At 69.7% G+C, this 51,055-nt stretch carries 46 protein-coding genes and 2 riboswitches (1 of these 48 running past the window's edge); of the genes, 19 read left to right on the top strand and 27 right to left on the bottom strand.

What is annotated here, in order from left to right; translation table 11 throughout:
- Positions 1–172: 172 nt before the first annotated feature.
- The 5 genes from IG08_RS0133440 to IG08_RS0133420 form a co-directional block, all read right to left on the bottom strand.
- Positions 173–2,416: a putative bifunctional diguanylate cyclase/phosphodiesterase gene (locus IG08_RS0133440; protein WP_030611236.1), complete on the bottom strand. Its 2,244-nt coding sequence runs from the start codon at positions 2,414–2,416 to the stop codon at positions 173–175.
- 272 nt (positions 2,417–2,688) lie between these two features.
- The gene (gene ligA, locus IG08_RS0133435) at positions 2,689–4,890 is read right to left on the bottom strand and encodes an NAD-dependent DNA ligase LigA (RefSeq protein ID WP_030611232.1); all 2,202 of its coding nucleotides are present in this window, start codon (positions 4,888–4,890) and stop codon (positions 2,689–2,691) included.
- 15 nt (positions 4,891–4,905) lie between these two features.
- Positions 4,906–5,907 carry a methionine synthase gene (locus tag IG08_RS0133430; protein ID WP_030611229.1) on the bottom strand — a complete coding sequence of 334 codons (1,002 nt, stop codon included), beginning with the start codon at positions 5,905–5,907 and terminating at the stop codon, positions 4,906–4,908.
- A 209-nt stretch (positions 5,908–6,116) separates the two neighbouring features.
- Positions 6,117–6,815: an SDR family oxidoreductase gene (locus IG08_RS0133425; RefSeq protein ID WP_030611226.1), complete on the bottom strand. Its 699-nt coding sequence runs from the start codon at positions 6,813–6,815 to the stop codon at positions 6,117–6,119.
- A 35-nt stretch (positions 6,816–6,850) separates the two neighbouring features.
- Positions 6,851–7,390, bottom strand: a complete 540-nt coding sequence (locus tag IG08_RS0133420; protein ID WP_030611221.1) for an LOG family protein — start codon at positions 7,388–7,390, stop codon at positions 6,851–6,853.
- A gap of 50 nt (positions 7,391–7,440) precedes the next feature.
- On the opposite strand from IG08_RS0133420, the gene IG08_RS0133415 reads away from it, so the two are divergent.
- Together IG08_RS0133415 and IG08_RS0133410 are read left to right on the top strand one after the other, a co-directional pair.
- Entirely contained in the window at positions 7,441–7,767 is a 327-nt protein-coding gene (locus IG08_RS0133415; protein WP_030611217.1) for a DUF427 domain-containing protein, read from the top strand.
- A gap of 37 nt (positions 7,768–7,804) precedes the next feature.
- Positions 7,805–8,587, top strand: a complete 783-nt coding sequence (locus IG08_RS0133410) for an alpha/beta fold hydrolase (RefSeq protein WP_030611214.1) — start codon at positions 7,805–7,807, stop codon at positions 8,585–8,587.
- On the opposite strand, the gene mnmA is transcribed toward IG08_RS0133410, so the two are convergent.
- Positions 8,577–9,704, bottom strand: coding sequence for a tRNA 2-thiouridine(34) synthase MnmA (gene mnmA / locus IG08_RS0133405; protein ID WP_030611211.1), 1,128 nt, complete (start codon positions 9,702–9,704; stop codon positions 8,577–8,579). The genes IG08_RS0133410 and mnmA overlap by 11 nt on opposite strands.
- Before the next feature lie 60 nt (positions 9,705–9,764).
- Between mnmA and IG08_RS0133400 the strand changes: the two genes are divergently transcribed.
- Positions 9,765–10,457, top strand: a complete 693-nt coding sequence (locus tag IG08_RS0133400; protein WP_030611208.1) for an N-acetylmuramoyl-L-alanine amidase — start codon at positions 9,765–9,767, stop codon at positions 10,455–10,457.
- 264 nt (positions 10,458–10,721) lie between these two features.
- The gene (locus IG08_RS0133395; protein WP_030611205.1) at positions 10,722–12,296 is read left to right on the top strand and encodes a multicopper oxidase family protein; all 1,575 of its coding nucleotides are present in this window, start codon (positions 10,722–10,724) and stop codon (positions 12,294–12,296) included.
- A 163-nt stretch (positions 12,297–12,459) separates the two neighbouring features.
- Here the strand turns inward: IG08_RS0133395 and IG08_RS0133390 are convergent, their stop codons facing one another.
- From IG08_RS0133390 to IG08_RS60790, 3 genes are all read right to left on the bottom strand, one after another.
- Positions 12,460–13,629, bottom strand: a complete 1,170-nt coding sequence (locus tag IG08_RS0133390; RefSeq protein WP_030611244.1) for a cysteine desulfurase family protein — start codon at positions 13,627–13,629, stop codon at positions 12,460–12,462.
- A 373-nt stretch (positions 13,630–14,002) separates the two neighbouring features.
- Complete coding sequence (locus IG08_RS0133380) at positions 14,003–14,269, bottom strand: hypothetical protein (protein WP_030611202.1); 267 nt, start codon at positions 14,267–14,269, stop codon at positions 14,003–14,005.
- 36 nt (positions 14,270–14,305) lie between these two features.
- The gene (locus IG08_RS60790; RefSeq protein ID WP_030611199.1) at positions 14,306–14,473 is read right to left on the bottom strand and encodes a hypothetical protein; all 168 of its coding nucleotides are present in this window, start codon (positions 14,471–14,473) and stop codon (positions 14,306–14,308) included.
- A 144-nt stretch (positions 14,474–14,617) separates the two neighbouring features.
- On the opposite strand from IG08_RS60790, the gene IG08_RS0133370 reads away from it, so the two are divergent.
- Positions 14,618–15,244 carry a TetR family transcriptional regulator gene (locus IG08_RS0133370; protein WP_030611196.1) on the top strand — a complete coding sequence of 209 codons (627 nt, stop codon included), beginning with the start codon at positions 14,618–14,620 and terminating at the stop codon, positions 15,242–15,244.
- Positions 15,245–15,333: 89 nt separating this feature from the next.
- Here IG08_RS0133370 and IG08_RS57620 read toward each other — a convergent pair whose 3' ends face one another.
- Entirely contained in the window at positions 15,334–15,735 is a 402-nt protein-coding gene (locus tag IG08_RS57620; RefSeq protein ID WP_078655845.1) for a PT domain-containing protein, read from the bottom strand.
- A gap of 122 nt (positions 15,736–15,857) precedes the next feature.
- Positions 15,858–16,874: a helix-turn-helix transcriptional regulator gene (locus tag IG08_RS0133365; protein ID WP_030611193.1), complete on the bottom strand. Its 1,017-nt coding sequence runs from the start codon at positions 16,872–16,874 to the stop codon at positions 15,858–15,860.
- 86 nt (positions 16,875–16,960) lie between these two features.
- Between IG08_RS0133365 and IG08_RS0133360 the strand changes: the two genes are divergently transcribed.
- A complete protein-coding gene (locus IG08_RS0133360) occupies positions 16,961–17,533 on the top strand; it encodes a TIGR03086 family metal-binding protein (protein WP_030611190.1) in 573 nt (190 codons plus the stop codon).
- Here the strand turns inward: IG08_RS0133360 and IG08_RS0133355 are convergent.
- Positions 17,526–18,377: a thioesterase family protein gene (locus IG08_RS0133355; protein WP_030611188.1), complete on the bottom strand. Its 852-nt coding sequence runs from the start codon at positions 18,375–18,377 to the stop codon at positions 17,526–17,528. The genes IG08_RS0133360 and IG08_RS0133355 overlap by 8 nt on opposite strands.
- 146 nt (positions 18,378–18,523) lie before the next feature.
- On the opposite strand from IG08_RS0133355, the gene IG08_RS0133350 reads away from it, so the two are divergent.
- Entirely contained in the window at positions 18,524–19,720 is a 1,197-nt protein-coding gene (locus IG08_RS0133350; protein WP_030611185.1) for an alpha/beta hydrolase, read from the top strand.
- On the opposite strand, the gene IG08_RS0133345 is transcribed toward IG08_RS0133350, so the two are convergent.
- The 10 genes from IG08_RS0133345 to IG08_RS0133300 form a co-directional block, all read right to left on the bottom strand.
- Positions 19,629–20,285 (bottom strand): trimeric intracellular cation channel family protein, encoded by a 657-nt coding sequence (locus IG08_RS0133345; RefSeq protein ID WP_030611184.1) that lies wholly within the window; start codon positions 20,283–20,285, stop codon positions 19,629–19,631. The two genes, IG08_RS0133350 and IG08_RS0133345, sit on opposite strands and share 92 nt — an antisense overlap.
- Positions 20,286–20,289: 4 nt before the next feature.
- Complete coding sequence (locus IG08_RS0133340; protein WP_030611183.1) at positions 20,290–21,525, bottom strand: RNA-guided endonuclease InsQ/TnpB family protein; 1,236 nt, start codon at positions 21,523–21,525, stop codon at positions 20,290–20,292.
- A gap of 254 nt (positions 21,526–21,779) precedes the next feature.
- Entirely contained in the window at positions 21,780–23,006 is a 1,227-nt protein-coding gene (locus IG08_RS0133335; protein WP_043455866.1) for an ABC transporter ATP-binding protein, read from the bottom strand.
- Positions 23,003–24,100 carry an ABC transporter ATP-binding protein gene (locus tag IG08_RS0133330; protein ID WP_030611181.1) on the bottom strand — a complete coding sequence of 366 codons (1,098 nt, stop codon included), beginning with the start codon at positions 24,098–24,100 and terminating at the stop codon, positions 23,003–23,005. Before IG08_RS0133330 ends, IG08_RS0133335 begins: the two co-directional genes overlap by 4 nt.
- A complete protein-coding gene (locus IG08_RS0133325) occupies positions 24,097–25,104 on the bottom strand; it encodes an ABC transporter permease (RefSeq protein WP_030611180.1) in 1,008 nt (335 codons plus the stop codon). The genes IG08_RS0133330 and IG08_RS0133325 overlap by 4 nt, the downstream gene beginning before the upstream one ends.
- 68 nt (positions 25,105–25,172) lie before the next feature.
- Positions 25,173–26,924 carry an ABC transporter substrate-binding protein gene (locus tag IG08_RS0133320; RefSeq protein WP_476713206.1) on the bottom strand — a complete coding sequence of 584 codons (1,752 nt, stop codon included), beginning with the start codon at positions 26,922–26,924 and terminating at the stop codon, positions 25,173–25,175.
- Between the two features lie 57 nt (positions 26,925–26,981).
- Entirely contained in the window at positions 26,982–27,980 is a 999-nt protein-coding gene (locus tag IG08_RS0133315) for an ABC transporter permease (protein WP_030611176.1), read from the bottom strand.
- 348 nt (positions 27,981–28,328) lie between these two features.
- Entirely contained in the window at positions 28,329–29,126 is a 798-nt protein-coding gene (locus IG08_RS0133310) for an enhanced serine sensitivity protein SseB C-terminal domain-containing protein (protein WP_030611173.1), read from the bottom strand.
- 152 nt (positions 29,127–29,278) lie between these two features.
- Positions 29,279–30,058 (bottom strand): enhanced serine sensitivity protein SseB, encoded by a 780-nt coding sequence (locus tag IG08_RS0133305; RefSeq protein ID WP_030611170.1) that lies wholly within the window; start codon positions 30,056–30,058, stop codon positions 29,279–29,281.
- Between the two features lie 52 nt (positions 30,059–30,110).
- Positions 30,111–30,785 carry an AAA family ATPase gene (locus tag IG08_RS0133300; protein ID WP_043455863.1) on the bottom strand — a complete coding sequence of 225 codons (675 nt, stop codon included), beginning with the start codon at positions 30,783–30,785 and terminating at the stop codon, positions 30,111–30,113.
- A 187-nt stretch (positions 30,786–30,972) separates the two neighbouring features.
- Positions 30,973–31,082, top strand: a riboswitch (glycine riboswitch).
- A riboswitch (glycine riboswitch) is annotated at positions 31,083–31,185 on the top strand.
- A gap of 38 nt (positions 31,186–31,223) precedes the next feature.
- On the opposite strand from IG08_RS0133300, the gene gcvT reads away from it, so the two are divergent.
- From gcvT to IG08_RS0133280, 4 genes are all read left to right on the top strand, one after another.
- Complete coding sequence (gcvT, locus tag IG08_RS0133295) at positions 31,224–32,366, top strand: glycine cleavage system aminomethyltransferase GcvT (RefSeq protein ID WP_030611164.1); 1,143 nt, start codon at positions 31,224–31,226, stop codon at positions 32,364–32,366.
- A 109-nt stretch (positions 32,367–32,475) separates the two neighbouring features.
- Complete coding sequence (gene gcvH, locus IG08_RS0133290; protein WP_030611161.1) at positions 32,476–32,853, top strand: glycine cleavage system protein GcvH; 378 nt, start codon at positions 32,476–32,478, stop codon at positions 32,851–32,853.
- A gap of 15 nt (positions 32,854–32,868) precedes the next feature.
- The gene (gene glyA, locus IG08_RS0133285) at positions 32,869–34,131 is read left to right on the top strand and encodes a serine hydroxymethyltransferase (protein WP_030611158.1); all 1,263 of its coding nucleotides are present in this window, start codon (positions 32,869–32,871) and stop codon (positions 34,129–34,131) included.
- 56 nt (positions 34,132–34,187) lie between these two features.
- Positions 34,188–35,555, top strand: coding sequence for an L-serine ammonia-lyase (locus IG08_RS0133280; RefSeq protein ID WP_030611155.1), 1,368 nt, complete (start codon positions 34,188–34,190; stop codon positions 35,553–35,555).
- Positions 35,556–35,636: 81 nt separating this feature from the next.
- Here IG08_RS0133280 and IG08_RS0133275 read toward each other — a convergent pair whose 3' ends face one another.
- The 4 genes from IG08_RS0133275 to IG08_RS0133260 form a co-directional block, all read right to left on the bottom strand.
- Entirely contained in the window at positions 35,637–37,148 is a 1,512-nt protein-coding gene (locus IG08_RS0133275; protein ID WP_030611152.1) for an aminobutyraldehyde dehydrogenase, read from the bottom strand.
- On the bottom strand, positions 37,138–38,226 hold the full coding sequence (locus IG08_RS0133270; protein WP_052424971.1) for an ornithine cyclodeaminase family protein: 1,089 nt from the start codon (positions 38,224–38,226) through the stop codon (positions 37,138–37,140). Before IG08_RS0133270 ends, IG08_RS0133275 begins: the two co-directional genes overlap by 11 nt.
- Before the next feature lie 19 nt (positions 38,227–38,245).
- Positions 38,246–39,145, bottom strand: a complete 900-nt coding sequence (dapA, locus tag IG08_RS0133265; protein WP_030611146.1) for a 4-hydroxy-tetrahydrodipicolinate synthase — start codon at positions 39,143–39,145, stop codon at positions 38,246–38,248.
- A 105-nt stretch (positions 39,146–39,250) separates the two neighbouring features.
- A complete protein-coding gene (locus IG08_RS0133260) occupies positions 39,251–40,639 on the bottom strand; it encodes a protoporphyrinogen/coproporphyrinogen oxidase (RefSeq protein WP_030611142.1) in 1,389 nt (462 codons plus the stop codon).
- Positions 40,640–40,900: 261 nt separating this feature from the next.
- On the opposite strand from IG08_RS0133260, the gene IG08_RS0133255 reads away from it, so the two are divergent.
- From IG08_RS0133255 to IG08_RS0133240, 4 genes are all read left to right on the top strand, one after another.
- The gene (locus IG08_RS0133255; RefSeq protein ID WP_030611139.1) at positions 40,901–41,572 is read left to right on the top strand and encodes a GntR family transcriptional regulator; all 672 of its coding nucleotides are present in this window, start codon (positions 40,901–40,903) and stop codon (positions 41,570–41,572) included.
- Positions 41,573–42,085: 513 nt separating this feature from the next.
- Entirely contained in the window at positions 42,086–43,018 is a 933-nt protein-coding gene (locus IG08_RS0133250; protein WP_030611136.1) for a transporter substrate-binding domain-containing protein, read from the top strand.
- The gene (locus IG08_RS0133245; RefSeq protein ID WP_063757803.1) at positions 43,018–43,986 is read left to right on the top strand and encodes an amino acid ABC transporter permease; all 969 of its coding nucleotides are present in this window, start codon (positions 43,018–43,020) and stop codon (positions 43,984–43,986) included. The genes IG08_RS0133250 and IG08_RS0133245 overlap by 1 nt, the downstream gene beginning before the upstream one ends.
- A 31-nt stretch (positions 43,987–44,017) precedes the next feature.
- Entirely contained in the window at positions 44,018–44,824 is an 807-nt protein-coding gene (locus IG08_RS0133240) for an amino acid ABC transporter ATP-binding protein (RefSeq protein WP_043455860.1), read from the top strand.
- 26 nt (positions 44,825–44,850) lie between these two features.
- Here the strand turns inward: IG08_RS0133240 and IG08_RS0133235 are convergent, their stop codons facing one another.
- On the bottom strand, positions 44,851–45,516 hold the full coding sequence (locus tag IG08_RS0133235) for a GntR family transcriptional regulator (protein WP_030611127.1): 666 nt from the start codon (positions 45,514–45,516) through the stop codon (positions 44,851–44,853).
- A 115-nt stretch (positions 45,517–45,631) separates the two neighbouring features.
- Here IG08_RS0133235 and glyA (IG08_RS0133230) point away from each other — a divergent pair, with 115 nt between their 5' ends.
- The 4 genes in view from glyA (IG08_RS0133230) to IG08_RS0133215 are tightly spaced (at most 10 nt apart) and all read left to right on the top strand, a layout consistent with a single transcriptional unit that may run on beyond the window.
- The gene (glyA, locus tag IG08_RS0133230) at positions 45,632–46,936 is read left to right on the top strand and encodes a serine hydroxymethyltransferase (protein WP_030611124.1); all 1,305 of its coding nucleotides are present in this window, start codon (positions 45,632–45,634) and stop codon (positions 46,934–46,936) included.
- Positions 46,933–48,153 carry a sarcosine oxidase subunit beta family protein gene (locus IG08_RS0133225; RefSeq protein ID WP_030611121.1) on the top strand — a complete coding sequence of 407 codons (1,221 nt, stop codon included), beginning with the start codon at positions 46,933–46,935 and terminating at the stop codon, positions 48,151–48,153. The genes glyA (IG08_RS0133230) and IG08_RS0133225 overlap by 4 nt, the downstream gene beginning before the upstream one ends.
- 10 nt (positions 48,154–48,163) lie before the next feature.
- A complete protein-coding gene (locus IG08_RS0133220; RefSeq protein WP_030611117.1) occupies positions 48,164–48,460 on the top strand; it encodes a sarcosine oxidase subunit delta in 297 nt (98 codons plus the stop codon).
- A protein-coding gene (locus IG08_RS0133215; RefSeq protein ID WP_030611115.1) for a sarcosine oxidase subunit alpha family protein crosses the window boundary here: on the top strand, positions 48,457–51,055 show its 5' portion. The gene runs 263 nt beyond the window's last position; 2,599 of the gene's 2,862 nt are visible here — the first part of the coding sequence; it begins with the start codon at positions 48,457–48,459; its stop codon lies off the right edge, out of view. The genes IG08_RS0133220 and IG08_RS0133215 overlap by 4 nt, the downstream gene beginning before the upstream one ends.

The following is a 51,055-nucleotide window of genomic DNA, read 5'->3' as shown; positions in this document are numbered from 1 at the left end:
CCGGAGGGGCTGGATTTTGCCGGCCGAGGCTGGACTTTCCCGGCTGGGGCTTGATCTTTTCAGCCCGTCCGGCGTTTGAGGACGAGGCCCCTTCAGGGCTGAAAAGGGGGGTCTGGGGGCGCAGCCGCCAGGGACGGGAATGGGAAGGGGCGGCGGGGGCGAAAACAGCGAGCTACTCGTCGGTCGCCGCCGCAGGCAATGCCGCGCGCGGCCGCTGCCAGCCCCGCGACCCCCGCGCCAGCAGCCACGCCGTGGTTTCCTCGGCGGGCATCGCGGCAGCCACCAGCCACCCCTGTACCGCATCACAGCCCAGGTCCCGCAACCGCTCCCAGGTCTCGTCGTCCTCGACGCCCTCGGCGACCACGAGGAGGCCGAGCGAGTGAGCCAGATCCACCGTGCAGCGCACGATCTCCGCGTCCTCGGCGTCGACGGCCAGCTTGGCCACGAACGAGCGGTCGATCTTCAGCTCGCTCACCGGCAGCCGCCGTAGATGCACCAGGGACGAATACCCCGTGCCGAAGTCGTCCAGGGACATCTTCACGCCGTGCCCGGTGAGCCCGGCGAGGGTGTCGGCGGCGCGCTGCGGGTCCTCGAGCAGCACGTGCTCGGTTATCTCCAGCTGGAGCGATCCCGCGGGGACGCCGTGGCGGGCCAGGCGCGCGGCGACCGAGCCCGCGAACCCGGGTGTGTGGACGTCACGCGGGGAGACGTTGACCGCGACCGGGACGAACAGCCCCTGGGCGCGCCACCGGGCGACCTGGGCGAGGGCCGTGTCCAGCACGTACTCCGTGAGGTGGGGCATCAGCCCGGAGGACTCGGCGATCGCGATGAACTCGTCCGGCGGGACCTTGCCGCGCTCGGGGTGCACCCAGCGGACCAGGGCCTCCAGGCCGGCCACCTGTCCGTCGAAGCGGACCTTGGGCTGGTAGTGCAGCTGGACCTCGTGCGCGTCCAGGGCCCGGCGCAGATCGCCGAGCAGACCGAGCCGGTCCGGGGTGTTCGAGTCCCGCTTGGACTCGTAGACCTCTACGCCCGTACGGTCCCGCTTCGCCTGGTACATCGCCACGTCCGCCCGCCGCAGCAGGCCTTCGGCATCGAGGGCGTGGTCGGGGAAGACGGCGACTCCGGCGCTGGCCTCCAGGACGAGGGTGAGCCCGTCGAGGTCGAGCGGGGAGCTGAGGGCTCCGACGAGGCCCCGGGCGACCCGGGTCGCGGAGGTCGTGGAGTCGGCGACCGGCAGTAACACGGCGAACTCGTCGCCGCCGAGCCGCGCCGCCTCCGCCCCGCGCGGCAGCGCCACCCGCAGCCGGTCGGCTATCTGCAGCAGCAGCCGGTCACCGGCGAGGTGACCCAGGGTGTCGTTGACCGATCGAAAACGGTCGAGGTCTATCAGCATCAGGGCGGATCGGGCGCCGATGCGCTCGGCGTCGTCCAGAGCGGTCCAGATGCGCTCCAGCAGCCACTGGCGGTTGGGCAGCCCGGTCAGCGGATCGCGCAGTTGCTCCTCCGCCCTGGCCCGGGCCATCCACAGGGTGGAGTCGAGGGCTATGAGGGGGATGGCGAACAGCGGCAGCAGGACGGGCTTTGCGGTGGCGACCACGCAGACCAGCGGGGCGATGCCGAGCAGCGCGACCGCGACCAGGCCCTGTCTGACCAGCGCGGAGCGGGCGACGGTGGGCAGGCCGACGTGGCGCGGAGCGTGCAGATACCAGCCCAGGATGCGGGTGACCGCGAGATAGGAGACCGCGACCAGCACCACCTCGGGGGCGGTGTAGAGGGTCCAGGTGTCGGGGTTCCAGGGGTTCTCGACGGACGGCACCCGGCCGAACACACCGAGGAGCATCGCTCCGACGGCGATGCCGAGGATGTCCACCGCGCCGTGCAGGACGCCCTGCCGCCAGCGGTGGCGCCTGGCTATGCCGACCAGCAGGACGACGGTGAGGCTGACCATTCCGGCGGCCACCCAGCCGTACAGCAGCAGGACGGCGAGGGTGAGGGCGGCGCCCGAGCCCGTGCCGCCCCACCAGCGGGCGCGGCCGAGCGCGACCAGATGGCCGACGATGACGCCGGTCAGCACGGCCAGGGACCAGCCGACGGCGCCGGACGGGAAGAGCGCGTGGTTGCCGCTGAACGCCCGGTAGAAGCCGGCGCCCAGGACGAAACCGGCCGCCGCGACGACCGCCGTGGGCAGCGCGGGCCAGGACAGGTGCCGGTCCGGCTCGGCGCCCGGCACTCCGGAGGCGCGCTCGGCGGTGAGCTGTGCGGCACCGGGGCCGCCGGACATGCTGAACTGTCCGCCGGCGCGCCCCTCGACGGCCGGACGCTCCGAAGGCCGCCCGGCCCATCGACTCGTCCGCCATGCGCCGGCCATCCGGCGCAGGCGTGAGTCCGGGGCGGCGCTCTCGGTCGGTTCCATTCCCGTCCCTCTCACAGCCGGCGGTGCCCACGCCACGCGGCCCGGTCGCCCGACAAAACCCTCGACGGTGCCGCGTTGGAAAGCCCTTCCCGCTGCTCCTGAAGGCTCTTCAGGAGCAAAGGGATGCCCCAACCGCAGCTGGGCACGGCAGGCGCACGTCTCAACAGTAGGCCGCAGAAGGCTTCCACGGGCAGCGGTCGTCGACGGTTGCCCGAATGCGCCCCGGCCACCCGTATGCATCTGGTATGCGCCGATCGGGTGGCCTTCAACCGCTACTCCTCGCTCTCCTCTGCCGGAAGTGCGACTTCGGCCGCTGCCTCGGGGCCCTGCTCCAGCAGGACGGTGAACCCGTCCTCGTTCAGAACCGGCACCTTCAGCTGCATCGCCTTGTCGTACTTCGATCCTGGATTGTCACCCACAACGACAAAAGAAGTCTTCTTCGAAACAGAACCGGTCACTTTCGCGCCCCGAATCTGCAACGCCTCCTTGGCTCCGTCGCGGGTGAAGTGTTCGAGGGTGCCGGTGACGACGACGGTGAGTCCTTCGAGGGGACGGGGGCCCTCGTCCTCGCCGGAGCCCTCCTCCTCCATGCGGACGCCGGCGGCCTTCCACTTGCGGAGGATCTCCTGGTGCCACTCCTCGGCGAACCACTCCTTGAGGGACTTCGCGATGATCGCGCCGACCCCGTCGGTGTTCGCCAGCTCCTCCTCCGTGGCCTGCTCGATGCGGTCGATCGAGCGGAACTCGCGGGCGAGCGCCTCGGCGGCGACCGGTCCGACGTGACGGATCGACAGGCCGGTGAGGACACGGGCGAGCGGGCGCTCCTTGGCCGCGGCGATGTTCTCCAGCATGGCGACCGCGTTCTTCTTGGGCTCGCCCTGCTGGTTGGCGAAGACCGTGGCGACCTTCTCCTCGCCGGTCTTCGGGTCGCGCTTGGGCAGGCCGCTGTCCTGGTCGAGGACGTACGCCTTGATGGGCAGCAGCTGCTCGATGGTGAGGTCGAACAGGTCGCCCTCGTCCGTCAGCGGCGGATCGGCGGGCTCCAGCGGCTTGGTCAGGGCCGCGGCGGCGACGTACCCGAAGTGCTCGATGTCCAGTGACTTGCGGCCCGCGAGGTAGAACAGGCGCTCCCGCAACTGGGCGGGGCAGGTGCGGGCGTTCGGGCAGCGCAGGTCGACGTCGCCCTCCTTCATCGGCCTCAGCGGCGTGCCGCACTCGGGGCACTCGCTCGGCATCACGAACTCGCGCTCGCTGCCGTCGCGCAGGTCGACGACCGGGCCGAGGATCTCCGGGATGACGTCACCGGCCTTGCGCAGCACCACGGTGTCGCCGATGAAAACGCCCTTGGCCTTGACGACGTCCTGGTTGTGGAGGGTGGCGAACTCGACCTCCGAGCCCGCGACGGTGACCGGTTCAACCTGCGCGTACGGCGTGACCCGGCCCGTACGGCCCACGCCCACGCGGATGTTGATGAGCTTGGTGTTCACCTCTTCGGGCGCGTATTTGTATGCGATCGCCCAGCGCGGTGCGCGGGAGGTGGAGCCGAGCCGTCCCTGGAGCGGGATCTCGTCCAGCTTGACGACGGCGCCGTCGATCTCGTGCTCCACCGAGTGCCGGTTCTCGCCGTAGTACGCGATGAACTCCCGTACGCCGTCGAGGTCGTCGACCACCCTGTTGTGCTGGGCGGTGGGCAGGCCCCAGGTCTTGAGGAGGTCGTAGCCCTGGGAGAGGCGGGTCATGCCGTCGAAGCCCTCCAGGGCTCCGATGCCGTGGACGACCATGTGGAGGGGGCGGGTGGCGGTGACGCGCGGGTCCTTCTGGCGCAGCGAACCGGCCGCGGCGTTGCGCGGGTTGGCGAAGGGCTTGTCGCCGGCCTCGACCAGGCGGGCGTTGAGCTCCTCGAACTTCTCCATCGGGAAGTAGACCTCGCCGCGGATCTCCACGAGGTCGGGGACGCGGTCGCCCTTGAGGCGGTCCGGGATCTCCGCGATCGTGCGGACGTTGGGCGTGATGTCCTCGCCGGTGCGGCCGTCGCCGCGGGTCGCCGCGCGGGTGAGACGGCCGTGCTCGTAGGTGAGGTTGACGGCGAGGCCGTCGACCTTGAGCTCGCACAGGAGGTGGTAGTCGGAGGTGCCGACGTCCTTGGCGACGCGCTCGGCCCAGGCCGCCAACTCCTCGTCGCTGAAGGCGTTGTCGAGGGAGAGCATGCGGGAGCGGTGCTGGACGGAGGTGAACTCCGTCTCGTACGCCCCCGCGACCTTCTGGGTCGGCGAGTCGGGCGTGCGCAGCTCGGGGTACTCCTCCTCCAGCGCCTCCAGGGAGCGCAGGAGCTTGTCGAATTCCGCGTCGCTGACGACCGGAGCGTCGTTCACGTAGTACCGGAAGCGGTGCTCCTCGATCTGCTCAGCGAGCTGCGCGTGCTTCTCCCGTGCCTGAGCGGGCACCGTCGTCTCCGCTTGCTTTTCGCCGGCCACCGTATTGTCCTCCCGTTACTCTGGGTTGTCCGCGAGGGATCTCGCCGCCTGGACGCAGTGGGCGAGAGCCTTGCGCGCGTACGCGGGGGAAGCCCCCGCGAGTCCGCACGACGGCGTGAGCGTGACGGCCTCCGCGAGAAGCCCCGGATGCAGCCCCAGCCTGCGCCACAGCGTCCTGACACCCATGACGCTACCGGCAGGGTCTGACAACGGGCCGTCCGTGCCCGCCACGACACCGGCGAAGAGCCGGGTGCCCCCTTCCACGGCCTCGCCGATGGCGTCGTCGTCACGCTCGGTGAGGAGGCTGAAGTCGAAGGAGATCGCTGCCGCGCCCGCCCTTCGCAGGAGGGCGAACGGGACGTCCGGTGCGCACGAGTGGACCACCACGGGGTCGTCGCCGTGAACCCCGATGACGTCCCGGAGGGTCGACTCGACGAGCTGGCGGTCGGGGGCGCGGTACGTGCGGTAGCCGCTGGCTGTCTTGACGTGTCCTGTCAGTACGGCGATGAGGGACGGCTCGTCGAGCTGGAGGACGAGCTGGGCGCCGGGGACGCGGCGCCTGACCTCCTCCAGGTGCAGCCGCAGGCCTTCGGCGAGTGAGCCGGCGAGGTCCCTGCAGGCGCCGGGGTCGGAGAGGGCCGCCTCGCCGTTCCTCAGCTCCAGGGCTGCGGCGAGGGTCCAGGGGCCGACGGCCTGTACCTTCAGCTGGCCCTCGTAGCCCTGGGTGCACTCCTCCAGCGCGTCGAGGTCTTCGCCCAGCCACGACCTGGCCCGCTTGGTGTCCCGACCCGGCCGGTCGCCGATCCGCCAGCCGCTGGGCTCCACGCGCGCGTACATCTCGACGAGCATCCCTGCGGTGCGGCCGATCATGTCGGCGCCGGGGCCTCGGGCGGGGAGTTCGGGCAGGAACGGGAAGTCCTCGAAGGAACCGGTGGCTGTCCTGGCGGCCTCCCTGGCGTCGCCGCCGGGCAGGGAGCCGATGCCTGTGGCTGCGCCGAAGGTGGGGTTTGCGTTCACGGGGTGCAGCCTACGTAGGTGTTGGCGTGCCGGGTGTCGGCGCGGGCCCCGGCTGTTCTCGCCCCCGCCGCCCCTACCCGTCCCATCCCGGGGGCTCCGCCCCCGGACCCCCGCTCCTCAAACGCCGGAGGGGCTGAATTTTTCAGCCCCTCCGGCGTTTGAGGACGAGGCGGCAGCCCCCAGGGGCGGCGGGGGCGAGGAAAATCCCGTCAGTGACCCGGCCGTACCGTCAGGTCGTTGATCTCCGCGTCCCTCGGCAGGTCGATCGCCGTCAGGATCGTCGTCGCGACCGACTCCGGGTCGATCCACCGAGACGCGTCGTACTCCTTGCCCTCCTGCTGGTGGACCTTGGCCTGCATCGGGCTGGCCGTGCGGCCGGGGTACACCGAGGTGACGCGGACTCCGTTGCCGTGCTCCTCGTGGCGGAGGGAGTCGGCCAGGGCCTTCAGGCCGTGCTTCGACGCCGCGTACGCCGACCACTCGGCACTGGCCCGCAGCCCCGCCCCCGAGTTCACGAACACCACGTGGCCGTGGGCGACGCGGAGTTGGGGCAGGAAGTGCCGGGTCAGCTCGGCGGGCGCGATGAGGTTGACGTTGAGCTGATGGCGCCAGGACTTCGGGGTCAGGTCACCGACCGGGCCGAGGTCGACCACGCCGGCGATGTGCAGCAGCGAGTCCACCCGGTCCGGGAGCGTCTGGTGCGAGAAGGCCCAGCTCAGCTTGTCCGGGTCCGCCAGGTCGCCCACGAGGGTCCGCGCACCGGGGAACTCAGCCGCCAGCTCCTTCGCCCGGCCAGCGTCGCGCGCGTGGAGGACGAGTTCGTCCCCGCGCGCGTGCAGTCGGCGGGCGACGGCCGCGCCGATGCCGGAGCCCGCTCCGGTGATCACATGTGTAGCCATGTCCGCCATGCTCGCATCACGCGCGCGTGGGCATTACACACGCCTCATGCGACGCCTTGGCCCTCCTCCAGGTACGCCAGCGCCCCCACCGGCTCCTCCGCGAAGAACACCAGGTCGGTCAGCGGGCGGGGCAGGAACCCCTCGTCCTCCATGCGGCGGAACTGCGTCTTGAGGCCGTCGTAGAAGCCCGCGGTGTTCAACAACACCACCGGCTTGTCCGTGTGCCCGTGCTTCTTCAGCTCCAGGATCTCGGTCGCCTCGTCGAGCGTGCCCGTGCCGCCCACCATGATCACGACCGCGTCGGCGTTCTCCAGGAGCAGCTTCTTTCGCTCGGCGAGGTCACGCGCGACGACCATCTCGTCGGCCCCCTGGCGTGCCTTGGCCGCCAGGAAGTCCACGGAGACGCCCAGCAGCCGGCCGCCCGCCTCCTGCACCCCGTCGGCGACCACCTTCATGAGCCCGACGTCCGAACCGCCCCAGACCAGCGTGTGACCGCCCTTGCCCAGCAGTTTCGCGAACTCCCGCGCGGGGCGCGTGTAACGCTCGTCGAGATCGGCCGCGGAGAGGAAGACGCAGATTCGCATGAAGCCACCGTACGCGGGAAGAACCAGGGGCCCGCGAGCGCTTTTCCGGTATGGCTGATGGACACACGATCACGATCGAACAGGGCACGCAGCGCGTACGGGTCGTCCACGGCGACCAGGTACTGGCGGAGAGCGAACGGCCCCTTCTCCTGCGGGAGACGGGCTGTCCCGTGCGGTACTACCTCCCCGCCGAGGACGTACGGCTCGACCTGCTGACCCCCTCCGACACCCACACCTACTGCCCGTTCAAGGGAACGGCCTCCTACTGGTCGCGGCCTGACGCGCCGGACCTGGTGTGGACCTACCCCGAGCCCAAGCCCGACGTCGCCCAGATCAAGGACCACCTCTGCTTCTACGAAGTAGAAGCCGTCGGGTGACCGATTAGTTCCGTGCCCGCCGGCGGTCTCCACAGGTATGGACAAGAAGACTCTTTCGCACGACGGCACTCCCCTCGCGTACGGGCGCACCGGCCAGGGTCCTACGGTCGTCCTCGTCCCCGGCGCCATGTCGACGGGCGGCACCGTGGCGCCCCTGGCCGAGCCCCTGTCCGACCGCTTCAGCGTTGTCGTGTACGACCGTCGAGGCCGCGGTGAGAGCGGTGACACGACTCCGTACGCGGTGGAGCGCGAGGTCGAGGACCTGGCCGCGCTCATCGCGGCGAACGGCGGTGACGCGGCGCTCTGCGGCATCTCGTCCGGAGGTGCGCTGGTGCTGGAAGCGGCGGCGAGCGGGCTGCCGCTGCGTCAGGTCGCCGTGTACGAGACGCCGTTCGCCGACTTCTCCGAACACGGCGCGAAGGAGCGCGCCGAGTACACCGAGAACCTCACCGCGGCGCTCGCGGCGGGCCGGCGCGGAGACGCCGTCGAGCTGTTCCTCCGGCTCACCGGCATGGCCGACGAGATGATCCAGGCCGCCCGCCGGTCCCCCATGTGGCCCGGCATGGAGGCCGCCGCACCGAGTCTCGCCTACGACGACGCCGTGCTGGGCGATGGTTTGGTGCCCCGGGACCGGCTGGCCTCGATCACCGTCCCCGTGCTGGCCGTCGCGGGCGGCGCGAGCCCCGACTGGCTGCGCGAGGCGACCAGGGCGGTGGCGGAGGCGGCGCCGAAGGGGTCGTACCGGAGCCTGGAGGGTCAGACGCACATGGTGGATCCGAACGCCCTGGCGCCGGTGCTCGCCGACTTCTTCACGCGGTAGCGCCCGCCGTCGCGCGCGTGGTCGACGCGATCGTCGCCGAGCCCACCACGCGCGTGCCGTCGTACAGCACGATCGCCTGGCCGGGAGCCACGCCCCGGACGGGCTCCGTGAAGGACACCTCCAGGGTGCCGTCGACCAGTTCGGCGGTGACCTCTGTCTCGCCGCCGTGGGCGCGGAGCTGGGCGGTGTAGGTGTCGGGGCCGGTCGGGGCGGCCCCGCACCAGCGCGGCTTGACGGCCGTCAGCGCGTTCACGTCCAGGGCGGTGGCGGGGCCTACCGTCACCGTGTTGTCCACCGGGGAGATGTCCAGGACGTAGCGCGGCTTGCCGTCGGCGGCCGGGGTGCCGATGCGCAGGCCCTTGCGCTGGCCGATGGTGAAGCCGTACGCGCCCTCGTGCGTGCCGAGCTTCTCTCCCGACTCGTCGACGATGTCGCCCTCCGCCTTGCCGAGGCGGCCGGCGAGGAAGCCCTGGGTGTCGCCGTCGGCGATGAAGCAGATGTCGTGCGAGTCCGGCTTCTTGGCCACCGCCAGGCCCCGGCGCTCGGCCTCGGCGCGGATCTCGTCCTTCGTCGTGACCGTGTCGCCGAGCGGGAACAGGGCGTGGGCGAGCTGCCGGTCGTCCAGGACCCCGAGGACGTACGACTGGTCCTTCGCCATGTCGGAGGCGCGGTGCAGCTCGCGCGCGCCGTCCGCGCGGACGATCACCTGGGCGTAGTGGCCGGTGCAGACCGCGTCGAAGCCGAGGGCGAGCGCCTTGTCGAGCAGGGCGGCGAACTTGATCTTCTCGTTGCAGCGCAGGCAGGGGTTCGGCGTGCGGCCGGCCTCGTACTCGGCGACGAAGTCCTCGACCACGTCCTCACGGAAGCGGTCGGCGAGGTCCCAGACGTAGAACGGGATGCCGATGACGTCCGCGGCCCGTCGGGCGTCGCGTGAGTCCTCGATGGTGCAACAGCCGCGCGCGCCCGTGCGGAACGATTGAGGGTTCGCCGAGAGGGCGAGGTGGACACCGGTCACGTCGTGGCCGGCTTCCGCGGCACGGGCGGCGGCGACGGCGGAGTCCACTCCGCCGGACATGGCGGCTAGTACGCGAAGGGGGCGCTGCGGGGTGTCAGTCATAACCCTTCAAGAGTACGGGGCGGCGGGAACCAGGGCCCACGAGTATCCGTTGAAGATCGCATGGGGGAGAGAAAGGCGCCGAAGGGCGCCGCCAAGGACACCGACCGGCGCATCGGGCGACGGGCGCTGCTGATCGGCGGGACAGCCGCCGCCGTGGGCTCGGCGGTGCTGGCCCGCGACGAGCTGGCGCGCCTGTGGTGGCGCGTGCCCAGTGTCGAGAAGCCGCGCAAGGAGGGCGAGGTCGACTACGCGGGCGCCCGCTGGGTGGCGGCGTCCGACGCGAACTGGCGGCGCGCGGACCGGCCCGACGACTACGGCATAGACATGGTGGTCATCCATGTCACCCAGGGCAGCTTCGACAGCGCGGTGAAGGTGTTCCAGGACCCGGGGCACGGCGCGGCCGCGCACTACATCGTCCGCAAGGACGGTCACGTCACGCAGATGATCCGCGAGTTGGACGTGGCGTACCACGCGGGCAACCGCGACTACAACGAGCGCAGTGTCGGCATCGAGCACGAGGGCTTCGTGGACCGCCCGCAGGACTTCACCGACGAGATGTACGAGGCCTCTGCGCGGCTCACGGCCCGGATATGCGCGCGGTACGACATCCCCGTCGACCGGGAGCACATCATCGGGCATGTGGAGGTGCCGGGCACGGATCACACGGATCCGGGGCCGGGCTGGGAGTGGGACCGGTATCTGCGGCTGGTGCGGAAGGCACGCGGCACCGACACCGACACGGGCGAGGCGTAGCAGCGCAGCCGACAATCCCCTGACGGTTCCCCACCTTGACGAGCAGTGTGATGCAAGTCACGTGTGCGCGATGCCTTTAACGATTCATTAAGCCCACTCGCCCGATGTGTCCCACACCCTGATCTTGACCTGCGGCACGCCAACTTGGCTTTCTCTCAGGGGAGTTGGTGTACGCAGTTACACACGGCGTTTCCACAGCCTCCCTGGCTCGCTCCTAACTTCGCCCCAGTCTTCACATAGCCCTTAGACCAAGGCTCCGTGGCCATGACCTACACCACAGATCCCGCCTCGGGCGAGGACCGGCAGGGCAAAGGCGCCCACGCAAGACGCGACCGGGGCGGCAAGGCCGAACACACCAAGACCACCAAGGGCCGGGGCGGCAAGGGCCTGCACCGGCGGAAGTTCCTCGGCGGAATGGCCGGGGTCGGGCTGGCCGCCGTAGGGGCGGCCGGGGCGACCTTCTCCCTCCTCACCGAGGGCAACAGCAACAAGGCGGCCGCCGCGGACGGCACGCTCACCATCCCCGACCTGCTGGAGGGCACCACCTCCGACGGCACCACCACCTTCACCCTGGAGGCACAGACCGGCACCAGCGAGGTGATCAGCGGCGTCAGCAGCACGACGGCCGGTTACAACCAGTCGTACCTGGGCCCGACCATGAAGTGGACCAACGGCGACACGGTCCTGCTGAACATCACCAACAGCCTGGGCGACGACACCACCGTCCACTTCCACGGCGCCCACATCCCGCCCAAGATGGACGGCGGCCCGCAGAACGCCTTCTCCGACGGCACGACCTGGTCCCCCACCTTCGAGATCAAGGACGAGGCCAAGACCCTCTGGTACCACCCGCACGCCCTGGGCACCACGGCCGAGCAGGTCGTGCACGGCCTGGCCGGGATGATCATCGTCGAGGACGACTCGGACGCCTCGGCCGCGCTGCCGAGCGAGTACGGCGTCGACGACATCCCGATCATCCTGCAGTGTCTGGCCACCGACACCTCGGGCGACATCAAGTACGACCTGACCGGCTACCTGACCACGGGGCTGACCTACCCGGTGCTGTGCAACGGTACCAACGTCGACTCGACCACCCTCGGGTTCACGGCCACCAAGACACGTACACGCTTCCGCGTGCTCAACGCCTCCCCCGCCGACATCATGACCGTCCAGCGCAGCGACGGCGGGACCCTCACCCAGATCGCCACCGACCAGGGCTATCTGACCGAGGCCACCGAGGTGACCTCCATCCGGCTGGTGGCGGGCGCCCGCGCCGAGTTCGTCCTCGATCTCAGCGATGCGGTGACGCTCCAGGCGGTCGTCACCACCGGCTGGATCCGCGGCGGCAGCGGCACGTACGACTTCCTGACCGTGACGCCGGACGCCTCCGACACCCCCGACGACCTGCCGAGCACGCTCAACACGATCACCCGGTACGACACGACCGACTTCGCCGCCCGCACGATCACCCTCGGGCAGAGCAGTGGCACGACGATGAACATCAACGGCTCGGTCGGCACCAGCATGGACTCGATGGCGACGATCATGACCACCCTCGACGCCGAGGAGGTCTGGACGATCTCCAACACCACGCAGTTGGAACACTCCTTCCACCTGCACGACGTGCCGTTCCAGCTCATCGAGATCAACGGAGAGGAGCCCACCGGCGTCGACCTCGGCTGGTTCGACACCTTCGAGGTGGTCGGCGGCGGCTCCATCAAGATCGCGATGAAGTTCACCGACTTCACGGATGACACGTACATGTACATGCTCCACTGCCATCTGCTCCAGCACGAGGACGAGGGCATGATGGCGGCCCTCATGGTGATGGACAGCTAGCACCTGCCCGCCGCCCCATAGGACGGCTGCCGCCGGCAGTGGAAGTGCCGGCGGCAGCCTGCGTCGGAAGTTAGAGCAACAGCCGCACAGTGTCGACACTTAGCCCTGATATTGAGAGAGGACTCCTATATTCGGGCGGAGTGTCGACACCTCAACCGGGTCGCTACGTCAGCCCCGCCGCGCGGGCGCGTTCCACCGCCGGGCCGATCGCCTTCTCCACCGCTTCTACGTCCGCCTCGGTGGAGGTGTGCCCGAGGGAGAAGCGCAGGGTGCCACGGGCCAGGTCGGGGTCGGTGCCGGTGGCGAGGAGGACGTGGCTGGGCTGGGCGACGCCGGCGGTGCAGGCGGAGCCGGTGGAGCACTCGATGCCCTGGGCGTCCAGGAGCAGGAGCAGGGAGTCGCCCTCGCAGCCCGGGAACGTGAAGTGGGCGTTGGCCGGGAGGCGGCCCTCCGAGGAGGGATCGCCGCCCAGGATCGCGTCCGGGACGGCCCCCCGGACCGCCTCGACCAGGGCGTCGCGCAGGGTGCCGATCTCCCGGGCGAACCATTCGCGCTGCTCGGCGGCGAGCCGGCCGGCCACCGCGAAGGAGGCGATGGCGGGGACGTCGAGGGTGCCGGAGCGGACGTGGCGCTCCTGACCGCCGCCGTGCAGGACGGGTACGGGGGTGTACTCACGGCCCAGGAGCAGCGCGCCGATGCCGTACGGGCCGCCGATCTTGTGGCCCGAGACCGTCATCGCGGCGAGGCCGGAGGCGGCGAAGTCGACGGGGATCTGTCCGAAGGCCTGGACGGCGTCCGCGTGCAGGGGGACGCCGAACTCGGCGGCGACGTCGGCGAGTTCGCGGACCGGCAGGATCGTGCCGATCTCGTTGTTCGCCCACATGACGGTGGCCAGGGCGACGTCGTCGGGGTTGCGGGCGATCGCCTTGTGCAGGGCGTCGGGGTGGACACGGCCGTACGAGTCGACCGGGAGGTACTCGACGGTGGCACCCTCGTGCTCGCCGAGCCAGTGGACGGCGTCGAGGACGGCGTGGTGCTCGACGGGGCTGGCCAGGATGCGGGTGCGGTTCGGGTCGGCGTCGCGGCGGGACCAGTACAGGCCCTTGACGGCGAGGTTGTCGGCCTCGGTGCCGCCGGAGGTGAAGACGACCTCGCTGGGACGGGCGCCGAGCGCTTCCGCGAGGGTTTCGCGGGCTTCTTCGACGGTTCGCCTCGCGCGGCGGCCGGCTGCGTGGAGGGCGGAGGCATTGCCGGTGATGCCCAGCTGTGCGGTGAGCGCCTCGACTGCCTCGGGAAGCATCGGGGTGGTCGCGGCGTGGTCGAGGTATGCCATGGTGACGCCGATTCTACGGCGCGGGTTCCCTGCGGTCGGCTTGGGTCGCGGGCGCCTTGCGCGGGCTGCGGCTGAAGTTGGTCGCGACGTACCCGGCGCTGTCGGCCCTGCCCACCCGCTCCGCCCTGCGGAAGGACTGCCCACGGCGGTGGCGGATTGACCACCGACGGCGGTGGCGGTGGCGACTCGACTCCCAACGGCGGTGGCGGGGCGGCTCGACGGGCGCCGGCGGTGGCGGGGCGGCTCGACGGGCGCCGGCGGTGGCGGTGGCGACTCGGCCGGCCCCGGCGGTGGCGGATCGGCGGCCACGGTGGTGGCGGATCGCCCGTCCGCAGCCACAGCGGTCAACGGGCGACGGCGGCGGGCGGCAGGCTCAGAAGCTCCAGGACACCGTACTGTCCATCTCCATGAACGCCACCAGGACCAGCAGGTCGGCGATGCCGAGGCCCAGGCCCAGGAGCGCGCGGCCGCGGCGGGCGGTTCCGCGCCACAGGGCCGCTCCCGCGAGCGCGATGGCGATCGGGCCGAGGAAGAGGTTGAGGACGAGCAGGCCGACGAGGCCGAGGATGAAGGACGCGACGGCCATGCCGTCGGCGTCGCGGGTGCCGGTGCGCGGCGTGGCGGAGGCGGTGAGTTGCATGACGGGTCAGCTCCCAAGGGGACGTAGGGCGGAAGGTCAGTTGGTGGACGCGCCGCGGCGGCGGCCGAGGTGCTCGCGGAGCGCGAAGATGCCGAGCCAGGCGGCGATGACGGTGCCGGCGACGACGGTGAAGGTGAGCGGTGCGTGGGCGACAGTGCCCATGACAACGCCGAGAAGCAGAAGTGCGGCGACAAGGAACACCATGGGATGGATCCCCCTCCGAGATGGTGACGAGACGGTTCTCGTTACGTTTCGGTGAACAGTTGTAGTAACACTTGTTCACTGACTACGGAGTCTAGCGCGCCGTACGACTTTCCAATTACGGAGAACAGTTGTTAACTGGATGACATGAGTCACACTCTCGGCATCCGACAGGCCCAGAAGCAGAAAACCCGGCAGTCGCTCCTGGACGCGGCGCTCGGGCTGTTGGAGGAGCAGAGCCTGAGCAGCCTGGGTCTGCGCGAGGTCACGCGTGCCGTCGGTGTCGCCCCGACCGCCTTCTACCGGCACTTCCGCTCCACCGCGGATCTCGGCGTGGCCCTGGTCGAGGAGGCGCTCGGCAGCCTGCACCCGATGATCCGGACGACGGTCGCCGCGGCCGACACCAGCGAGGAACGCATAGTCCGCGCCGTCGAGTTGATCGCCCACCACGTGGACACGCACCCCGCCCACGTGCGCTTCATCGCCCGCGAGCGGCACGGCGGGGTCCAGCCGGTACGGGAGGCCATCCAGGGGCAACTGGCCCGGTTCGCCGAGGAGGTGCAGGCCGAGCTCGCCAAGGACCGTGAGTCCGTGGGCTGGAGCGACGACGACCTGCTGATGCTGGCGCACCTGTACGTCGACCAGATGCTGATCACTGCCTCCCTGTTCCTGGAGGCGTTGGAGGGCTCGGCGGAGGAGCGGGAGCGCGTCGCCCAGGTCGCCACCCGCCAGCTGCGGCTGATCAGCATCGGCCGCGACCACTGGCAGGACTGAGCGCGCCGACGACAGGGACACCCGGGCAACACACAGGGGCGGCACCCCCGTTCACCGGGAGTGCCGCCCCTGTCGTACGAGGTCCGAGGTCAGCTCTTGGTCGCCGTGGCTGCCGCGCTGGGGGCTCCGCTGGGCGCCGCACCGCCGGGGCCACCCTGGCCGCCCTGACCGCCGCCGCAGCCACCGCCGGGGCCGCCCTGGCCACCACCCTGACCGCCGCCGGGGCCACCGCTGGGCGCACCGGACGGCGCACCGCTCGGCGCGCCCGAGGGGGCACCGGACGGCTGGGCGGTCGCGTTGCCGGTGGGGGCGCCCGAGGGAGCACCGCTCGGCATGCCCGACGGGTTGCCGGACGGCGCCGCACAGGACTCCGTCCCGGAGTCGCCGCTGTTCGAGGAGGACGACGACGAGTCGCCCGAGCCACAGGCCACCAGGGCGAGGGGCGAGAGCGCCAGCAGGGCCACTGCGGGGATGAGACGCACACGCTTCATGAGGAACAACTCCAAGAAGGATGAGAAGGGTGAGGGAGTCCTGAGGCGGGCACTCAACCAACGCCCCTTGAGCGTTCCTTGGGACCGGACTGTCCCCGTCCTGTGCATAAGGCAAAGCACGACTAAAGCGTCCCCTCTGACCTGGGGTTATCCTCGGCCGCCTCGCCTACTCGCTGGTACAAGTCCGTGACAGAAGCGGCCGCCCGGGCCAGTTCCTCACGCACTTCCGGCGGGGAGAGAACCTCCACCCGGTCGGAGAACGCGAGCAGTTGGCGGGCCTCGCGGACGAAGCCGTACGACAGCCGGGCGGTCACCCAGTCGCCGGTGCCGTCACCCTCCGGGAGTTCCTCGGGGAGCTCGGCCAACTGGGCGGCGTTCAGGCGCCGGAACATGTCGAGGCGGTCCCGCCGGACCCGTACGACGACGTCGAACCCTCCGGGGCGTTCCTCGACCTGGCGGCGCAACTCCTCCCAGACGTCGGCGAGTTCGAGGCCGAGCCGGCGCCGCACCGCTTCCTCCAGCACGGTCGCGGACCGCATCCGGTCGGCGCGGAACAGCTGTGGCCGGCCGCGCCGGTCGGCGACCAGGTACCAGACGCCCGCCTTGGCGACGAGGCCGTACGGGTCGACGGTGCCGGTCCGCGTCTCCTTCGCGTCGCTGTGCCGGTAGCGCAGCCTCAGACGCCGGTCGGCGAAGACCGCGCCCTGCAGCACCTCCAGGTCGACGGCCTTCTGTGGTCCGCCCTTCCAGCGCGTGGCGTCGACGAGGATGCGGCGGGAGGCGACCTCGGCGGCCGGCCGTTGCGGGGCCGGCAGCGCGGCCATCACCTTGCGCAGGGCCGAGCCGAGGGCTGCGTCCAGACCGAGCGCGGCGTGCGCGCCTTGGGCGGCCACGATGAACAGCGCGCGGGACTCGTCGGCGGTCAGACCCGTGACGTCCGTACGGAACCCGGCGAGCAGTTCGATGCCGCCGTGCCGGCCGCGCTCGGCGTAGACCGGGACGCCGGAGGCGGACAGGGCCTCGATGTCGCGGTAGACGGTGCGCACGGACACCTCGAGCCGTTCGGCGAGTTCGTGTGCGGGGACGCGGCCGCGGGTCTGCAGGAGCAGCAGGATCGAGAGGAGGCGGTCGGACTTCACGGCACCAGGATCCCGCCGTACGGGTGGTCCCGGCACGCCGGGTCCGGGAGGCTCCGGAGAGGACCCGCTCTCCGAGAGGACCGGCCATGACCGACCCGCGCCCCGTGTACACCCGCGCCACCGCGCAGACTGCCGCACTCATCAGGACCGTCCGGCCCGAGCAGCTGACCGGCCCCACCCCGTGTACCGAGTACGACGTGCGCACCCTGCTCAGCCATGTCGTCGGCGGCACCCATCGGCTGGCGGTCCTGGGCGAGGGCGGCGACGGGCTCGCCGTACGGATGTTCGCCGACGACGTCAAGGACGACGACTGGCCGCAGGCCTACGAGGAGGCCAGGACCAGGGCCCTCGCGGCCTGGGCGAGCGACGAGAGCATGGCGGCGACGGTGCGTGAGCCGTGGGGCGAGGTCCTGGGGCGGGACGCCCTCTCCTCGTACGTCATCGAGATCGTGGCCCACACCTGGGACCTCTCCGAAGGCCTCGGACGACCGCTCGAACTCGACCCGGAACCGGCCGAGTTCGCCCTGGCCGCAGCCCGGGCGGGTCTCCCCGACGGCCCTCGTGAAGGGCTCCCTTTCGACGCGGCCCGGCCGGCCCCCGAAGGGGCCGACGCCTACGGGCAGTTGGCGGCCTGGCTGGGGCGGGAGCCTCTCAGCTGAGCCTGGCCCTGGCCAGCTGGCGCGACTGCGCGACCAGCCGGTCCGCGCTGTCCCACACCTCGGCGTCCTCCTCCAGGAAGCCGCCGGCGAGGTTGCGGGTGGTGATCGAGACGCGGAGGGGGCCCGGGGCCGGGCGGCAGCGGACATGCACCGTCAGCTCGACCGTCGGCACCCAGCCGGAGAGGCCGATCTCGAAGGCGGTCGGCGGCAGCGCGTCCACCGCGAGCAGCAGCGAGAAGGGGTCGGCGTCGCGGCCGTCGGCGAGACCGAACCAGGACCTCATCTCGCCCTTGCCGGACGGCGCGCCGAGGGCCCAGCCCAGGGTCGACGGGTCCAGCTTGAGCATCAGCCGGTCGGCGATGGCCGAGCTGCCGGAGACCGGGGCGGGTCCGTCCTGGGGGCCGAAGCACTGGTCCATGGGCGGGATCGCGGGCGGCTTCGCCGTCGTACGGACGTCGTCGGGGAGCGAGTCGAGGTCGCCGTAGGAGGCGAGGACGCGGATGCGCTCGACCTCGTTGCCCTGGTCGTCGTACTGGAAGAGGGAGGCCTGGCCGGTGGACAGTGTGCGGCCGGTGCGGACGACGTCCGTGCGGACGACCGCCGGGCCCGGGCTGGACGCGGTCAGGTAGTGCGCCGAGATCGTGAACGGGTCGGCGTGCGGCAGGGCGTCCGCGAGGGCGCGGCCCAGCACGGCGAGGAGATAGCCGCCATTGACTGCGCTGATGATCGTCCAGCCGGCGGAGAGGTCGATGTCGTAGACCCCGGGCTCGCGGCGGGTGACCGCGGTGTCCCGGTCGAACTCGCTGTCGCCGATGGTGGCGCGCGCGGTAACTGCTTCTGGCATGCCTGAACGGTACAACAAGTGATTACTAAGCGGTAGCTTTGGACGTTACGGCCGCATGACAGACCCAGGTGAGAAGCGGGCAACTTCTTGGTAAGTGTCCGCACTCGTCCGTAAACCTCACTCCGCCGCTCCCCCTCTATGGGGACATGAGCCTCACCGGGACTTCGTTCCTCTACACCCTGATCGCGCTGGCCGTCGTCGCCCTCACCCTGCCGCTCATGCTGTGGTCGCGGTTGCACGGGCCCAGGATCGTGCGTACGGCTGCCCGGGTACTGATGCTGCTGTTCGCCCAGGGGACCGCCGTCGCCCTGGTCTTCGTGCTGGTCAACAACCAGAACAACCTCTACGACAACTGGGCCGACCTGCTCGGCACGGGCGACCACGTCCAGCAGGCCGCGAACCTGGGCGCCGACGGCACCGGCGGCATCGCGCTGAAACGGCTGCCCAGGGTCAGGCAGCAGTTCACCCCCCTCTCCGACGGTGTGCGGGAGACCCAGCTCAAGGGGCGGGTGTCGGGCGTGAACGCCGAGGTCTACGTCTGGCTGCCACCGCAGTACGGCAAGCCCGCCTACCGCCACCACAGGTTCCCGGTCGTCGAGCTGCTGCCGGGCTACCCCGGCTCCGCGAAGGCCTGGTTCGGCTCGCTGCACGCCGAGAAGCAGCTACGGCCGCTCATGCGCGACGGCCGGGTGGCGCCCTTCATCCTGGTCGCCCCGCGCACCAACCTGCTGGCCGGGGTGGACACCGGCTGCGCCAACATCCCGGGCACGGTGAACGCCGACAGCTGGCTCAGCGTCGACGTACCGAAGATGGTCATGGACAACTTCCGTGCCGAGTCCGGGCCGGCCGGCTGGGCGGTCGCCGGGTACTCGGCGGGCGCGCACTGCGCGGTGAAGCTGGCGGTCGCGCACCCCGACCGCTACCGGGCGGCGGTCAGCATGTCGGGCTACAACGACCCGATCGGCGAACGGAACTCGCTGGCCGCGCAGAGCCCGCGGCTGCGGATGGCGAACAACCCGTACCTGCTGCTGCGGGGCGCCCGCACCCCGCCCCGGATCGCGCTCTACGTCTCCGGCCAGCCGGGCGACGGCTACGAGGCGGGCGTGGCCCTCGAACAAGTCGCGAAGGCACCGACGACCGTGCACGTGGTGTACATCCCGAAGAGCGCGGGCGGCCACAACATGGCGCTGTGGCGGCCGCAGGTGGTGCCCGCCTTCGAGTGGCTGACCCAGCAGCTGGGCCTCTCCACGGCTACTCTTCGCGCACCGTCGACCGCCGGTTCCACGCACGCGGCGCTCGCCAGTGGAACCGCATCGCGAGCAGCCGCAGTACGAAGGCCGTGATCGCCGCGAGGGAGCCGGTGAGCGGGGTGAGGGCCTCGTAGCGGATGCACAGCACGACCATGGTGGCGCCGACGATCGCCGGGACCGCGTACAGGTCGCGGTCCCAGCGCAACAGCGAGGGCACCTCGTTGGCGAGGACGTCGCGCAGCACACCGCCGCCGACGGCGGTGGCGAGGCCGAGGGCCGCCGACTGGGTGAGACCGAGTCCGTAGTCGTACGCCTTGGTCGTCCCGGCGACGCAGAACAGGCCGAGGCCGGCCGCGTCGAAGACGTTCACCCCGAGCTGGATGCGCTCCACCTGCGGGTGCAGGAAGAAGACCAGGAGGGCGGCGAACAGTGGGGTGATGAAGTACCCGAGGTCGGTGAAGGCGGCAGGCGGCACGGCCCCGATGATCAGGTCGCGGAACAGCCCTCCGCCCAGCGCGGTGACCTCGGCGAGGACGGCGATGCCGAAGACGTCGAAGTTCTTGCGGACGGCCAGCAGCGCGCCGGAGATGGCGAACACGAAGATGCCGACGAGGTCGAGCGTGTGCTGAATGGACGGGCTGAACAGTTGGTCAACCACCCGGCTACTCCGGGCTTGCACAACGGGCATCACTGGCAGTGATGCTGCGTTTGCGTCCAGCCCCGCCCCGCTGATGCGGTGGTGGGGCAGGGGCGATTGACTGCGCCCCGCGTCGCCACAACTCCCACGCTCTGGCGCGGATGTTGCGGGAGCTGTTCCGGTCCGCGTGATCAACGAATCCGCAGTTCCGGCACGCGAACCAGGCCTGGGAGACCCGGTTCGCCTTGTCTACGTGGCCGCATTCAGCGCAGGTGCGGGAGGTGTACGCCGGATCGACGTGCAGCACCAGCACCCCCGCCCTGCGGGCCTTGTACGCGATGAACGACCCCAGCTGGGCGAATGACCAGCCGGAGTGGGTGGCCCGTTGGGGCTTCCGAAGCCGTACCCGCTCGCGGATGCCCGTCAGGTCTTCCAGAGCAATTCCGCGACCGGTGCGTTCCGCCTCGGCCACCACATGTTTCGCGATCTTGTGGTTGATGTCCCTCGCCCGCCGCGCCTCCTTGCGCCGCCGCTTCTTCAGCCGGCGCTTGGCGGACGGGGTGTTCTTGCGTTGCAGCTTGGCGCGCAGGCCGCGCTCGCGTGTGCGGACCCGATTGAGTTCGCGCCCGGCCAGGATCTCACCGTCCGAGGTGGTGGCAATGTTCACGATGCCCAGGTCGATGCCCAGGAAGTCCACCGGATCGGTGTTCAGCTCGCTCTCAGGGACTTCGCAGGTGGCGTTCAGGAACCACATGCCGTCCCGCTCCAGCAGGTCGGATTCTCCCTTGCGGTACAACGCCAGCGTGGCCAACTGCTCGACCGAGGCGGTGAATGCCACGTTCTTGACCCTCCCGCCGGTGGTCCAGATGGACACCGCCCGCTCCGGGATCTGCCAGGACAGCATCCGGTCGTCATACGGCTGCGCACCCCGCGGGCGGAACATGATCGGCTTCTCGGTTGCCCGGCGGTAGCGCTTCGAGCCAGGCTTGCCGAGGTTTCCGGCCTTCAGATTCGCCTTCAATGTGGTGTACGCGTCACAGGTCTTCTTGATGACGTGCTGGGCAGCCTGCGCACCCAGGCACCAGCGGGACTTGACGTGGTCGTAGGCATGCTTGCGCAGGGGAAAGTTCTTGAACTCCCCTCGCTCGAAGGCAACCTCACTCACCCAGGAGGCGGCCTCGTTGCAGGCGTGCAGGGTCGCCTCGAGTGCCGCCGCCTGATCGGGCGTCGGCAGCAGCTTCACCTGCACCACCAGCTTCACAAGCACCGAACGTACACACCCGCACGAGACGGCACCGCCCGTTCGAAGTCGACCACCTGAACGAGTGACACACAGGGCTGTGCGTCGGCGTCCTGACCGGACGCGAGACCCAGCTGCTCCACGGCCGAACAGACATCATGCCGCCTGACCCAGGATGCGATTCCTCCCGGGCGTGAACGCCCGGGGCTCCTCGCAAGAAACAAGCTGAACTCTGCCGTTCGGGCATGTGCATGACTTTGCCAACTTGTCATGCGCTACTTGTCGGTTGACTCCTGACGGTCGTCTTCCGCGTCCGCGGAAGCGGGCGTCTCCTCCGAGGCGGCCTCCGCCTTCAGCGCCGCCGACGTCGCCGCCGACTCCGCCAGCACCTCGTCCGCGACCAGCTCGGCCGCCTCCTTGGCGACCGTCAGCAGGACCGTGTCCTGCGGGGCCTGGTCCTCGAAGTTCTCCGGGTGGTGGCAGGCGACCTGCTGCCCCGGCTTCAGCTCGACGAGCGCCGGCTCGGTCGTCCTGCAGATCTCCGTGGCCTTCCAGCACCGGGTGTGGAAACGGCAGCCGCTGGGCGGGGAGATCGGCGAGGGCACGTCGCCCTTGAGCAGGATGCGCTCGCTCTTGGCACCCCGGCGCTTGGGGTCCGGCACCGGCACGGCCGACATCAGGGCCTTGGTGTACGGGTGCATCGGCGCCTCGTACAGGGAGGTCCGGTCGGAGAGTTCGACGATCTTGCCGAGGTACATCACCGCGATACGGTCCGAGACATGGCGGACGACGGACAGGTCGTGCGCGATGATCACGTACGTCAGGCCCAGCTCGGACTGCAGGTCGTCCATCAGGTTCACGACCTGAGCCTGGATCGACACGTCCAGCGCGGAGACCGGCTCGTCCGCCACGACCAGCTTCGGCTTGAGCGCGAGCGCGCGGGCGATGCCGATGCGCTGGCGCTGGCCGCCGGAGAACTCGTGCGGGTAGCGGTTGTAGTGCTCGGGGCTGAGACCGACGAGTTCCAGGAGGCGCTGGACCTCCTTCTTCACCCCGCCCTCCGGCTCGACACCCTGGAGCCGGAACGGCGCCGAGACGATGGAGCCGATGGTGTGCCGGGGATTCAGGGAGCCGTACGGGTCCTGGAAGATCATCTGTATGTCCCGCCGCAGCGGGCGCATCCCGGCCGTGCTCAGCCGTGTGATGTCCTGGCCCTCGAAGTGGATCGAGCCGCCGGTCGGGTCCTGGAGCCGGGTGATGACCCGGCCCATGGTCGACTTGCCGCAGCCCGACTCGCCGACCACGCCGAGGGTCTCGCCCTTGCGCACCTCGAAGTCGATGCCGTCGACCGCCTTGACCGCGCCGACCTGGCGCTGGAGCACGCCCTTGCGGATCGGGAAGTGCTTCTTCAGGCCTTCGACCTTGAGCAGCACCTCGCGCTCGTCGGTGGCCACAGGCGCCGCGTCGGTTTTCGCCTCGTCCGTTTTCTTCGTCTCACTCACAGCTTCGGCGCAATCTCTTCGGTCCAGATCCGCGTACGGTCCTCCGGCGAGAGGTGGCAGGCGGAGAAGTGTCCACTGCCGACCGGCTGGAGCTCCGGGCGCACGGTACGGGTGACATCGCCCTTGGGGATGTCCGCGTACGGGCAGCGGGGATGGAAGGCGCAGCCCGAGGGGACGTTGATGAGGCTCGGCGGCTGACCCTTGACCGGGATGAGCCGGTCGGAGGTCTCGCGGTCGATGCGCGGCATCGAGCCCAGCAGACCCCAGGTGTACGGGTGCTGCGGCCGCTCGAAGACGTCGTCGACGCTGCCGCGCTCCACGCACCGGCCGCCGTACATCACCAGGACGTCGTCGGCGATCTCGGCGACCACGCCGAGGTCGTGGGTGATGAGGACGACCGCGGAGCCGAACTCCTTCTGCAGGTCCCGGATGAGGTCGAGGATCTGCGCCTGGACGGTCACGTCGAGAGCGGTCGTCGGCTCGTCCGCGATGAGCAGCTCGGGGTTGTTGACCAGCGCCATGGCGATCATCGCGCGCTGGCGCATACCGCCGGAGAACTCGTGCGGGTAGCCGTCGACACGCTTGTCCGGCTCGGGGATGCCGACCCGGTCGAGCATCTCGATCGCCCGCTTGCGCGCGGTCTTCTTGTTGACGTCGTGGTGGACCCGGTACGCCTCCACGATCTGGTTGCCGATCGTGTAGTACGGGTGCATCGCGGACAGCGGGTCCTGGAAGATCATCGCCATCTCGCGGCCGCGCAGCCGGCGTACCTCGTCCGGGTCGGCGTTCACCAATTCCTTGCCGCCGAGCCAGATCTCGCCGGACATCTGCACGTTCTTGCCGCGTGCGCCGAGCCGGTGCAGTCCCATGATCGCCAGCGAGGTGACGGACTTGCCGGAGCCCGACTCGCCCACTATGCAGAGGGTCTTGCCCTTCTCCACCTGGAAGCTGAGCCCGTCGACGGACTTGACCAGGCCGTCGTCGGTGGGGAAGTGCACCTTGAGGTCACGGACCGCGAGGAAGGCGTCGGGGGCGCTCTCGGGCGAGCTCGTGGGCTCGCCCACGGCGGCACCGGTCTTGGAGAGTTCGGTCACGAGAGCCTCACCCGCGGGTCGGCGGCGGCGTACAACAGGTCCACCAGGAGATTTGCGATCACGACGAAGAGGGCGGCGAGCAGGGTGACGCCGAGGATCGGGGGCAGGTCGTTGTCGGTGATGCCCTGCACCGCGTACTGACCGATACCGGGCAGCGAGAAGACGCTCTCGGTGATCACGGCGCCGCCGAGCAGCAGACCCAGGTCCATGCCGAAGACGGTGATGATCGGGGTCAGCGCGGCCCGCAGCCCGTGCCGGGCCACGACCTTGCGCTCACGCAGGCCCTTGGCGCGGGCCGTGCGAATGAAGTCCTCGTTCATCGTCTCCAGCATGCCCGAGCGGGTGAGCCGGGCGTAGATGGCGGAGTACAGCAGAGCGAGCGAACACCATGCCGGGAAGAGGGTGTTGGCCCACTGGGCCGGATTCTCGGTGAACGGTACATAGGTGCGGCCGAAGATCGGCCACTGGTAGGTGAAGAGCAGCAGCGCCAGGTTGCCCGTGAAGAACATGGGCAGCGAGACACCGGCGAGCGCGACGCCCATGAAGGCGCGGTCGAAGAAGCTGCCGGGCTTGAGCGCGGAGATCACGCCGATCAGGACACCGGACACCAGCCACATCACGGCGGCGCCGAGGGCCAGCGAGAGGGTCACCGGAAGACGCGAGGTGAGCTGCGGCCACACCTCGACGTGGTTCTTGAAGGAGTAGCCGAAGCACGGCGCGTTGCAGTGCGTCGTGGTGGGGCCCAGGTCATAGGTGGCGCCGACCACGATCCCCTTGATGAAGTGCCAGTACTGGAGGTACAGCGGCTGGTCCAGACCCAGGTTCTGCTTGACCGCGGCGATGTCGGCCTGCGTCGGGCTCTTCCCGATGTACTGCTGGGCCAGCTGGTCGGCGGTCTGGCCGGCCATCCGTGGCAGCAGGAAGAAGATGGCGAAGGTGACCGCGGTGACGACCAGCAGCAGGATCACTGCCGCGAACGTCCGACGGAGGATGTACGAGATCACGGGGATCGGCGCTGGTGCCCGCGGGCCGCGAAGCCCGCGGGCACCAATGCCTTCACCTGCCTTCCGGGCTACTTCTCGGTCGTGCCGATGTTGAGGTAGTCGTACTGACCGCTGAAGGCCGCCGTGGACACCAGGTTGGTGAAGGTCGTCGGGCGGTACAGCAGGACCTTGAAGTAGGCCAGCGGGACGATGGCGGCCAGGTCCATCGCACGCTTGTCGATCTCGGCGTACAGGCTGTTGCGCTCGGTCTCGTCCTCGGTGGCGATGGCCTTCTCCAGCGTCTCGTTGATCACCTTGTCGTCAAGGTACGAGAGGTTGGTGTTGCCGGACGCACCGATCGCGTCGCCGTGCAGGATCTGCTGGAGGAAGCCGTAGCCGGACGGCCAGTCGGCACCCCACTGCATCATGTGCAGACCGATGTTCTGCTTCTTGTCGAACGTCGGCACACCCGCGTAGTCGGTGAAGTACTTGCCCGACGGGTACTGCTTCAGGCTCGCGTTGATGCCGACGGTCTTCAGCGAGGCGATGATCGCGGTGGCCGCGTCGACCTCCTGCGGGCGGTCGCTGCGCGCCGAGATATTGGTGGTGATGGTCGACTTGCCGCAGGCCTTCAGCTGCTCCTTGGCCTTGGCGACGTCACCCTTGTTGCCGGTGGTGGCGTAGACGTCCGCCTTCTGGTAGCCCGGGATGTCCGGCGGAAGGACGGTGGTGGCGACGTCACCGCGGATCGGGCCGCCCAGGGAGGTCTGCACGGAGACCTTGTCGACGGCGTACTCGACGGCCTTGCGGCACTCGACCTTGTCGAACGGCGCGACCTGGGTGTTGATCGCCATGTAGACCAGACGGCCACCGTAGGTGTTGTCCGTGTTGGCCTTCAGGGAAGCGTCGTTGACGACCTTCGCCTGGGTCGCGGCCTGGACACCCGTACCGCCGACGTCGATCGCGTCACCGGCCTGGACGTCCTGGTCGATGGTCTCCGGATTGACCTTGAGCTTGACGACGATCTTGTCCGGGTACTGCTTGCGCAGCGGGTCGGTCTTCGCGTCCCAGTTCTTGTTGCGGACGAGGACGACCTGCTTGCCCTCCTCGTAGCTCTGGAACTGGTACGAGCCCGAGGACACGATGCTCTTGACGTAGTCGATGCCCGTGTCCTTGGCCTGGGGCACCGGAGCCGTCTGCGGCGTCGCGACCAGGTAGTCGAACTCCTGGAAGGCGCGGTTGAGCTTGAAGACGATCGTGGTGTCGTCCGGCGTCTCGATGGACTTCAGGCCCTCGGCGCTCTTGTCCTTGTAGGGACCCTTGTACTTGTCGCCGCCCTCGAGGAACTGCTGGAAGTAGTTCGGGCCGAGGGAGAGCACGTCACGCGCGAAGTTGGAGCGCTCGACGGCGTACTTGACGTCCTTCGAGGTGATCGCGGTGCCGTCCTGGTACTTCAGGCCCGAACGCAGCTTGTACGTCCAGGTCTTGCCGCCGTCGCTCGGCACACCCGCGCTCGCGGCGAGGTCCGGGACCAGCTCGTTGCCCGCCTCGCCCGGAGCGGGCTTGAAGGTCATCAGCGGGCGCGCGTAGAGCCGGCTGAGGTTGTACATGAACGCGTAGTACGTGTTGCCGGGGTCGAAGGAGTCCGGAACGTCCGAGTACTCGTACGTCACCGTCCCACCCTTCTGGGTGGAGGCGTTGACGACTTCCTTGGTCGCTGCGTTGGCCCCAGCCGACTTGTTCCCGTTGTTTTCGTTGTTGTCATCGGCCTTGCTGCAACCTGCAAGCAGCAAGCTCACACTGCCGATGGCCGCGACCGCGGCCAGCGCTGACCTTCGCATGATGGTCTGCTTCCCCTCCATTGTCGGAAACTGTTGGACTCTCGCTGCGGCCGCGGATCAGCGGCTGCGCGGGTCGAGAGCGTCACGCAGACCGTCGCCGAGCAGATTGAACGCCAGGACGGTCACGAAGATGGCGAGACCAGGCACGATCATGAACTGCGGGTCGACCTGGTAGTAGTCGACCGCCTGGTTGATCATGCCGCCCCAGGACGCCTGCGGGGGCTGGATGCCGACGCCGAGGAAGCTCAGGGACGCCTCGAAGAGGATGTTGGTCGGGATGAGCAGCGTCGAGTAGACGATGATCGGGCCGACGAGGTTCGGCAGCAGTTCCCGGAAGAGGATGTAGGGCCCTCTGGCTCCCATCCCTCGGGAGGCGTCGACGAACTCCCGCTCGCGCAGGGCCAGCGTCTGGCCCCGGACGATACGGCCCAGATAGGGCCAGTTGAAGAAGCCGATGACGAAGATCAGCACGCTGATGTGGAGCGGCAGGCCTTCCAGCCCGAAGGCGCCGCCCTGCAGGGTGGCGGAGATGGCGATGGCGAACAGCAGGAGAGGGAACGCCAGGAAGGTGTCCATCAGCCGGCTGATGATCGCGTCGACCCGTCCGCCGTAGTAGCCGGCGACCACGCCGAGGACCGCGCCGATCGTGTTGGAGAGGATCGTGGCGCCGAAGGCGACGACCAGGGAGACCCAGGAACCCTCCAGGACGCGGGTGGCGATGTCCCGGCCGAACTTCGGCTCCACACCGAGCGGATGGTCCCAGCTCATGCCGCCGAAGTCACCCTTGGGCAGCGAGGTGTTGGGGTCGATCAGGTCCTGGTTGAGGGCGTTGGGGTCCAGACCGAAGAGCGCCTGGATGGGGCGGGAGAGCACCGCGATCAGGATCAGCAGGATCACGATGACCCCGCCGGCGACGGCCAGCTTGTCCCTCTTGAAACGGGACCATGCGATCTGTCCCAGGGAACGACCTTCGATCTGCCCCTTACCGGCGCCGGCGAGCACAGCTTCCGGCTGTGCCCCCGCTTGCGCCCCGGTGGTGTCGATCGGTGCGGTCACAGTGACCTGACCCCTCTCGCCGGTGGTGACCGGCCTGTGCTTGCCGTGGATTACGGCTTTGTCGACTTGCACTCGCTCACAGGATCCACCGATCCCGTGTCTGAGTGGGGAGTCTTCAGCGTCGTCGCGATCACCCGCCAGGTCTGGCGAAGAAAGTATGCGCAACCGTGATGCAGTGCTGGGGATTCCGTTATCCGAACAGCGGGTAACGCCTCGCGGACGCGGGGCAGTTGGGACAGAACGGCACAATAGGCGATCTTCACGACCATCCGCCGTCATCTACGCGCGAAGAAATGTAGCCGTTACGTGATGGCCGCGACGCGACGGCGAGAAGGGATCGGCGCCCTGTCAGTAACCTCCGCGGGCCGGCGGATAGCCGTAGCCCGCCGCGGGGGCCTGTGCGGGGGCCGCGTGGGCCTCGCGGTCGTAGAAGGGGCGGGCGCCGGCCCGCATCCACAGCGCCACCGGGTCGAAGTCGTCGGACATCGCCACGGTCGACACCGGCAGCCCGTCCGGGACCGCGCCGATCGACTGCTGCATCATCGCGCGCACCGAGTCGACGGCCGACGGGCTGGTGTCGTACACGTCGAGACCGATGGCGAGATACGGCGCCCCGAGCGCCGGCTGCACCCAGGCGCGGCGCAGCGAGCGGACCGCCGGGGTGCGGTGGGCGTTCTGCGCGAGCAGGGCGTAGAACTGCGGGACCTCGACACCGGGTTCCGACAGGCGCAGCGGGCCGGCGGGCTGGCGCTCCAGGCCGGTGGCGATGCGGCGCAGGTCGAGCCAGGGGATGCCGACGCCGCCGCCCGGCGCGTGCGGGTTCAGCCAGAGGCCGTAGTGGTCGGGGTAGAGGGTCCGGGCCACGTCGAGGCCGTCGACCACCTCGTATGACCTGTTCCAGCCGCTGGCGCTCAGTTCCTGGGCGGAGGTGACGCAGGGGGCGTAGCCGTACCCGTCGACCTCCATGTTTCCGTACTGGGCGTCGGGGGAGCCGGCCTGGCCGTGCCACAGCAGCATCCAGACCTGGCCGGAGTTCGGTGTCGCGAGCGCGCGGAGGAGTGCCTCGTAGGCGTCGTAGCGCCCGGGGGTGACCTGGCGCAGCATGTGCTCGACCTGGCCCGTCGCGGTCGTGCCGCTCGCGCTCACCATTTACCGCCCCTCGAATCCGTCGGTTTGGACCAGCTTAAGCGTTGGGAACTCGGACCTTGCTGTCGTCTGCGGGGTGCGGGTGCGTCGTGGTTGATCGCGCCCGCGCGGCGGAGCCGCATATCGATACAGCTCCACGCCCCGAGGTATGTCTACTGGCCCTGTGTATAGAAGGGCCGTACCTGCCCGCGCATCCAGTCGCCCACCGGGTCCTGCGCAACGTCCAACAGGACCAGGTTTACCGGCCACTGGACCGGCACCTGGGTCAGGGCCCTGCCCAGCGCGTCCATCGGGAGGATCCGCAAGTCGCCCTCCCACTGGGAGAGTTCGACGCCGATGAACATCACCGGGGGCGCCGCCTCGATCGCGGCGAGGCAGCGGCGGGCCGTGACGACCACGCCCGTGGCCGCGAACTCGGCGGAGGCCGCGGCGAGGAAGTCGACCGGGTCGTCCTGCCAGTCGGGCTCGTAGAGCTTGACGCGGCCGCCGGTGTTGGAGCCGTCCAGGGGGGTGCGGCCGACACGGCAGAGTTCGGCCACGGCGGGCGGCGGGAGCGGGACGCCGACCACGCCGTCCGGGTTCACGGCGATGCCCACCTGCGGGGGCAGGCCGCGCGCGAACTCGACCGCGGGGGCGATGGTGAACGACATGTGCGAGCCGGTCACCTGGCGGAACTGCTCCTCGGAGCTGAAGACGGGGACGTACGCCTGGCCGTCGATCTCGAGAGTGGGCAGGTCCAGCGGGCCGCTGTGCGGGCCGCCGCCGTTCGGCAGGGGGATCCAGAGGAAGCTGCGGCCGAGGACCTCGATGATCCGGCCGCCGGCCGAGGGCATGCCGAGGGAGGCGGAGAGCACCTCCTCCAGCTCGTTGCCGGGCCATCCGCCGCCGTGCGGATGGAGGTGCGCCTGTGCCGGGAAGTCCGGGAAGTCCATCGTCTTCTGACCGCCTGCTGTGAACCGCTGGTGTGGCCGAAAGGCTATCGGGTCAGCCCGTGAAGCCGATCCGGCGCAGCACGTCCGCCGCGGCCCGGTCGATCAGCACCGCCGAGCCGCAGCCCTGGGGCAGGTCGCCCTGCTCCACGGACCGGATCAGCCGGGACGCCGCCCCGCGGTGCCGCAGGAACGCGTACCGCGAGACACCGCGGCCGCGCTCGCGCTGGCCGGCCAGGGCCGTGCCCGGGGTGACGTCGAGCAGCAGCAGGTGCAGCATGCCGCCCCGGCGGCGGGCCTCCCGGGCCAGCCAGCCGCGCACCCAGGCCTGCGTACCGCAGTCGTGCACGACGACACCCTTGCCGGAGCGCAGGGCGCGGCGCAGTCCGGCGTAGTGGGCGAGGCGGACGAGCGGGCGGTAGACCGCGTAGGGCAGGAAACGGGAGAGCCGGGTGTCCCAGCGGTCGCGGGTGTTCTGGGAGTCGATCCCCATGCCCTTGACGGTGCGCTTCATGAGCGTGGTCTTGCCGCTGCCGGGCAGGCCCGTGATCACCACCAGGTCCTTGGGGCCGAACAGCAGGGCGTGCGGGCTGTGGCCGGCACGGTCGCGCAGGTCGCGGACGACGGGTGCGGGCAGCGGGCCGCACGCCTCCCGCGCCGGGCCCGCGGGCTGCTTGGGCAGCGCGACGGCTGAGCTCGTGGCGTACGCCGGAGTCCTGTTCACCGTGATCGTCCTCCCCTGGGGTGGGTCTCACGTCCCATCCCCACCGAGTGTAAAGAGAAGGTAATCCGCGATGTCTCGCGTTTTCGTGATCGTCCTGCCACAAGCCAGTCACAAAGGGGAGGGGCCAGATGCGGCCCTGCCGTACTCGTCCGATGCGTGCAATGATGTCCGCGCCAACTGCATACCGGCCGCTTGAATCCGCGCGGGAGAGTCCCGGGTCGTACGTTCTCGTACGCGTACCCGGGCGCCGAAGGAGCAAGTCCCTCCCTTGAATCTCTCAGGCCCCGTTACCGCGCGGGCGAGGCACATCTGAAAAGCGGGCCGCTGTTTCCTGGTGGCCCCACCCACGGTGCAAGCCATGTCCTTCATGGCGAACCTCTCAGGTTCCGATGACAGATGGGGAGGAACGACCTCGCCCGTCATGCCTTGGGAGACGACCGTCCGATGAGCAGTAACGACCCCTCTCAGAAGCGCCGTACCGCGCTCGATGCCCTGCATCGTTCGCTCGGCGCGACGATGACCGACTTCGCCGGCTGGGACATGCCCCTGCGGTACGGCTCCGAGCGCGACGAGCACAACGCCGTCCGCACGAAGGCCGGCCTCTTCGACCTCTCGCACATGGGCGAGATCACCGTGACCGGGCCGCAGGCGGCCGACTTCCTGAACTTCGCCCTCGTCGGCAACATCGCCTCCGTGGGTGTCGGCCGCGCCCGCTACACCATGATCTGCCAGGCCGACGGCGGCATCCTCGACGATCTCATCGTCTACCGGCTCGGTGAGACCGAAGCCGGGTCTTCTCACTACATGGTCGTCGCCAACGCCGGCAACGCGCAGATCGTGCTCGACGCACTCGTGGAGCGGGTCGTCGGCTTCGACGCCGTCGTCCGTGACGACCGGGACGCCTACGCCCTCCTCGCCGTCCAGGGGCCCGAGTCCCCCGGCATCCTCAAGTCGCTCACCGACGCCGACCTCGACGGCCTGAAGTACTACGCCGGTCTGCCCGGCACCGTCGCGGGTGTCCCCGCCCTCATCGCCCGCACCGGCTACACCGGCGAGGACGGCTTCGAGCTGTTCGTGAAGCCGGAGGACGCCGTCGAGCTGTGGCAGGCCCTGACCAAGGCCGGCGAGGGCGTCGGCCTGGTCCCCTGCGGCCTGTCCTGCCGGGACACGCTGCGCCTGGAGGCGGGCATGCCGCTGTACGGGCACGAGCTGACGACCTCCCTGACTCCCTTCGACGCCGGGCTCGGCCGGGTGGTGAAGTTCGAGAAGGCGGGCGACTTCGTGGGCCGCGCCGCCCTGCGCGAGGCCGTCGAGAACCTCAACCACGAGCCGCCGCGCGTCCTGGTCGGCCTGGTCGCCGAGGGCCGCCGCGTCCCGCGCGCCGGGTACCCGGTCGTCGCCGACGGCCAGGTGATCGGCGAGGTCACCTCGGGCGCCCCCTCCCCCACGCTCGGGAAGCCGATCGCGATGGCGTACGTCGACGCCGAGCACTCGGCGCCGGGCACCGCCGGTGTCGGTGTGGACATCCGGGGCAGCCACGAACCGTACGAGGTCGTGGCGCTGCCGTTCTACAAGCGGCAGAAGTAGACACTCGAAGCGGTCCGTGCGTGACCCTGCGCACATTTCCGCTGCTCACGTGCGTTTCCAGCAGTCCCTCACTCACCACCACTCCCCCGCGTACAGGAGAATTCAGGCCATGAGCAACCCCCAGCAGCTGCGCTACAGCAAGGAGCACGAATGGCTGTCGGGCGCCGAGGACGGCGTCTCGACGGTCGGCATCACGGAGCACGCGGCCAACGCGCTCGGCGATGTCGTCTTCGTCCAGCTCCCGGAGGTCGGTGCCACGGTCACCGCAGGCGAGACCTGCGGCGAGCTGGAGTCGACCAAGTCGGTCTCCGACCTGTACTCCCCCGTCGCCGGTGAGGTCACCGAGGTCAACGAGGACGTCGTCAACGACCCGTCGCTGGTGAACTCCGCGCCCTTCGAGGGCGGCTGGCTGTTCAAGGTACGCGTCGCGGAGGAGCCGGCCGACCTGCTCTCCGCCGACGAGTACACCGCCTTTTCCGCCGGCTGAGGAGTCGTACACCTGATGTCCGTTCTGAACACGCCCCTGCACGAGCTCGACCCGGAGATCGCCGCCGCGGTCGACGCCGAGGTCCAGCGCCAGCAGTCCACCCTCGAGATGATCGCCTCCGAGAACTTCGCGCCTCTCGCGGTCATGGAGGCGCAGGGCTCGGTCCTCACCAACAAGTACGCCGAGGGCTACCCCGGTCGCCGCTACTACGGCGGCTGCGAGCACGTCGACGTCGCCGAGCAGATCGCGATCGACCGGGTCAAGGAGCTGTTCGGCGCCGAGTACGCCAACGTGCAGCCCCACTCCGGCGCCTCCGCCAACCAGGCCGCGCTGTTCGCGCTGGCCCAGCCCGGCGACACCATCCTCGGGCTGGACCTCGCCCACGGCGGTCACCTGACCCACGGGATGCGGCTGAACTTCTCCGGCAAGCAGTTCAACGTGGTCGCGTACCACGTGGACGACGCCGGTCTCGTCGACATGGCGGAGGTCGAGCGGCTCGCCAAGGAGCACCGGCCGAAGGTGATCATCGCGGGCTGGTCGGCGTATCCGCGGCAGCTGGACTTCGCCGAGTTCCGCCGGATCGCGGACGAGGTCGAGGCGTACCTGTGGGTCGACATGGCGCACTTCGCCGGTCTGGTCGCGGCGGGCCTGCACCCGAACCCGGTCGAGTACGCCGATGTCGTCACCTCCACCACCCACAAGACGCTGGGCGGCCCCCGCGGCGGCATCATCCTCGCCAAGAAGGACTTCGCGAAGAAGCTCAACTCCTCCGTCTTCCCGGGCTTCCAGGGCGGTCCCCTGGAGCACGTGATCGCGGCGAAGGCGGTCTCCTTCAAGGTCGCCGCCTCGGAGGACTTCAAGGAGCGCCAGCGGCGTACGGTGGAGGGTGCGCGGATCCTCGCCGAGCGTCTGACGGCCGCGGACGCCCGTGAGGCCGGGGTGAACGTCCTGTCCGGCGGCACGGACGTGCACCTCATTCTCGTCGATCTGCGCGAGTCCGAGCTGGACGGCCGGCAGGCCGAGGACCGTCTGCACGAGGTCGGCATCACGGTCAACCGCAACGCGGTCCCGAACGACCCGCGTCCGCCGATGGTGACGTCCGGTCTGCGGATCGGTACGCCGGCCCTCGCCACCCGCGGTTTCACGGCCGAGGACTTCGCCGAGGTCGCGGACGTCATCGCTTCGGCGCTGAAGCCGTCGTATGACGTGGAAGGCCTGAAGGCCCGGGTCAAGGCCCTCGCCGACAAGCACCCGCTGTACCCCGGTCTGAACAAGTAGTTCCCCGGTGGGGGCACCCGACGACGTGTGCCCCCACCCTCTCAGGAGGAGTTCCCGTGGCCATCTCGGTCTTCGATCTGTTCTCGATCGGCATCGGCCCGTCGAGCTCCCACACGGTCGGCCCGATGCGTGCGGCGCGCATGTTCGCGCGGCGCCTTCGCAACGAGGGCGTTCTCAACCCCGTCGCGTCGGTCCGCTGCGAGCTCTACGGCTCCCTGGGCGCGACCGGCCACGGTCACGGCACCCCGAAAGCGGTGCTGCTCGGCCTGGAGGGCGCCTCGCCGCGGACGGTGGACGTGGAGGGGGCGGACGAGCGGGTGGAGGCGATCAGGTCGGGCGGCCGTCTGAGCCTGCTCGGCGAGCACGAGATCCCGTTCTCCTACGACGACGACCTGGTCCTGCACCGCCGTAAGACGCTCCCGTACCACGCGAACGGCATGACGATATGGGCGTACGACGCACAGGGCGCCGAACTCCTGTCGAAGACGTACTACTCGGTCGGCGGCGGCTTCGTCGTGGACGAGGACGCGGTGGGCGCGGACCGTATCAAGCTCGACGACACGGTCCTCAAGTACCCCTTCCGCACCGGCGACGAGTTGCTGCGTCTGACGAAGGAGACGGGCCTGTCGATCTCCTCGCTGATGCTGGAGAACGAGCGCGCCTGGCGGACCGAGGAGGAGATCCGCACCGGCCTGCTGGAGATCTGGCGGGTGATGCAGGCGTGCGTCTCGCGCGGCATGTCCCGCGAGGGCATCCTCCCGGGCGGCCTCCGGGTCAAGCGCCGGGCCGCGGTCACGGCCCGCCAACTCCGCGCGGAGGGCGACCCGTTGGCGCACGCAATGGAGTGGATCACGCTCTACGCGATGGCGGTGAACGAGGAGAACGCGGCGGGTGGACGGGTGGTCACGGCGCCCACCAATGGGGCCGCGGGAATCATCCCCGCCGTCCTCCACTACTACATCAACTTCGTGCCCGGCGCCGACGAGGACGGGGTGGTCCGCTTCATGCTCGCCGCCGGCGCCATCGGCATGCTCTTCAAGGAGAACGCCTCCATCTCCGGCGCCGAGGTCGGCTGCCAGGGCGAGGTCGGCTCGGCCTGCTCGATGGCGGCGGGCGCGCTGGCCGAGGTGCTCGGCGGATCTCCCGAACAGGTCGAGAACGCCGCCGAGATCGGCATGGAGCACAACCTCGGTCTCACCTGCGACCCGGTCGGCGGCCTGGTCCAGATCCCGTGCATCGAGCGCAACGGCATGGCCGCGGTGAAGGCGGTCACAGCGGCCAAGATGGCGATGCGGGGCGACGGCTCCCACAAGGTGTCCCTCGACAAGGTCATCAAGACGATGAAGGACACCGGGGCCGACATGAGCGTGAAGTACAAGGAGACGGCGCGGGGCGGGCTGGCGGTCAACATCATCGAGTGCTGAGGGAGCAGGCCCTGACCAGCGCGTTCGCTTCTTTCAGCGCTGTTCAGGGCCTGCTCTTGCCGCTCGTCCGGAAGGGCGGGATCAGCTCCCGTGGTTGTGCATGACGTGCTTGGTGCGTGAGTAGTCCTCCAGCGCGTAGACCGACAGGTCCCGGCCGTAGCCGGAGCCCTTGAAGCCGCCCCAGGGGACCTCGCTGGCCAGGACCAGATGCGAGTTGACCCAGACGGTTCCGAAGTCGAGGCGTGCGGGGATGTCGTGGCTGCGGCGGGCGTTCTCGGTCCACACCGATGCCGACAGACCGAGAGGGACGTCGTTGGCCCGCCGTACCGCCTCCTCCTCGTCGGCGAAGGCCTCGACCGTGATCACCGGGCCGAAGATCTCCTCGCGGGCGACCTCGGCGCCTTCGGGGACGTCGACCAGCACGGTCGGGGCCACGAAGTAACCGGGCCCGTCGAGGGCGCCGCCTCCGGTCGCCACGCGGACGCCCTCGCTCTTCGCGCGCTCCAAGTACCCCGTGACACGGTCGAAGTGTGCCTTCGAGACCATGGGGCCGACCTCGACGTCCTCGCCGGCCTGCGGCTCACCGACGACCAGGGCCCGGACCTCGTCGACGAGTTGCCCGACGAACTCCTCGGCGACCGATTCGTGCACGAGTACGCGACAGGCGGCCCCGCATTCCTGACCCGAGTTCCAGAAGCCGGCGGTGCGCAGTGACGATGCGGCGGCCGCGAGATCGGCGTCCGGGAAGATCACGACCGGGGCCTTGCCGCCGAGTTCGAGGTGCACACGCTTGAGGGTGTCGGCGGCGGCCCGGGCGACGGCACGACCGCTGTTGACCGAACCGGTCAGGGCGATCATGTCCACGTCCGGGTGCTCGGCGAGCCGGGCGCCGGCGACCGCGCCGTAACCGTTCACCACGTTCAGCACACCGGCCGGCAGCAGGTCGGCCACGAGCTCGGCGAACTTCAGCGTGGTCAGCGGAGTCTGCTCGGAGGGCTTGAGGACCAGGGTGTTGCCGGCGGCGAGAATGGGCGCGATCTTCCAGGCCGCCATGAGCAGGGGGTAGTTCCACGGGGTGATCACGCCGACCACTCCGAGCGGCTCACGCAGGATGACCGACAGGTGGTTCTCGGCGTAGTCGCCGGCGGCCATGGACGTGGTCGCGCGCATCGCACCGGCCATGAAGCGGAAGGTGTCGATGGTCATGCCGACGTCGTCCCGTGACACCGCGAGCGGCTTGCCGGTGTTCGCCGACTCCAGCTTGGCCAGGAGCTCGGTGTGCTCGGCCACCCGGTCGGCGATGGCGTGCAGCACCTCCGAGCGGTCCTTGGGGACCAGCCGTGCCCACGAGGCCTTGGCCGCGACCGCGGCGGCGACCGCCCTGTCGATGTCCTCGGAGGTTCCCTCGGGAATCCGGGCGATGACGCTCTCCGTGCTCGGGTCGACCACGTCGATGACGCGCTCGGTCGATCCGTCGAGGAACTTCCCGTCGACGAAGTGCCGGGCCGGGGGAAGGTCGTCCGCGGAGATCAGGGGCGGCGCGTCTGCCGCGCGTCGAACCGTGGCAGTCGTGAGGCCGGCGTCAGTAGTCATGATCAGTAACTCCCTGGGGGTGGCCGTGTGAAACAGCTGGATTCGGTGGGACGGGGTCGGGTGGGGTGAGCTCGGGTGAGGTGAACTCGGGCTGCGACGCGGCCGGCCGGTCGACGCTGCGGCCGACGCCGCGTGCTTCGGCCCGCTGGTGGATGGCCCAGGCCGCTGCCGCGTCCTGAACGCCGAGGCCGGCGCTGAGGTACGTCACGATGTCGTCGTCGCTGCCGCGACCGGTCTCGTCGCCGGTCAGGACATGGCCGAGTTCGAGGAGTTCCAGCTCCGGCGCCTCGGCCCGTGCCCGGGCGGCGACGATCGGACCGCAGTTCTGTCGCGCCGTAGGCTCGTGATCGACGACGACGCGTTGGCCGGCGTAGAGGATGTCGGGACCGATCTCGCAGCGGTGCCGCTCGAAGGATCCGACGGTGATGATCGTGGCGCCGGGTGAGATCTCGCGCGCGGAGAACAGCGGTTCGGTGGCCAGGGTGGCGCAGACGATCACGTCCGCCCCGCTGATCGCGTCGCTCAGGGACTCCACCGGTTCGACCTCGCATCCCTGCTCGCGCAGGCGGTCGACGGAGGCGTCGAGCGAGGGCCGGCGCGGTGACCACATGCCGGTCCACGCGTAGTCCCCGCCGTGCTGCAGTGCCGCGATGTGCGCCCGGCCCTGTACGCCGGACCCCAGGACGAGGAGGCGGGCCGCGCCCTTCCTGGCCAGTGCCTCGACCGCGACCGCGCTCGCGGCGGCCGTGCGCAACGTGGTGAGCGCGGTGCCGTCCATGAAGGCGAGCGGGGCGCCGGTGTGGGGGTCGAGCACGGCGACCACGGCATGGATGGTCGGCCGGTCCGTCCCCGCGTTCCCGGGATTGAGGCTCCCGAACTTGCAGACGGGGCCGCTCAGTCGGTCGAGGCGCGAGGCATAGCAGAAGACGGTGCTCGGATCGTCGGCGTGACCGCCCAGGATCTTCCCGGGCTGCCACGCCTCTCCCCGCGCCAGAGCGATGAACGCCGTCCGCTGCGAGGCGATCGCGGTGTCGAGGTCGAACACGGAACGGACGTCCTGCTCGTCGAGGAACCTCACGACTGCCCCGCCCCCTTCGTCACCGTGCCGCCGCCAACTGCGGAAGCTCCTGGACCAGGGAGGAGATCCTCGCGGTGGTGGCGGCGTCGAGGGCGAGCACCGGCTCACGCGGACTTCCGACGGGGAATCCGGCCGCCTCCAGGGCCGCCTTGACGGCCGGGATGAACGGAGCGGACATGATCGCGTCCATCAGCGGGTAGATCCGCGCCCATTCGGATCGCGCGCGTCCGAGGTCGCCGTCGCGCAACGCGCGGTGGATCGAGACGAGTTCGGCCGGCATCACGTTCGCGGTCCCGGCCATGACACCGGCGGCGCCCTCGGAGATCGCGGTCAGCAGCAGGCTGTCCCAGCCGACGAAGGTGGAGATGACGTCGCCGTGGCGGTGGATCAGCTGCCCGGCCTGAGCCATGTCCGCGCTGGTGTCCTTGATGTACCGGATGTTCTCGACCTCACGGGCGAGCTGACCGACGGTGTCCGGCGAGAGATTGACACCGGTGGCCCCCGGCAGGTTGTAGAGCATGATCGGAACGTCCACGGAGTCGGCGACGGTACGCAGGTAGCGCAGCGTCTCGTCGAGCGTGAGCGGCTCGTAGTACGGGGCGACGACCATCAGGACCGAGGCTCCGGCGTCCTGCGCGTGGCGGGACAGTTCGACCGCTTCCCTGGTGCTGAGCGCACCGGTCTGCGCGATGACCGGCACCCGCCCGGCCACCTGGTCCACGACGGTCTCGACGACCCGGCGCCGTTCCGCGCCGGTCATCGCCGCGAACTCACCGGTGGATCCGCAGGCGACGACACCGTCGACACCGCCGTCGACGCTGCGGTCGACCAGGCGGCGCAGTGTCTTCTCGTCGATCTCCCCGTCCGACGTGAACGGTGAGGCAAGCGCGGTCAGGACACCGCTCAGCTGTGACGACATTTCAGGTCTCCTCGGGTGAAGCCGGGGGCGGGCATCGGCCCGGGAACGCCGGGCTCATGGGCTTGCCGCACCGGAGCAGTCGGGGCTCCGGACGGGACTGCGGATCTACGGGGCGGCGGGCACCGGCGCCAGGCCGTGCCGGGCGGTCTGCCGGTCGGTGGCCAGCAGGCTCTGCGCCTCCTGCGCGGCGGACAGGCCGGTCTGGATCGCGGTCTCGGTGTAGAGGGTGCCGAGGTAGTCGCCGGCCAGGAGCACCCGGCCGGTGCGGCGGGTCAGCGTCTGCTGCAGCTTTCCGCGACCGGGGAAGCAGTAGGGCGCGCCCGTGGGCCAGCGCTGGACCTCGGCCTCGACGACGTGGTCGCCGAAGCCCGGCAGGACCTGGTCGAGCTCGTCGAGGTAGGTCTTGCGGATCTCGTCGTCGTCGAGCTCCAGGAGCCCGCGCGCCAGACTGCCCGGCGAGAAGACCATGACGCTGCTGCCGGGCCGGCGTTCCGACTCGAGACCGCGCGCGATGTTCGACATGTTCAGTACGACGTTGAAGGGCCGCTTCGGCGTCGCGATGGCGTAGGCGTCGTCCCAGACCTGGCGCTCGGTCTCGTCGGTGAGGAACGCGGCGCTCACGTACGGGCCGTAGACGATCTTCGACAGGGCCTCTCGGACATCGGGGTCGAGATCGACCGCGACCCGGTGGCTGACGGTGGCGGGGGTGGCCAGGACCACGCAGCGCGCCTCGACCTCCTTCTCGACCCCGTCCTCCCGGTAGCGGACGACGGCCGAGTCCTTCTTCTGGACGATCTCCTCGACGGCCGCGTTCAGCCGCACCCTGTCCGACAGGGCCGCGGCGATGCCCTCGGTGAGGGTGGACGGTCCGCCGACGATGCTCTCGGAGAGGCCCCCGCCGATGTTCCACACCAGGCTGAAGTAGCCGACGCCGGCGCCGGCGGAGAGCTGGTCGATGTCGGCGGCGGAGCGGGTCACCGTGGGCTTGAACAGCGCTTCGGCGTCTTCGGGCAGGTCTCCGACGAAGTCGGCGAAGCTGCGGTCGTTCATGAAGTCGTAGACCCGCTGCTGTCTTGTGGCCTCGTCCTCGCCGGGCCGCCGCTGGACGATCCGCGCGTAGCGGGCGACGGCCAGCCCGACCTTGGCACCGGCCTTCACCATCCCGACGCGGGCGGACCACGGCATGGGTATCCGGAACGGATAGCTCTCCACCCGGCCCTTGAGAAGCAGCTTGCCGTTCATGGCCAGTCCGGCCAGCGATCCCGTCACCGGGGTCGAGTCGATACCGGTGTCACCGAGGAGCCACGCGGTGGAGGAGTTCCCGCCGGCGTAGACGTGCCCGCCCCAGTTGAGCCAGTACGGTCCGCGTCGCTCGGAGCGGATGCGGCCGCCGACGCGAGGCCCCGACTCCAGCAGCAGGGTGTCCCAGTGCCGCAGGCGCCACGCGGCAGAGAGGCCGGCGATGCCACCGCCGACGATGACCACATCCTTCATGCGTTCCTCTTCTCGATTCTCAGCACTCGAAGCTCCGTCTCGGGATCCCTGGATGCCGGAGAGGGGTGACATGACCTACGTGCGGGCGGGTCGACCGGGCGCGGGAAGTCGTCACGCGATGCCCGAGGGAGTTCCGGTCTCACCTGGATGTCCGCCACCATAAGATGTGATCACACATCACACAATGGTTTGCAGGAGGCGAACGTGAGCCTTCGTCGAACCCCTGCCGCCGACCAGCCTGTTTATGATTCAGTCGTGCTTATGTCCAAACGTGTCGAGCCGTCGCCCTCCCTGGCCGACCAGGTGTACGCGGTGCTGCACGGAGCGATCACCAGCGGCGAGTATCCGGCCGGCTACCGCCTGCGCATCCGCGACCTCGCCGCCGAGGTCGGAACCAGCGTGATGCCGGTGCGCGAAGCCATCCGGCGCCTCGAGGAGGCCGGCTTCGCCGAACGCGTTCCGCACAAGGGCTCGGTGGTGAAGGGTCAGAACCTCGACGAGCTGCTCCACATCTACGACACGCGACAGGTCCTGGAGGTCGAGGCCGCGCGCCGCGGCGCCGCACGGATCGACGAGGCGGACGTCGCCCGCATGCGTGAGCAGTTCGAGCTCATGCGGAGCGCGATCACCGAGGGTGCCGTGGTCCCGTACCTCGACCACGACGAGGCCCTGCTCGCCATCCTCTACGAGGCGGCCGGCAACCCCGTGCTGCTGAGCACCATCCGCACCCTGTGGCAGCACTGCCGCGCCTACAAGATCGTCGGCGCCCGGGCGACCCTCGACACCCCCGGCGACGTCGATGCGCTGTGGCGCTACCAGGAGCGCCTGCTCAAGGCCGCCCTCGCGCACGACGCCGAGATGGCCGCCGCGATCAGCAACGAGTCGCTGGCCAACGCCACCGACCGGATCAAGGCGCAGCTGGAATCGCGGTAGCCGGCTCGGCCGACGGCAGTTTCTTCGGGTAGATCCAGGGCGACGGGTAGCTCCAGTAGCTCCAGGACGAAAACCGTCGACTCGAACGCCCGACGGGAATATCAACTTCTCCACTCCGGCGACGTCGGTATCGACGCGCGGCTGGCCATAATTGGCCCCCAGGATTTCCGATCGATTGCCGATTTGCTACGTATCACCTCGCCTCACGCGAGCGGGGCGGGCGGGACCCGATCGAGGCGGACGGGCATGCCCCGGCCCACGGGTTCGTCGACCGGATCGTCGTGATCGACGGCGTGATCGGCAGCGTGATCGCTCGTCAAATTCTTCTTCGAGATGGTTTTCCCAGGTCAGAGCTGGTTCCACAGACAACGATGCAAAAAAGATCTGTGATCACATCTTGTCAGGCCTCGATGAAGGTGCGAAGTTACCTGCCATCACCGAGCCCTGCGCCATCGCAAACAGGATCCATGTCGGGATCAGTCCGCTCGGGGATTTCAGCCACAGGGAGAAACCATGGAGCGTCTACGCGATTCACGTCTGGTCCGCTTCGGGGCGATCGTCGGATCCATTGCCCTGATGGGGTCGACGGCCGCCTGCGGTTCGTCCGCCACCGATTCCTCCACCACCGCGTCGGACACCGTGTCGAAGAAGGTCGACTCGATCGCCGCCATGGTCCCCAAGTCGATCGCCTCGAAGGGGACCTTGGTGATCGCCGCCGCCACCTACCCGCCCGCGGTGATCGAACCGGCCACCGGCGCGAATCCCACCGGCTGGGACATCGAGAACGTGCGTCAGATCGCCGCGGTCCTGGGCCTGAAGGTCCAGATCAAGATCGCCCCGTTCAACGGCATCATCACCGGACTGCAGGCAGGCCGCTACGACGCCGCGACCGGAGAGATCTACGCGCTGCCCGAGCGTACGGAGACCGTCACCTTCGTCACCAACCACGAGTCGGCCGACGCCCTCATGGTCCCCGCCGGCAGCAAGATCACCAGCGCCACCGCCCAGGAGGACCTCTGTGGTTACACGGTGGCCGCGCTGCTCGGTTCCGCCGAGGCGAAGCTGGGCGTGGAGGTTGCGAAGAAGTGCAAGAGTGCGGGCAAGGATCCGATCACTCTCAAGACCTTCGACTCACAGGCCAACGTCAACCTCGCCATGCGTGGAGGCCGGGTCGACGCGGCGATCAGCAGCGCGAGCCAGGTGGCCTATGTGATGAGCCAGGCCAAGAACCAGTTCGCCCTGGTCGAGCTGCCGTGGGCACCCAAGTACGAGACCGGCCTGGTGCTGTCGCGCAACAGTGACACCGCGAAGTTCGCCAAGGCGGTTCAGGCGGCCACCGACCACCTGATCGAGAACGGTGAACTGCAGAAGATCCTCGACAAGTTCAACGCCGGCCAGGGGCTGATCAAGAAGGCCGAGATCCTTCCCGCGACGGGGAGCAACTGATGAAAACAGCCACCGTCACGGACTCCACACGCGTGGACCCGTCAGCCACCCCGCCCACGGAACTCGTGCCGATGCGGTATCCCGGTCGGCGCCTCGCCGCCCTGCTCGTTCTCCTCGTAGCGGCGAGTCTGGGCTTCTCCGTGGTGACCAACGACAACTTCGAGTGGCCGGTCGTCTGGGAGTACCTGTTCAACCCCGAGATCATGGCGGGCCTTCGCACCACGCTGGTCCTCACCGGTGTGTCCATGTCTCTGGGGATCGCCCTCGGCATCGTTCTGGCTGCCTGCCGGATGTCGGAGAACCGGGTGCTCTCCTCGCTCTCGGGCGCCTACCTGTGGTTCTTCCGAGGCACGCCGCTCCTCGTCCAGCTGATCTTCTGGTTCAACCTCTCGGCCCTCTACCCCCGGTTGTCGCTCAGCCTGTTCGGCGGTCCTGAAATCGTCGGCGCGGCCACCAACGGCGTGCTGAACCTGTGGGCCGTCGCCATCATCGGCCTGACCCTGAACGAATCGGCCTACATGGCCGAGATCGTGCGTGGTGGCCTTCTCTCGGTGCCCAAGCACCAGAGCGAGGCGGCCATCGCGCTCGGGATGAACCGGTGGCTGACCTTCCGCAGGGTGGTCCTGCCCCAGGCCCTGCGGGTGATCGTCCCGCCCACCGGCAACCAGGTCATCGGCATGCTGAAGCACTCCTCGCTGGTGAGCATCATCGCTCTCGCCGACCTGCTGTACTCGGCGCAACTGATCTACTCGCAGAACTTCCGCACGATCCCGCTGCTCGTGGTGATCTCGCTCTGGTACCTGGTGTGCACCACGGTCCTGTCCTACGCCCAGAGCCACATCGAGCGTCACTACGGGCGCGGCGTCCACGGCGGCGCGCAGCGGCCCGGCGGACTCGCGAAGCTCCGCGCGCTCGGCTCCCGGCTCTCGCAGCGGTCCCGGTCGAACGACAACCCGACTCCGGCGTAACCGTCGTAACGAAAGGACCGGTGAATCTCCGATGAGCGCAACGACATCCGTGCCCGACGGCACTGACACCCCGACGGCCGATCCCATCGTCCGGATCATCGACCTCCACAAGAGCTTCGGACCGGTCGAGGTCCTCAAGGGCGTCGACCTCGAGGTCCACCGCGGCCAGGTGGTCGTCATCCTCGGGCGGTCCGGCTCGGGCAAGAGCACCATGCTGCGATGTGTCAATCACCTCGAGCGCCCGTCCCGCGGCACCGTCGTCGTGGACGGCGAGGTGATCGGTTACCGCATCAAGGGTGACAAACTGCACGAGCTGTCGCCCTCGGCCGTCGCGAAGCAGCGCACCAGGACCGGCATGGTCTTCCAGGCCTACAACCTCTTCCCGCACATGACGGTGCTGGAGAACCTCATCGAGGCACCGCGCCGCGTCAAGGGCGTGAACAAGGCCGAGGCGGTGAAGGACGCACTGCAGGCGCTGGAGGAGGTGGGTATGGCCCACAAGGCCGATGTCTACCCCAGCACCTTGTCCGGCGGCCAGCAGCAGCGTGTGGCGATCGCGCGCGCCCTGGTCATGAAGCCCAGCGTCATGCTCTTCGACGAGCCGACCTCGGCCCTGGACCCCGAACTGGTCGGTGAGGTTCTGAACGTCATGAAGCGGCTGGCGACCAGCGGCATGACGATGATCGTGGTCACCCATGAGATCGGCTTCGCCCGCGGCGTCGCCGACGAGGTGGTCTTCATGTCCGAGGGCCGGCTCGTCGAGAAGGGCCCGCCGTCCCAGGTCATCGACGCGCCCGTCCACGAGTCCACACGCCTCTTCATCGACAGCATCCTCTGAACCCTCCCCCAGCTGAGGCAGGGGATTCAGATGGCGTCGCGGATGGCCTGTTCGAAGCCCTCGACGTGGCTGCGGGCGAGCCGCGCCGCCGTGTCGGAGTCGCCGGCGACGATCGCCTCGATCAACGGTCTGTGCTCTTCGACGTGGCCGGCCATGCCGGGCAGTCGGTCGATGAACAGGCACCAGATGCGGGTGGCCAGGTTGTCGTGGCGGACGAGGGTGTCCTCCAGGTACGGGTTGTGCGTGGCGGCGTAGGTGGCGCGGTGGACCCGGAGGTCCAGACGCATGAGCTCGGCGGCGTCGTGCCGGCCGGAGTCCACGCTCTCCAGGTCCCGCAGCAGGTCCGTCAGGGTCGCTCGGTCGATGGCCGTGCCGCGCCGCGCGGCCTGGGCGGCGGCCAGGGGTTCCAGCTCCTGGCGTACCTCGGAGATGTGGGCCAGGTCGGTGATGTTGACGTCGGTGGCGAAGGTGCCGCGTCGCGGGTAGGTCGTGATCAGGCGCTCGTACTGGAGCCGCTTGAGCGCCTCGCGCACCGGGGTCCGTCCGACGCCGAGGGACTGGGCCAGCTGGTCCTCGTTGATCGGCGCGCCCGGTCGGATCTCGAGCATCACGAGCTGGTCGCGGATGGCGCGGTAGGCGCGCTCGGCGAGGGACAGCTCCTCGCCCCCGGGCTCGGTCGCCACCTGCTGCATGAAGCCCCCTGCCTGCTGCATGAAGCCCCCTTGACCAGTCCGGCGAACTCCCATACCTTACCGCAGAGGCTGATATATCAGTTGCTCATTAGTTGGCTCTCAGGATGGTGCACAGATGGCAACGAACCCGTCGCTCACCCCGGTCGCCTCCTCCCTCTCCCTCCCGCTCAGCGCACTCGACCCGGATGTCGCCGCCGCGGTGGACGCCGAACTCCGCCGTCAGCAGTCGACCCTCGAGATGATCGCCTCGGAGAACTTCGCCCCGGCCGCGGTCATGGAGGCGCAGGGCTCGGTCCTGACCAACAAGTACGCCGAGGGCTACCCGGGCCGCCGCTACTACGGCGGCTGCGAGCACGTCGACGTCATCGAGCAGCTGGCCATCGACCGGGTGAAGGAACTGTTCGGCGCCGAGGCCGCCAACGTGCAGCCGCACTCGGGCGCCCAGGCCAACGCGGCCGCGATGTTCGCGCTGCTCGACCCCGGCGACACGATCCTCGGCCTCGACCTGGCGCACGGCGGCCATCTGACCCACGGCATGCGCATCAACTACTCCGGCAAGCTGTACAACGTCGTGCCGTACCACGTGCGCGAGTCCGACCTGCGAATCGACATGGACGAGGTCGAACAGCTCGCTCTCGCGCACCGGCCCAGGATGATCGTCGCCGGCTGGTCGGCCTACCCCCGCCGGCTGGACTTCGCCGCGTTCCGGCGGATCGCCGACGCAGTGGGCGCGTATCTGATGGTGGACATGGCGCACTTCGCCGGGCTGGTGGCCGCGGGCCTGCACCCGAACCCGGTGCCGTACGCCGATGTCGTCACGACCACCACGCACAAGACCCTCGGCGGCCCGCGCGGCGGTGTGATCCTCAGCCGCGCCGGGCTGGCCAAGAAGATCAACTCCGCGGTCTTCCCGGGCCAGCAGGGCGGCCCGTTGGAGCACGTCATCGCGGCGAAGGCGGTGGCCTTCAAGGTGGCGGCGGGCGCGGAGTTCAAGGAGCGCCAGCAGCGCACCCTGGACGGCGCCCGCATCCTCGCCGGACGGCTGCTGTCCGACGATGTCGCCGAGGCCGGGATCACGGTGCTGACCGGCGGCACCGAAGTGCACCTGGTCCTCGTCGACCTGAGGAACTCCGCGCTCGACGGGAAGCAGGCCGAGGACCGGCTGCACCGCGTCGGCATCACCGTCAACCGCAACGCGGTGCCCTTCGACCCCCGACCACCGATGATCTCCTCGGGCCTGCGGATCGGCACCCCCGCCCTGGCCACCCGCGGCTTCGGTGCGGCGGAGTTCCGGGAGGTAGCCGACATCATCGCCGAGGCCCTGAAGGGCGAACAGCCCGACGACGAACTGCGCGCCCGGGTCGAGAAGCTCGCCGCCGCCTACCCCCTCTACCCCCACCTGAACGGAGACGCGGCATGACCAGCACGCCGCTGCCGGAGCACCCGGACTTCCTCTGGCGCAACCCCGAGCCGCGCTCCTCGTACGACGTCGTCATCATCGGCGCGGGAGGCCACGGCCTGGCCACCGCCTACTACCTGGCCAAGAACCACGGCATCACCAATGTCGCCGTGCTGGAGAAGGGCTGGCTGGCCGGCGGCAACATGGCCCGCAACACCACGATCATCCGCTCCAACTACCTGTGGGACGAGAGCGCGGCGATCTATGAGCACGCGCTCAAGCTGTGGGAGCAGCTCCCGGAGGAGCTGGGCTACGACTTCCTGTTCAGCCAGCGCGGCGTCCTCAACCTCGCGCACACCCTGCAGGACGTCCGCGAGGGCATGCGCCGCGTCAACGCCAACCGCCTCAACGGCGTCGACGCCGAGTGGCTCACCCCGGACCAGGTCGGCGAGGTCTGCCCGATCGTCAACCTCTCGCCGCGCACCCGGTACCCGGTCCTCGGCGGCACCTTCCAGCCGCGCGCCGGCATCGCCAAGCACGACCACGTGGCCTGGGCGCTGGCCCGCCGGGCCGACGAGATGGGCGTGGATCTGATCCAGGGCTGCGAGGTCACCGGTTTCCTCAAGGACGGCGACCGGGTCGTCGGCGTCGAGACCAACCGCGGTCGTATCCACGCGGGCCGGGTCGGTCTCGCGGCCGCCGGGCACAGCAGCGTGCTGGCCGAGCGGGCCGGTTTCCGGTTGCCGATCCAGTCGCATCCGCTGCAGGCGCTGGTGTCCGAGCTGCACGAGCCGGTGCATCCGACGGTCGTCATGTCGAACCATGTGCACGTCTACGTCTCCCAGGCCCACAAGGGCGAGTTGGTGATGGGCGCGGGCGTCGACTCCTACAACGGCTACGGGCAGCGCGGCTCCTTCCACGTGATCGAGCAGCAGATGGCCGCCGCCGTGGAGCTGTTCCCCGTCTTCGCCCGCGCGCACGTGCTGCGGACCTGGGGCGGCATCGTCGACGTCACCCCGGACGCCTCCCCGATCATCGGCACCACCCCCGTGGAGAACCTCTACGTCAACTGCGGCTGGGGCACCGGCGGTTTCAAGGCCACCCCCGCCGCCGGCTGGGCCTTCGCGCACACCGTCGCCACGGGCGAACCGCATCCGCTGAACGCCCCCTTCGCCCTCGAACGCTTCGCGACGGGCGCGTTGATCGACGAGCACGGCGCCGCAGCCGTGGCCCACTGAGGAGGACACCGTGCTGCTGATCACCTGCCCATGGTGCGGACCACGGGACGAGACCGAGTACCACTACGGCGGACAGGCCCACGTCCCCCACCCCGAGACCCCCGCCGACCTCACCGACGAGCAGTGGGCCGAGTACGTCTTCTACCGCGACAACCCCAAGGGCCCCTTCGCCGAGCGGTGGATGCACAGCACCGGCTGCCGTCGCTGGTTCAACGTCCTGCGCGACACCGTGAACTACGAGGTGCTCGCCGCCTACCGGCTCGACGAGCCCCGCCCCGAACTGCCCCAGGCCGGAGGGAACCGATGACCGACCAGCACTTCCGGCTGCGGCAAGGAGGCCGCGTCGACCGCGCCGCCGTGCTGCGATTCACCGTCGACGGGCGGGAGTTGACCGGGCACCCCGGTGACACCGTCGCCTCGGCGATGCTGGCGAACGGTCTCGTCGAGGTCGCTCCGTCGATCTACCGCGGCCGCCCGCGCGGCATCGTCTCCGCCGGCGTCGAGGAGCCCAACGCCCTGTTGCAGATCGGCGGTTCGTACTCGGAGGGCATGCTGCCGGCGACGGCGGTGGAGCTGTACGACGGCCTGTCCGCCACGACGCTGTCCGGGATGGGCCGGCTCGACCCGGCCCCCGACCCCGCCGTCTACGACAAGAAGTACGTGCACACCGACGTCCTGGTCGTCGGCGCCGGACCGGCCGGGCTCGCGGCCGCCGCCGCTGCCGCCGCCTCCGGCGCCCGCGTGATCCTCGTCGACGACCAGCCCGAGCCCGGCGGTTCGCTGCTCTCAGGTGCGCAGACCGGCCTCACGTGGGTCGCCGACGTCCGCGCCGCGCTCGACTCCGCCCCCGAGGTCGTCGTACTGCAACGCACCATGGCCTTCGGCTCGTACGACGACAACTACGTGCTGGCCCTCCAGCGCCGCACCGACCACCTCGGAACCGGCGCCCCCGAACCCGCCACCGGCATCTCGCGGCAGCGGCTGTGGCACATCCGGGCCCGCCAGGTGGTCCTCGCGACCGGCGCGCACGAGCGTCCCCTGACCTTCGCCGGCAACGATCGCCCCGGGGTGATGCTCGCCGCGTCCGTGCGTACGTACCTCAACCGGTATGCCGTGGCCCCGGGTTCGCGGGCCGTGGTGAGCACGACCAACGACAGCGCCTATGACACGGTCGCCGACCTCCACGCCGCCGGGATCGACATCGCCGCCGTCGTGGACGCGCGCCCCGAGCTGTCCCACCGGGCCGCCGAGGTCGCCGCGGCGACGGGGGTGCGGGTGCTGACGGGCAGCGCGGTGGTCGACACGGCGGGCGAAGGCCGACTGACCGCCGTCACCGTCCAGGGCCTCGACGCCGACGGTCAACTCACCGGCGCACCACAGTCGTTCGACTGCGACCTGCTCGCCGTCTCGGGCGGCTGGAGCCCGGTGGTGCACCTGCACAGCCAGCGCCAGGGCAAGCTCCGCTGGGACTCCGGGCTCGTGGCGTTCGTGCCCGACGGCACCGTGAGGGACCAGCAGGTCGTCGGTGCGGCCCGCGGGACGTACGACCTCGACGGCTGTCTGGGCGAGGGGGCGCGGGCCGGTGCACGGGCCGCGACGGAGGCCGGGTTCCCGGTGCCGGTACCCACGGCGTCGTACAAGGAGGTACGTCCTGAAGTGCGTGCCCTGTGGCTGGTGCCCGCCCCCGACGGCGAACCCGGCACCTGGGACACCCACTTCGTCGACCTGCAACGCGACGTCACCGTCGCCGACGTCTGGAGGTCCACCGGCGCCGGCATGCGCGGTGTCGAGCACGTCAAGCGCTACACCTCGCTCGGCACGGCGGGCGACCAGGGCAAGACGTCCGGCGTCAACGCGATCGGTGTGATCGCCGAGGCCCTCGGCGGTTCGCTGGGAGAGATCGGCACCACGGCCTATCGGGCGCCGTACACGCCGGTGGCGTTCGCCGCCCTGGCGGGACGCGAGCGCGGCGAGCTGTTCGATCCGGAGCGGACCACCTCCATCCACAGCTGGCATGTGGCGCACGGAGCGTTGTTCGAGGACGTCGGGCAGTGGAAGCGCCCCTGGTACTTCCCCCTGCCCGGTGAGGACATGGACACCGCCGTGGCCCGCGAGTGCCGCGCGGCCCGTGAGGGAGTGGCGGTCATGGACGCCTCCACCCTCGGCAAGATCGAGATCTGGGGCGCGGACGCGGGCGAGTTCCTCAACCGCGTCTACACGAACGCCTTCAAGAAGCTCAAGCCCGGCCTCGCCCGCTACGGCGTGATGTGCAAGCCCGACGGCATGATCTTCGACGACGGCGTGACCCTGCGCCTCGACGACAACCGCTACTTCATGACCACCACGACCGGCGGGGCCGCAGGCGTCCTGGACTGGCTGGAGGAGTGGCTGCAGACCGAGTGGCCCGAACTCGACGTCCACTGCACCTCGGTGACCGAACAGTGGACCACGATCGCGGTGGTCGGCCCCAAGTCACGCGAGGTCGTCGCCCAACTCGCGCCCGACGTCGACCTGTCCGCCGAGGCCTTCCCCTTCATGGCCTTCCGCGAGACCACCCTGGCCTCCGGTGTCCCGGCCCGCATCTGCCGGATCTCCTTCTCCGGCGAACTCGCCTACGAGATCAACGTCTCCGCGTGGTACGGCCGCGCCGTCTGGGAGCAGGTGTACGAGGCCGGACAGCCGTACGGCATCACCCCGTACGGCACCGAGACCATGCACGTCCTGCGCGCCGAGAAGGGCTACATCATCGTCGGCCAGGACACCGACGGCACCGTCACCCCGCAGGACGCGGGCATGTCCTGGGTCGTCTCGAAGCAGAAGGACTTCATCGGAAAGCGGTCCTACGCCCGCGCCGACACCTCCCGCACCGACCGCAAGCAACTGGTCGGTCTGCTCCCGGCCG

This window comes from Streptomyces fulvoviolaceus (genome assembly GCF_000718165.1).
GTDB classification, from domain to species: Bacteria; Actinomycetota; Actinomycetes; order Streptomycetales; family Streptomycetaceae; genus Streptomyces; species Streptomyces fulvoviolaceus.
The sequence above is the reverse complement of the archived record's forward strand: the minus strand, read 5'-3'. Positions and strand labels throughout refer to the sequence as shown.

Excerpts from the sequence above, each read along its gene's own strand:
- IG08_RS0133440 (WP_030611236.1), bottom strand. The coding sequence starts at position 2,416 with ATGGAACCGACCGAGAGCGCCGCCCCGGACTCACGCCTGCGCCGGATG.
- IG08_RS0133380 (WP_030611202.1), bottom strand. The coding sequence starts at position 14,269 with ATGCAACTCACCGCCTCCGCCACGCCGCGCACCGGCACCCGCGACGCC.
- IG08_RS0133420 (WP_030611221.1), bottom strand. The coding sequence starts at position 7,390 with ATGCGAATCTGCGTCTTCCTCTCCGCGGCCGATCTCGACGAGCGTTAC.
- IG08_RS0133395 (WP_030611205.1), top strand. The coding sequence starts at position 10,722 with ATGACCTACACCACAGATCCCGCCTCGGGCGAGGACCGGCAGGGCAAA.
- gcvH (WP_030611161.1), top strand. The coding sequence starts at position 32,476 with ATGAGCAACCCCCAGCAGCTGCGCTACAGCAAGGAGCACGAATGGCTG.
- IG08_RS0133320 (WP_476713206.1), bottom strand. The coding sequence starts at position 26,924 with ATGCGAAGGTCAGCGCTGGCCGCGGTCGCGGCCATCGGCAGTGTGAGC.
- IG08_RS0133275 (WP_030611152.1), bottom strand. The coding sequence starts at position 37,148 with ATGACTACTGACGCCGGCCTCACGACTGCCACGGTTCGACGCGCGGCA.
- IG08_RS0133410 (WP_030611214.1), top strand. The coding sequence starts at position 7,805 with ATGGACAAGAAGACTCTTTCGCACGACGGCACTCCCCTCGCGTACGGG.
- dapA (WP_030611146.1), bottom strand. The coding sequence starts at position 39,145 with ATGTCGTCACAGCTGAGCGGTGTCCTGACCGCGCTTGCCTCACCGTTC.
- IG08_RS0133415 (WP_030611217.1), top strand. The coding sequence starts at position 7,441 with ATGGCTGATGGACACACGATCACGATCGAACAGGGCACGCAGCGCGTA.
- IG08_RS0133245 (WP_063757803.1), top strand. The coding sequence starts at position 43,018 with ATGAAAACAGCCACCGTCACGGACTCCACACGCGTGGACCCGTCAGCC.
- glyA (WP_030611158.1), top strand. The coding sequence starts at position 32,869 with ATGTCCGTTCTGAACACGCCCCTGCACGAGCTCGACCCGGAGATCGCC.
- IG08_RS0133370 (WP_030611196.1), top strand. The coding sequence starts at position 14,618 with ATGAGTCACACTCTCGGCATCCGACAGGCCCAGAAGCAGAAAACCCGG.
- IG08_RS0133425 (WP_030611226.1), bottom strand. The coding sequence starts at position 6,815 with ATGGCGGACATGGCTACACATGTGATCACCGGAGCGGGCTCCGGCATC.
- IG08_RS0133255 (WP_030611139.1), top strand. The coding sequence starts at position 40,901 with ATGTCCAAACGTGTCGAGCCGTCGCCCTCCCTGGCCGACCAGGTGTAC.
- IG08_RS57620 (WP_078655845.1), bottom strand. The coding sequence starts at position 15,735 with ATGAAGCGTGTGCGTCTCATCCCCGCAGTGGCCCTGCTGGCGCTCTCG.
- IG08_RS60790 (WP_030611199.1), bottom strand. The coding sequence starts at position 14,473 with ATGGTGTTCCTTGTCGCCGCACTTCTGCTTCTCGGCGTTGTCATGGGC.
- IG08_RS0133390 (WP_030611244.1), bottom strand. The coding sequence starts at position 13,629 with ATGGCATACCTCGACCACGCCGCGACCACCCCGATGCTTCCCGAGGCA.
- IG08_RS0133400 (WP_030611208.1), top strand. The coding sequence starts at position 9,765 with ATGGGGGAGAGAAAGGCGCCGAAGGGCGCCGCCAAGGACACCGACCGG.
- IG08_RS0133235 (WP_030611127.1), bottom strand. The coding sequence starts at position 45,516 with ATGCAGCAGGTGGCGACCGAGCCCGGGGGCGAGGAGCTGTCCCTCGCC.
- IG08_RS0133250 (WP_030611136.1), top strand. The coding sequence starts at position 42,086 with ATGGAGCGTCTACGCGATTCACGTCTGGTCCGCTTCGGGGCGATCGTC.
- IG08_RS0133305 (WP_030611170.1), bottom strand. The coding sequence starts at position 30,058 with ATGGACTTCCCGGACTTCCCGGCACAGGCGCACCTCCATCCGCACGGC.
- IG08_RS0133355 (WP_030611188.1), bottom strand. The coding sequence starts at position 18,377 with ATGCCAGAAGCAGTTACCGCGCGCGCCACCATCGGCGACAGCGAGTTC.
- IG08_RS0133350 (WP_030611185.1), top strand. The coding sequence starts at position 18,524 with ATGAGCCTCACCGGGACTTCGTTCCTCTACACCCTGATCGCGCTGGCC.
- IG08_RS0133225 (WP_030611121.1), top strand. The coding sequence starts at position 46,933 with ATGACCAGCACGCCGCTGCCGGAGCACCCGGACTTCCTCTGGCGCAAC.
- IG08_RS0133360 (WP_030611190.1), top strand. The coding sequence starts at position 16,961 with ATGACCGACCCGCGCCCCGTGTACACCCGCGCCACCGCGCAGACTGCC.
- IG08_RS0133260 (WP_030611142.1), bottom strand. The coding sequence starts at position 40,639 with ATGAAGGATGTGGTCATCGTCGGCGGTGGCATCGCCGGCCTCTCTGCC.
- glyA (WP_030611124.1), top strand. The coding sequence starts at position 45,632 with ATGGCAACGAACCCGTCGCTCACCCCGGTCGCCTCCTCCCTCTCCCTC.
- IG08_RS0133240 (WP_043455860.1), top strand. The coding sequence starts at position 44,018 with ATGAGCGCAACGACATCCGTGCCCGACGGCACTGACACCCCGACGGCC.
- gcvT (WP_030611164.1), top strand. The coding sequence starts at position 31,224 with ATGAGCAGTAACGACCCCTCTCAGAAGCGCCGTACCGCGCTCGATGCC.
- mnmA (WP_030611211.1), bottom strand. The coding sequence starts at position 9,704 with ATGACTGACACCCCGCAGCGCCCCCTTCGCGTACTAGCCGCCATGTCC.